The organism is Streptomyces sp. YJ-C3 (assembly GCF_053891275.1).
Genome location: NZ_CM132685.1, coordinates 8,167,996 through 8,222,745 on the forward strand (window position 1 = coordinate 8,167,996; position 54,750 = coordinate 8,222,745).

General features: G+C 68.2%; 53 protein-coding genes and 4 tRNA genes (1 of these 57 only partly in view). 23 read left to right on the plus strand and 34 right to left on the minus strand.

Features of this window, described 5'->3' with window-relative positions:
* The 11 genes from ACVHNB_RS36925 to ACVHNB_RS36975 all read right to left on the minus strand — a co-directional run.
* Window positions 1-1,668, minus strand: the start of a protein-coding gene (locus tag ACVHNB_RS36925) for a DNA-directed RNA polymerase subunit beta' (protein WP_428954225.1). Its footprint begins 2,232 nt before the window's first position; 1,668 of the gene's 3,900 nt are visible here — the first part of the coding sequence; its start codon is at window positions 1,666-1,668; its stop codon lies off the left edge, out of view.
* 97 nt (window positions 1,669-1,765) lie between these two features.
* The gene (rpoB, locus tag ACVHNB_RS36930; protein WP_428954224.1) at window positions 1,766-5,251 is read right to left on the minus strand and encodes a DNA-directed RNA polymerase subunit beta; all 3,486 of its coding nucleotides are present in this window, start codon (window positions 5,249-5,251) and stop codon (window positions 1,766-1,768) included.
* A gap of 586 nt (window positions 5,252-5,837) precedes the next feature.
* Window positions 5,838-6,227: a 50S ribosomal protein L7/L12 gene (gene rplL / locus ACVHNB_RS36935; protein ID WP_428954223.1), complete on the minus strand. Its 390-nt coding sequence runs from the start codon at window positions 6,225-6,227 to the stop codon at window positions 5,838-5,840.
* 113 nt (window positions 6,228-6,340) lie between these two features.
* Window positions 6,341-6,871, minus strand: a complete 531-nt coding sequence (rplJ, locus tag ACVHNB_RS36940; RefSeq protein WP_428954222.1) for a 50S ribosomal protein L10 — start codon at window positions 6,869-6,871, stop codon at window positions 6,341-6,343.
* A gap of 265 nt (window positions 6,872-7,136) precedes the next feature.
* Entirely contained in the window at window positions 7,137-8,090 is a 954-nt protein-coding gene (locus tag ACVHNB_RS36945; RefSeq protein ID WP_428954221.1) for a hypothetical protein, read from the minus strand.
* 71 nt (window positions 8,091-8,161) lie between these two features.
* The gene (locus ACVHNB_RS36950; RefSeq protein WP_456226834.1) at window positions 8,162-8,845 is read right to left on the minus strand and encodes a hypothetical protein; all 684 of its coding nucleotides are present in this window, start codon (window positions 8,843-8,845) and stop codon (window positions 8,162-8,164) included.
* A 129-nt stretch (window positions 8,846-8,974) separates the two neighbouring features.
* Entirely contained in the window at window positions 8,975-9,706 is a 732-nt protein-coding gene (rplA, locus tag ACVHNB_RS36955) for a 50S ribosomal protein L1 (protein ID WP_428954219.1), read from the minus strand.
* A 77-nt stretch (window positions 9,707-9,783) separates the two neighbouring features.
* Window positions 9,784-10,218, minus strand: coding sequence for a 50S ribosomal protein L11 (gene rplK / locus ACVHNB_RS36960; protein WP_016645192.1), 435 nt, complete (start codon window positions 10,216-10,218; stop codon window positions 9,784-9,786).
* A gap of 198 nt (window positions 10,219-10,416) precedes the next feature.
* Window positions 10,417-11,283, minus strand: a complete 867-nt coding sequence (gene nusG / locus ACVHNB_RS36965; RefSeq protein WP_428954218.1) for a transcription termination/antitermination protein NusG — start codon at window positions 11,281-11,283, stop codon at window positions 10,417-10,419.
* 77 nt (window positions 11,284-11,360) lie between these two features.
* Entirely contained in the window at window positions 11,361-11,648 is a 288-nt protein-coding gene (gene secE / locus ACVHNB_RS36970; protein ID WP_428954217.1) for a preprotein translocase subunit SecE, read from the minus strand.
* Window positions 11,649-11,756: 108 nt separating this feature from the next.
* Window positions 11,757-11,829, minus strand: a tRNA-Trp gene (locus tag ACVHNB_RS36975).
* Window positions 11,830-11,860: 31 nt separating this feature from the next.
* Between ACVHNB_RS36975 and ACVHNB_RS36980 the strand changes: the two genes are divergently transcribed.
* Entirely contained in the window at window positions 11,861-13,279 is a 1,419-nt protein-coding gene (locus ACVHNB_RS36980) for a pyridoxal phosphate-dependent aminotransferase (protein ID WP_428954216.1), read from the plus strand.
* A gap of 124 nt (window positions 13,280-13,403) precedes the next feature.
* Entirely contained in the window at window positions 13,404-14,426 is a 1,023-nt protein-coding gene (locus ACVHNB_RS36985; RefSeq protein ID WP_428954215.1) for an adenosine deaminase, read from the plus strand.
* A gap of 4 nt (window positions 14,427-14,430) precedes the next feature.
* On the opposite strand, the gene ACVHNB_RS36990 is transcribed toward ACVHNB_RS36985, so the two are convergent.
* Entirely contained in the window at window positions 14,431-15,036 is a 606-nt protein-coding gene (locus tag ACVHNB_RS36990; protein ID WP_428954214.1) for a TetR/AcrR family transcriptional regulator, read from the minus strand.
* A gap of 108 nt (window positions 15,037-15,144) precedes the next feature.
* On the opposite strand from ACVHNB_RS36990, the gene ACVHNB_RS36995 reads away from it, so the two are divergent.
* Window positions 15,145-15,777: an NAD(P)-dependent oxidoreductase gene (locus ACVHNB_RS36995; RefSeq protein ID WP_428954213.1), complete on the plus strand. Its 633-nt coding sequence runs from the start codon at window positions 15,145-15,147 to the stop codon at window positions 15,775-15,777.
* Here ACVHNB_RS36995 and ACVHNB_RS37000 read toward each other — a convergent pair.
* The 10 genes from ACVHNB_RS37000 to ACVHNB_RS37045 all read right to left on the minus strand — a co-directional run bounded on the left by ACVHNB_RS37000 (window position 15,774) and on the right by ACVHNB_RS37045 (window position 22,391).
* Window positions 15,774-17,171, minus strand: coding sequence for a tetratricopeptide repeat protein (locus ACVHNB_RS37000; RefSeq protein WP_456226835.1), 1,398 nt, complete (start codon window positions 17,169-17,171; stop codon window positions 15,774-15,776). The genes ACVHNB_RS36995 and ACVHNB_RS37000 overlap by 4 nt on opposite strands.
* 91 nt (window positions 17,172-17,262) lie before the next feature.
* On the minus strand, window positions 17,263-18,318 hold the full coding sequence (locus ACVHNB_RS37005) for a UDP-N-acetylmuramate dehydrogenase (protein ID WP_456226836.1): 1,056 nt from the start codon (window positions 18,316-18,318) through the stop codon (window positions 17,263-17,265).
* 59 nt (window positions 18,319-18,377) lie between these two features.
* Complete coding sequence (locus ACVHNB_RS37010) at window positions 18,378-18,758, minus strand: DUF3291 domain-containing protein (protein ID WP_428954210.1); 381 nt, start codon at window positions 18,756-18,758, stop codon at window positions 18,378-18,380.
* Window positions 18,759-18,787: 29 nt separating this feature from the next.
* Entirely contained in the window at window positions 18,788-20,227 is a 1,440-nt protein-coding gene (locus ACVHNB_RS37015; protein ID WP_456226837.1) for a DHA2 family efflux MFS transporter permease subunit, read from the minus strand.
* Between the two features lie 87 nt (window positions 20,228-20,314).
* Complete coding sequence (locus ACVHNB_RS37020) at window positions 20,315-20,869, minus strand: TetR/AcrR family transcriptional regulator (RefSeq protein ID WP_428954208.1); 555 nt, start codon at window positions 20,867-20,869, stop codon at window positions 20,315-20,317.
* A gap of 115 nt (window positions 20,870-20,984) precedes the next feature.
* Entirely contained in the window at window positions 20,985-21,413 is a 429-nt protein-coding gene (locus ACVHNB_RS37025) for a MaoC family dehydratase (protein WP_456226838.1), read from the minus strand.
* Between the two features lie 2 nt (window positions 21,414-21,415).
* Window positions 21,416-21,868, minus strand: a complete 453-nt coding sequence (locus tag ACVHNB_RS37030) for an FAS1-like dehydratase domain-containing protein (RefSeq protein ID WP_428954206.1) — start codon at window positions 21,866-21,868, stop codon at window positions 21,416-21,418.
* Between the two features lie 76 nt (window positions 21,869-21,944).
* On the minus strand, window positions 21,945-22,109 hold the full coding sequence (rpmG, locus tag ACVHNB_RS37035) for a 50S ribosomal protein L33 (protein WP_004571794.1): 165 nt from the start codon (window positions 22,107-22,109) through the stop codon (window positions 21,945-21,947).
* 90 nt (window positions 22,110-22,199) lie between these two features.
* Window positions 22,200-22,272, minus strand: a tRNA-Met gene (locus ACVHNB_RS37040).
* Window positions 22,273-22,318: 46 nt separating this feature from the next.
* Window positions 22,319-22,391, minus strand: a tRNA-Thr gene (locus ACVHNB_RS37045).
* 194 nt (window positions 22,392-22,585) lie between these two features.
* Here ACVHNB_RS37045 and ACVHNB_RS37050 point away from each other — a divergent pair.
* Entirely contained in the window at window positions 22,586-23,848 is a 1,263-nt protein-coding gene (locus ACVHNB_RS37050) for an amidohydrolase family protein (RefSeq protein WP_428954205.1), read from the plus strand.
* 154 nt (window positions 23,849-24,002) lie between these two features.
* On the opposite strand, the gene ACVHNB_RS37055 is transcribed toward ACVHNB_RS37050, so the two are convergent.
* Window positions 24,003-25,142: a hypothetical protein gene (locus ACVHNB_RS37055; protein WP_456226839.1), complete on the minus strand. Its 1,140-nt coding sequence runs from the start codon at window positions 25,140-25,142 to the stop codon at window positions 24,003-24,005.
* 65 nt (window positions 25,143-25,207) lie between these two features.
* Here ACVHNB_RS37055 and ACVHNB_RS37060 point away from each other — a divergent pair, with 65 nt between their 5' ends.
* Window positions 25,208-25,864, plus strand: coding sequence for an SDR family oxidoreductase (locus ACVHNB_RS37060; RefSeq protein WP_428954203.1), 657 nt, complete (start codon window positions 25,208-25,210; stop codon window positions 25,862-25,864).
* A gap of 31 nt (window positions 25,865-25,895) precedes the next feature.
* On the opposite strand, the gene ACVHNB_RS37065 is transcribed toward ACVHNB_RS37060, so the two are convergent.
* Window positions 25,896-26,132, minus strand: coding sequence for a hypothetical protein (locus ACVHNB_RS37065; RefSeq protein ID WP_428954202.1), 237 nt, complete (start codon window positions 26,130-26,132; stop codon window positions 25,896-25,898).
* 94 nt (window positions 26,133-26,226) lie between these two features.
* The gene (locus ACVHNB_RS37070; protein WP_456226840.1) at window positions 26,227-27,756 is read right to left on the minus strand and encodes an MFS transporter; all 1,530 of its coding nucleotides are present in this window, start codon (window positions 27,754-27,756) and stop codon (window positions 26,227-26,229) included.
* 167 nt (window positions 27,757-27,923) lie between these two features.
* Here ACVHNB_RS37070 and ACVHNB_RS37075 point away from each other — a divergent pair, with 167 nt between their 5' ends.
* Window positions 27,924-28,661, plus strand: coding sequence for a TetR/AcrR family transcriptional regulator (locus tag ACVHNB_RS37075; protein ID WP_428954200.1), 738 nt, complete (start codon window positions 27,924-27,926; stop codon window positions 28,659-28,661).
* A 7-nt stretch (window positions 28,662-28,668) separates the two neighbouring features.
* On the opposite strand, the gene ACVHNB_RS37080 is transcribed toward ACVHNB_RS37075, so the two are convergent.
* The 3 genes from ACVHNB_RS37080 to ACVHNB_RS37090 are packed head-to-tail and all read right to left on the minus strand — an operon-like array spanning window position 28,669 to window position 32,567.
* Window positions 28,669-29,925, minus strand: coding sequence for an MFS transporter (locus ACVHNB_RS37080; protein ID WP_456226841.1), 1,257 nt, complete (start codon window positions 29,923-29,925; stop codon window positions 28,669-28,671).
* A gap of 3 nt (window positions 29,926-29,928) precedes the next feature.
* Window positions 29,929-30,522, minus strand: a complete 594-nt coding sequence (locus ACVHNB_RS37085) for a DUF5825 family protein (RefSeq protein WP_428954198.1) — start codon at window positions 30,520-30,522, stop codon at window positions 29,929-29,931.
* Entirely contained in the window at window positions 30,519-32,567 is a 2,049-nt protein-coding gene (locus ACVHNB_RS37090) for a RiPP maturation radical SAM C-methyltransferase (protein ID WP_428954197.1), read from the minus strand. The genes ACVHNB_RS37085 and ACVHNB_RS37090 overlap by 4 nt, the downstream gene beginning before the upstream one ends.
* A gap of 258 nt (window positions 32,568-32,825) precedes the next feature.
* Between ACVHNB_RS37090 and ACVHNB_RS37095 the strand changes: the two genes are divergently transcribed.
* Entirely contained in the window at window positions 32,826-33,581 is a 756-nt protein-coding gene (locus ACVHNB_RS37095; RefSeq protein WP_456226842.1) for a nucleotidyltransferase domain-containing protein, read from the plus strand.
* Window positions 33,582-33,802: 221 nt separating this feature from the next.
* Here the strand turns inward: ACVHNB_RS37095 and ACVHNB_RS37100 are convergent, their stop codons facing one another.
* On the minus strand, window positions 33,803-37,267 hold the full coding sequence (locus tag ACVHNB_RS37100) for a type ISP restriction/modification enzyme (RefSeq protein WP_456226843.1): 3,465 nt from the start codon (window positions 37,265-37,267) through the stop codon (window positions 33,803-33,805).
* Window positions 37,268-37,594: 327 nt separating this feature from the next.
* Complete coding sequence (locus tag ACVHNB_RS37105) at window positions 37,595-38,830, minus strand: STAS-like domain-containing protein (protein ID WP_456226844.1); 1,236 nt, start codon at window positions 38,828-38,830, stop codon at window positions 37,595-37,597.
* Window positions 38,831-39,189: 359 nt separating this feature from the next.
* On the opposite strand from ACVHNB_RS37105, the gene ACVHNB_RS37110 reads away from it, so the two are divergent.
* Together ACVHNB_RS37110 and ACVHNB_RS37115 are read left to right on the plus strand one after the other, a co-directional pair.
* A complete protein-coding gene (locus tag ACVHNB_RS37110; RefSeq protein ID WP_456226845.1) occupies window positions 39,190-40,425 on the plus strand; it encodes a helix-turn-helix domain-containing protein in 1,236 nt (411 codons plus the stop codon).
* Entirely contained in the window at window positions 40,407-40,985 is a 579-nt protein-coding gene (locus ACVHNB_RS37115) for a flavoprotein (protein ID WP_456226846.1), read from the plus strand. Before ACVHNB_RS37110 ends, ACVHNB_RS37115 begins: the two co-directional genes overlap by 19 nt.
* A gap of 216 nt (window positions 40,986-41,201) precedes the next feature.
* On the opposite strand, the gene ACVHNB_RS37120 is transcribed toward ACVHNB_RS37115, so the two are convergent.
* Entirely contained in the window at window positions 41,202-41,585 is a 384-nt protein-coding gene (locus ACVHNB_RS37120; protein WP_456226847.1) for a GntR family transcriptional regulator, read from the minus strand.
* A gap of 511 nt (window positions 41,586-42,096) precedes the next feature.
* Between ACVHNB_RS37120 and ACVHNB_RS37125 the strand changes: the two genes are divergently transcribed.
* The 12 genes from ACVHNB_RS37125 (at window position 42,097) to ACVHNB_RS37180 (ending at window position 51,842) form a co-directional block, all read left to right on the plus strand.
* On the plus strand, window positions 42,097-42,390 hold the full coding sequence (locus ACVHNB_RS37125; RefSeq protein WP_456226848.1) for a hypothetical protein: 294 nt from the start codon (window positions 42,097-42,099) through the stop codon (window positions 42,388-42,390).
* Window positions 42,387-43,034 carry a GGDEF domain-containing protein gene (locus ACVHNB_RS37130; RefSeq protein ID WP_456226849.1) on the plus strand — a complete coding sequence of 216 codons (648 nt, stop codon included), beginning with the start codon at window positions 42,387-42,389 and terminating at the stop codon, window positions 43,032-43,034. The genes ACVHNB_RS37125 and ACVHNB_RS37130 overlap by 4 nt, the downstream gene beginning before the upstream one ends.
* Window positions 43,031-44,062: a DUF2637 domain-containing protein gene (locus ACVHNB_RS37135; RefSeq protein WP_456226850.1), complete on the plus strand. Its 1,032-nt coding sequence runs from the start codon at window positions 43,031-43,033 to the stop codon at window positions 44,060-44,062. Before ACVHNB_RS37130 ends, ACVHNB_RS37135 begins: the two co-directional genes overlap by 4 nt.
* Window positions 44,063-44,158: 96 nt before the next feature.
* Window positions 44,159-46,351, plus strand: a complete 2,193-nt coding sequence (locus tag ACVHNB_RS37140; RefSeq protein ID WP_456226851.1) for a cell division protein FtsK — start codon at window positions 44,159-44,161, stop codon at window positions 46,349-46,351.
* A gap of 141 nt (window positions 46,352-46,492) precedes the next feature.
* Window positions 46,493-46,744, plus strand: a complete 252-nt coding sequence (locus ACVHNB_RS37145) for a hypothetical protein (RefSeq protein ID WP_456226852.1) — start codon at window positions 46,493-46,495, stop codon at window positions 46,742-46,744.
* A gap of 166 nt (window positions 46,745-46,910) precedes the next feature.
* Window positions 46,911-47,099 (plus strand): hypothetical protein, encoded by a 189-nt coding sequence (locus tag ACVHNB_RS37150; RefSeq protein ID WP_456226853.1) that lies wholly within the window; start codon window positions 46,911-46,913, stop codon window positions 47,097-47,099.
* Between the two features lie 10 nt (window positions 47,100-47,109).
* Window positions 47,110-47,316 carry a hypothetical protein gene (locus ACVHNB_RS37155; RefSeq protein WP_456226854.1) on the plus strand — a complete coding sequence of 69 codons (207 nt, stop codon included), beginning with the start codon at window positions 47,110-47,112 and terminating at the stop codon, window positions 47,314-47,316.
* Window positions 47,306-47,593 (plus strand): hypothetical protein, encoded by a 288-nt coding sequence (locus ACVHNB_RS37160; RefSeq protein WP_456226855.1) that lies wholly within the window; start codon window positions 47,306-47,308, stop codon window positions 47,591-47,593. The genes ACVHNB_RS37155 and ACVHNB_RS37160 overlap by 11 nt, the downstream gene beginning before the upstream one ends.
* Window positions 47,590-47,865, plus strand: a complete 276-nt coding sequence (locus tag ACVHNB_RS37165; protein ID WP_456226856.1) for a hypothetical protein — start codon at window positions 47,590-47,592, stop codon at window positions 47,863-47,865. Before ACVHNB_RS37160 ends, ACVHNB_RS37165 begins: the two co-directional genes overlap by 4 nt.
* Before the next feature lie 86 nt (window positions 47,866-47,951).
* Complete coding sequence (locus ACVHNB_RS37170) at window positions 47,952-49,937, plus strand: DUF3987 domain-containing protein (RefSeq protein ID WP_456226857.1); 1,986 nt, start codon at window positions 47,952-47,954, stop codon at window positions 49,935-49,937.
* A gap of 340 nt (window positions 49,938-50,277) precedes the next feature.
* Window positions 50,278-50,481 carry a helix-turn-helix transcriptional regulator gene (locus tag ACVHNB_RS37175; protein WP_420035083.1) on the plus strand — a complete coding sequence of 68 codons (204 nt, stop codon included), beginning with the start codon at window positions 50,278-50,280 and terminating at the stop codon, window positions 50,479-50,481.
* Window positions 50,481-51,842, plus strand: coding sequence for a tyrosine-type recombinase/integrase (locus ACVHNB_RS37180; RefSeq protein ID WP_456226858.1), 1,362 nt, complete (start codon window positions 50,481-50,483; stop codon window positions 51,840-51,842). The genes ACVHNB_RS37175 and ACVHNB_RS37180 overlap by 1 nt, the downstream gene beginning before the upstream one ends.
* Window positions 51,843-51,987: 145 nt before the next feature.
* On the opposite strand, the gene ACVHNB_RS37185 is transcribed toward ACVHNB_RS37180, so the two are convergent.
* Both ACVHNB_RS37185 and ACVHNB_RS37190 read right to left on the minus strand, forming a co-directional pair.
* On the minus strand, window positions 51,988-52,362 hold the full coding sequence (locus tag ACVHNB_RS37185; protein ID WP_456228992.1) for a PaaI family thioesterase: 375 nt from the start codon (window positions 52,360-52,362) through the stop codon (window positions 51,988-51,990).
* A 139-nt stretch (window positions 52,363-52,501) separates the two neighbouring features.
* Window positions 52,502-53,119, minus strand: coding sequence for a LysE family translocator (locus ACVHNB_RS37190; RefSeq protein ID WP_456226859.1), 618 nt, complete (start codon window positions 53,117-53,119; stop codon window positions 52,502-52,504).
* Between the two features lie 111 nt (window positions 53,120-53,230).
* Between ACVHNB_RS37190 and ACVHNB_RS37195 the strand changes: the two genes are divergently transcribed.
* Complete coding sequence (locus ACVHNB_RS37195) at window positions 53,231-53,683, plus strand: Lrp/AsnC family transcriptional regulator (protein ID WP_456226860.1); 453 nt, start codon at window positions 53,231-53,233, stop codon at window positions 53,681-53,683.
* Window positions 53,684-53,928: 245 nt separating this feature from the next.
* Here ACVHNB_RS37195 and ACVHNB_RS37200 read toward each other — a convergent pair.
* Window positions 53,929-54,010: transfer RNA gene (locus ACVHNB_RS37200), tRNA-Tyr, on the minus strand.
* A 212-nt stretch (window positions 54,011-54,222) separates the two neighbouring features.
* Here ACVHNB_RS37200 and ACVHNB_RS37205 point away from each other — a divergent pair.
* Window positions 54,223-54,711: a YajQ family cyclic di-GMP-binding protein gene (locus ACVHNB_RS37205; RefSeq protein ID WP_428954195.1), complete on the plus strand. Its 489-nt coding sequence runs from the start codon at window positions 54,223-54,225 to the stop codon at window positions 54,709-54,711.
* The last annotated feature ends 39 nt before the right edge of the window (window positions 54,712-54,750 follow it).

Consider the following 54,750-nt stretch of genomic DNA (forward strand, 5'->3'; position numbering starts at 1 on the left):
GCGGGCCTCGGCCTGCGCCTCCGCGGACAGCGGCAGGTGCACGGCCATCTGGTCACCGTCGAAGTCCGCGTTGAACGCGGTGCAGACGAGCGGGTGGATCTGGATGGCCTTGCCCTCGACCAGCTGCGGCTCGAAGGCCTGGATACCGAGGCGGTGCAGGGTGGGAGCACGGTTCAGCAGAACCGGGTGCTCGGCGATGACCTCTTCGAGGACGTCGTACACGACCGTGCGGCCGCGCTCCACCATGCGCTTGGCACTCTTGATGTTCTGCGCGTGGTTCAGGTCGACCAGGCGCTTCATCACGAACGGCTTGAAGAGCTCCAGCGCCATGGCCTTGGGCAGACCGCACTGGTGCAGCTTCAGCTGCGGGCCGACGACGATGACGGAACGCGCCGAGTAGTCGACTCGCTTACCGAGCAGGTTCTGACGGAAACGACCCTGCTTGCCCTTCAGCATGTCGCTGAGGGACTTGAGCGGGCGGTTACCGGGACCGGTCACCGGGCGACCACGACGACCGTTGTCGAAGAGGGCGTCCACGGCCTCCTGGAGCATGCGCTTCTCGTTGTTCACGATGATCTCGGGCGCACCGAGGTCGAGAAGGCGCTTCAGGCGGTTGTTGCGGTTGATGACACGGCGGTACAGGTCGTTCAGGTCGGAGGTCGCGAAGCGGCCACCGTCCAGCTGCACCATCGGACGCAGGTCCGGCGGGATGACCGGCACGCAGTCGAGCACCATGCCCTTGGGGCTGTTGCTGGTCTGCAGGAACGCGGAGACGACCTTGAGGCGCTTGAGCGCACGGGTCTTCTTCTGGCCCTTGCCGGTACGGATGATCTCGCGGAGGCGCTCGGCCTCCTCCTCGAGGTCGAAGGACTCCAGGCGCTTCTGCAGCGCCGCGGCACCCATCGAACCGTCGAAGTACGTGCCGAAGCGGTCGCGCAGCTCGCGGTAGAGCAGCTCGTCGCCCTCGAGGTCCTGGACCTTGAGGTTCTTGAAGCGGCTCCACACCTCGTCGAGACGGTCGATCTCGCGCTGAGCACGGTCGCGCAGCTGCTTCATCTCACGCTCGGCGCCCTCGCGCACCTTGCGGCGCACGTCGGCCTTGGCACCCTCGGCCTCGAGCTCGGCCAGGTCGGTCTCGAGCTTCTTGGCCCGGCCTTCCAGGTCGGAGTCGCGACGGTTCTCGATCTGCTGACGCTCGACCTGGACGTGCGCCTCGAGGGAGGGCAGGTCGCGGGTACGGCGCTCCTCGTCGACGAACGTGATCATGTACGCCGCGAAGTAGATGACCTTCTCGAGGTCCTTGGGCGCCAGGTCCAGCAGGTAGCCGAGGCGCGACGGGACACCCTTGAAGTACCAGATGTGCGTGACGGGAGCGGCCAGCTCGATGTGGCCCATCCGCTCACGGCGCACCTTGGCGCGAGTCACCTCGACGCCGCAGCGCTCACAGATGATGCCCTTGAAGCGGACACGCTTGTACTTGCCGCAGTAGCACTCCCAGTCCCGGGTCGGACCGAAGATCTTCTCGCAGAAGAGTCCGTCCTTTTCGGGCTTGAGGGTGCGGTAGTTGATGGTCTCGGGCTTCTTGACCTCGCCGTGGCTCCACTGACGGATGTCGTCAGCGGTGGCCAGACCGATCCGGAGCTCATCGAAGAAGTTGACGTCGAGCACTATGCGTCAATCCCTCTCAGGGTTGTAAGTCTGTGGTCTGAAACGGGGGTCGCGGGGTCGGTAGGGGCCCATTCCTGGGCCCCTACCGGAACTCCCGTCAGACCTCTTCGACGCTGCTCGGCTCGCGCCGGGACAGGTCGATGCCGAGCTCCTCCGCAGCGCGGAAGACGTCCTCGTCGGTGTCGCGCATCTCGATGGACATGCCGTCCGAGGACAGCACCTCCACGTTGAGGCACAGGGACTGCATTTCCTTGATGAGCACCTTGAAGGACTCGGGAATGCCGGGCTCGGGGATGTTCTCGCCCTTGACGATGGCCTCGTAGACCTTCACGCGGCCGGTGACGTCGTCGGACTTGATGGTCAGCAGCTCCTGGAGGGCGTAAGCGGCGCCGTACGCCTCCAGCGCCCACACCTCCATCTCACCGAAGCGCTGGCCACCGAACTGGGCCTTACCACCCAGCGGCTGCTGGGTGATCATCGAGTACGGACCGGTCGACCGGGCGTGCAGCTTGTCGTCGACCAGGTGGTGGAGCTTGAGGATGTACATGTACCCGATGGAGATCGGGTCCGGGAACGGCTCGCCGGAGCGGCCGTCGAACAGCCTCGCCTTACCGGTCGGCTGCACCATGCGCTCGCCGTCGCGGTTCGGGATGGTGTGCTGCAGCAGACCCGCGAGCTCGTCCTCACGCGCACCGTCGAAGACCGGGGTGGCGACGTTCGTGCCCGGGGCGACCTGGTCGGCACCGATGGCCTGCAGGCGCTGCGCCCAGTCGTCCGCGAGGCCGGAGACGTCCCAGCCGCGGCTGGCGAGCCAGCCGAGGTGGATCTCCAGGACCTGTCCCGGGTTCATTCGGGACGGCACACCCAGCGGGTTCAGGATGATGTCGACCGGAGTTCCGTCCTCGAGGAACGGCATGTCCTCGATCGGAAGGATCTTCGAGATAACACCCTTGTTGCCGTGGCGGCCGGCGAGCTTGTCACCGTCCGTGATCTTGCGCTTCTGCGCCACGTAGACACGAACCAGCTGGTTCACGCCCGGCGGCAGCTCGTCGCCCTCTTCACGGTCGAAGACGCGGACGCCGATGACCTTGCCGATCTCACCGTGCGGCACCTTCAGGGAGGTGTCGCGCACCTCGCGCGCCTTCTCACCGAAGATCGCGCGGAGCAGGCGCTCCTCCGGGGTCAGCTCGGTCTCACCCTTGGGCGTGACCTTGCCGACGAGGATGTCGCCGGCGACGACCTCGGCACCGATCCGGATGATGCCGCGCTCGTCGAGGTCGGCGAGGACCTCCTCGGAGACGTTCGGGATGTCCCGGGTGATCTCCTCCGGGCCGAGCTTGGTGTCACGGGCGTCGACCTCGTGCTCCTCGATGTGGATCGAGGAGAGGACGTCGTCCTGCACGAGGCGCTGCGACAGGATGATCGCGTCCTCGTAGTTGTGACCCTCCCACGGCATGAACGCCACGAGCAGGTTCTTGCCGAGGGCCATCTCGCCCTCTTCGGTCGCGGGACCGTCGGCCAGGACCTGGCCCTCGATCACGCGGGCGCCCTCGTCCACGACAACCTTCTGGTTGACCGAGGTGCCCTGGTTCGACCGGGAGAACTTGTGCAGGCGGTACGTGGTGTACGTGCCGTCGTCGTTGGCGGTGGTGATGTAGTCCGCGGAGACCTCCTGGACCACACCGTCCTTCTCGGCCTTGAGCACGTCGCCGGCGTCGGTGGCGCAGCGGTACTCCATGCCGGTGCCGACGAGCGGCGCCTCGGACTTAATCAGCGGCACGGCCTGACGCATCATGTTCGCGCCCATGAGCGCGCGGTTGGCGTCGTCGTGCTCGAGGAACGGGATCATGGCGGTCGCGACCGACACCATCTGGCGCGGCGAGACGTCCATGTAGTCGACGTCGTCACCGGGGACGTAGTCGACCTCACCGCCACGACGGCGGACCAGGACGCGGGACTCCTCGAACCGGAACTCGTCGCTCAGCGGGGCGTTGGCCTGCGCGATGACGAAGCGGTCCTCCTCGTCGGCGGTCAGGTAGTCGACCTCGTCGCCGACGACACCGTCGGTGACCTTGCGGTACGGCGTCTCGATGAAGCCGAACGCGTTGATCCGGCCGTACGAGGCGAGCGAACCGATCAGACCGATGTTCGGGCCTTCGGGCGTCTCGATCGGGCACATGCGGCCGTAGTGCGACGGGTGAACGTCACGGACCTCGAAGCCGGCCCGCTCACGGGAGAGACCACCCGGGCCGAGGGCGTTCAGACGACGCTTGTGCGTCAGCCCCGACAGCGGGTTGTTCTGGTCCATGAACTGGGACAGCTGCGACGTACCGAAGAACTCCTTGATCGACGCCACGACCGGGCGAATGTTGATCAGGGTCTGCGGCGTGATCGCCTCGACGTCCTGGGTCGTCATGCGCTCGCGCACGACGCGCTCCATACGGGCGAGACCCGTACGGACCTGGTTCTGGATCAGCTCGCCGACGTTACGGATACGACGGTTGCCGAAGTGGTCGATGTCGTCGGTCTCGACGATGATCGAACGACCGGACTCGCCGACCGTCTCGGTCTCACCGGCGTGCAGCTTCACCAGGTACTTGATGGTGGCGATGACGTCGTCGGTGGTGAGCACGCCGGCGTCCAGCGGCTCGTCCGCGCCGAGCTTCTTGTTCACCTTGTAGCGGCCGACCTTCGCGAGGTCGTAGCGCTTCGGGTTGAAGTAGAGGTTCTCGAGCAGCGTCTGAGCGGCCTCACGGGTCGGGGGCTCGCCCGGACGCAGCTTGCGGTAGATGTCGAGCAGCGCGTCGTCCTGGCCCTGGGTGTGGTCCTTCTCCAGGGTGGCGCGCATGGACTCGTACTCGCCGAACTCCTCCAGGATCTGCTCGGTCGTCCAACCGAGAGCCTTGAGCAGGACGGTGACGGACTGCTTGCGCTTGCGGTCGATGCGCACACCGACCATGTCGCGCTTGTCGATCTCCATCTCCAGCCAGGCACCCCGGGACGGGATCACCTTGGCGGAGAAGATGTCCTTGTCGGACGTCTTGTCGATGGAGGAGTCGAAGTAGACACCCGGCGAACGGACCAGCTGGGACACCACGACACGCTCGGTGCCGTTGATGACGAAGGTGCCCTTGTTGGTCATGAGCGGGAAGTCGCCCATGAAGACCGTCTGGGACTTGATCTCGCCGGTCTCGTTGTTGGTGAACTCGGCGGTGACGAAGAGCGGGGCGGCGAAGGTGAAGTCGCGCTCCTTGCACTCGTCGATCGAGTTCTTCGGAGGCTCGAAGCGGTGGTCGCGGAACGTCAGAGACATCGACCCGGAGAAGTCCTCGATCGGGGAGATCTCCTCGAAGATCTCTTCCAGACCGGACTTGGTGGGGACGTTCTGTCCGCTTTCGAGAGCCGCCTCGACACGAGCCTTCCACGCGTCGTTGCCGAGCAGCCAGTCGAAGCTCTCGGTTTGCAGCGCAAGAAGGTTCGGAACCTCGAGGGGCTCCTTGATCTTTGCAAAGGAGATGCGCAGCGGGGCAGTGCTGGCGCCATTGTTCGTATTCGCGGTCGAGGCGTTGCGCGAGGCGGCCAAGAGGGGGTCCTTCCGAGGGCTCGGACTCACTACGCGCGTACCGGTCCCAAGCCGGGCAGAGAGACAGAATCCCGCCCGGCTCGGCCATAAGGCCAGGTCAGGGCTGGTTCAGTCCACTGTGCTCAAGCGAGGGCATGCCCCTGGTGACGGGCAGGGAGCAGCTAACAGGCAGCGCAAAGGGACAGTGTAGCCAGAAGGCCCACTGATGTCCAGTGCGGGTTTTTTGAGACCCTCGTTGTTCTCAACCGTTCACCGTCTGCGGCGTACCTTGTGCGCTGAGCGCACATCCTTACTGCCCTCTTCGTCGTCGATCCATGCCTCGGATCCGGATCGTTGTGACGACGCGTCCTGAGAATTGCGCGCTGCGTGCGGTTCGTCAAGGCCCCCTCTTGGCCGAACAGGAGTGGCCCCAGGCACAACGAAGATCACCATACTCTGCGGGACCAGCAGTGCAAGGCACCGTCGGCGCGCGAGCCAGCGAACGCCGAAGGGCGACCACCCAGTTGGGTGATCGCCCTTCGGTACGTCAGCGTTACAGCCCCCGGGGGAGCAGTTTCACCGAAGAAGAGTCAGCAGACTCGCGAGGTCACTTGACCTCGACGGAGGCGCCGGCGCCCTCGAGGGCCTCCTTGGCCTTCTCCGCGGCGTCCTTGGCGACCTTCTCGAGGACCGGCTTCGGGGTGCCGTCGACGAGGTCCTTGGCCTCCTTCAGACCCAGGGAGGTCAGCTCACGCACGACCTTGATGACCTGGATCTTCTTCTCGCCGGCGCCGGTGAGGATGACGTCGAACTCGTCCTGCTCCTCGGCGGCCTCAGCGGCACCGGCGCCACCAGCGGCACCCGGGGCGGCAACGGCGACGGCCGCGGCGGCGGTGACGTCGAACTTCTCCTCGAAGGCCTTCACGAACTCGGAGAGCTCGATGAGGGTCATCTCCTCGAACTGGGCGAGCAGGTCTTCCTGGCTGAGCTTCGCCATGATGGGCGATCCTTCCACTAATTCGGCTGGTGCCGGATGTACATGTGAGGCGGGCGTACGTTCGGCCCGCTACGACCTCCGCCTATGCGGCGAGGGTCAATGCTCGAGCCGAATTACTCGGCACCGCCCTGCTCGGCCTGCTTGGCACGAAGCGCCTCCGCGGTGCGGACGAACTTCGAGGGCAGCGCCTGGAAGAGCTGAGCAGCCTGGGACTGCTTGCCCTTGAAGGCACCGGCCAGCTTGCTGAGCAGAACCTCGCGGGACTCGAGGTCCGCAAGCTTCTTGATCTCGTCGGCGGACAGCGCCTTGCCGTCAAGGACACCGCCCTTGATGACGAGGTTGGGGTTGTCCTTGGCGAAGTCACGAAGACCCTTCGCCGACTCCACCGGGTCACCGGTGACGAAGGCAACCGCCGTCGGACCCGTGAAGAGGTCGTCCAGCGTGTTGATCCCGGCCTCGTTGGCCGCGATCTTGGTCAGCGTGTTCTTCACCACGGCGTACTCGGAGTTCTCACCGAGGGAGCGGCGCAGCTGCTTGAGCTGGGCCACGGTGAGACCCCGGTACTCGGTCAGCACGGCGGCGTTCGAGCTGCGGAACTTGTCCGTGAGCTCGGCTACCGCGGCAGCCTTGTCGGGCGTCGGCATAGAGCGTCGGCCTCCTTCCGGGTGATGAGGACCGCTCAGAAGGAGACTGGGAAAACGAAACGCCCCGGCGCAGGCGCACGGGGCGTGAGCTCGACCAGAATCCTGAACGGAGTCCGGGAGCACTTCCACAGTCACCTGCGCGGGTCGTCCGCAGTTACAGCGGATCCTTCGGCCACCGAACCCTCTTGCGAGCGCACGGCAACGACCAGCGGTCTTTGGCTTCTGTGGAAGGTTACGTGAAAGGTCCGGCGTCGAGCAAATCCGCTCAGACGCTGCCGTCCAGACCGGTGTCGGACGAGCCGGTGCCCGAGCCGGAGCCCGCCGCGGCGCCGATCTTCTTCAGCATGTCCATGAGGTCGAAGGTCTGACCGGCGGGCGGCACGTCGACCTTCACCGCGGCCCCGTAGTCGGAGTACCGCATCGACATGTCGACGGCGCCCTGGGAGCTGTCCATGGTGACGTCCATACGGACCGGCAGGTCGTCCTCGTTGACCCACAGCTCGGTGTCGTAGTCCTTGATGCCGGCCTTCTTGACGTTCTTCAGGAGCTCGCCGCGCTCGGACTTGCTGAGGAGCTTCAGCGAGTCGTTCTTCGCCATCATCTCGTCGACGGTCAGCTTGCCCTTGTAGTGCTGGGTCTTCGCGCCGTCGATCTCGGCGGAGCCGACGTGCTTGAGGTTCGGCGAGTCGAGCAGGAGGGCGATCTGCTGGGCCGGGTCCTGGTTCATGCTGTCGAGGCTGCCGGTCATCTGGCGCGTGAGCTTCTCGTCGCCGGACTGCTTCGCGACGGCGCCCAGGTCCATCTTCATCCAGCGCTTGCCGTCCATGTCCTTGGCCGCCGCGGCGCCCATGTCCATGTACATCACGTTGTCCTGCCAGACCATGCGGACGCTCTCGGGGGCGTCCGGGCCGCCGGCCGTGAGCGCGGAGCCGGTCATCGTCATATCCATGACGGTCGGGTCCCAGCCCATGGTGCCGGACATCTTCATGGTGCCGCCGGCGCCGAGTGCGGCCGGGGTCTTCATCGTCATCTCGACCTTGGCGGACTTGGCCTCCGCGGTCTTCTTGAACGCGGCCGTCAGCACCTGCGTCATCTGCGAGTGGGACTGCACCTGCTCGCTGCCGGCCTTGTCCGATCCACTCCCGCAGGCCACGGCCCCGGTACACAGCAGCGCGGTCGCGGCGGCTGCACCGACCGTGCGTCGTACGACAACAGTCATCTCGATCCCACCCCTTGGAACACGTGTACTAGGCGCACCATATCGGACGCCTCGGACAACGGGCCCGATTATCAACCGTCCCCCGTCACGTCCTCGAAGTCGACAGTGTCGTGCGTGGGCGGGCGCTCGGCGGCGGCCGAGGTGCCGTAGTCGCGGTAGTGGACGGTGCTGGTGAAGTCGCCCGCGCGCTGGGTGCGCCGCACCAGAAGGTGGCGGGCGTCGATCCAGACGTCGATGTGCTGCCCGTCGGAGGTGCCCCGGTAGTGGCTGGCCCGGGTGCCGCGCACGGTCTCCTCCCCCACCCTGCGGACGTCCTCCGCCGCGACGAGCGCCTTGAGGGAGTCGACCGGGGTGAGGTCGGTGCCGGCGTCGTACGGGTGCCGGATCCAGTGCCGGCCGCCCTGCCGCGCGGCGAACGCGTCGGTCATCCGCGTGTAGTAGGCGTCCGGCAGAAAGCGGGTCTGGGACGGGTCACCGCCCAACTTGCGGGTGGCGGAGGCCAGTTCACCGCCGGTGACGCGCACCGTGAGCGTGCCCTCGACGCCGTCGGACCAGCTGAGCGTGCCCGCGCTGCGGGAGGCGAGCCGGTCGCCGGTGCCCATCGTCGCGTCCACCCGCGCCGAGCCAGCGGCGGCGACCTTGTGCTGGGCGGTGCGCAGCGCGTCGACGGCGCCCTGGTCCCTGGTCCGCCCGTCGCAGGCCACGAGCAGCGCGCACGCCGCCGTGACGCCCAGGACGTGTCGTACGTACGTCATCCGCTCCCCCCGGTAGGTCACGGCGACGCTAGCGCAGGGCCGAGCCCGTACGAGGCGGAAAAGAGGAACGGGCCCCGCACCTCGGAAGGTGCGGGGCCCGTCGCCGACTTCAGCGAGCTAGGTAGCAGCTCAGACCGCGGCCGGGTCCTCCTCGACGAGGAGGTTGCGGGTGCGGTTCGGGTCGACCGGAACGCCGGGGCCGATCGTGGTGCTGATCGCGGCCTTCTTGATGTAGCGACCCTTGGCGGCGGACGGCTTCAGGCGGAGGATCTCCTCCAGTGCCGCGCCGTAGTTCTCCACCAGCTGGGTGTCGTCGAAGGACGCCTTGCCGATGATGAAGTGCAGGTTCGAGTGCTTGTCGACGCGGAACTCGATCTTGCCGCCCTTGATCTCGTTCACGGCCTTGGCCACGTCCGGGGTCACGGTGCCGGTCTTCGGGTTCGGCATGAGGCCACGGGGACCGAGCACGCGGCCGAGGCGGCCGACCTTGCCCATGAGGTCCGGGGTGGCGACGACGGCGTCGAACTCGTTCAGGCGGTTGCCCTTGGAGATCTCGTCGATGAGCTCGTCGGAGCCGACGATGTCGGCGCCAGCGGCTTCCGCGGCCGCAGCACGGTCACCGGTCGCGAAGACCAGGACCCGGGCGGTCTTGCCGGTGCCGTGCGGGAGGTTCACGGTGCCACGGACCATCTGGTCGGCCTTGCGCGGGTCAACGCCCAGGCGGAAGGCGACCTCGACGGTGCCGTCGAACTTCGACGCGGAGGTCTCCTTGGCGAGACGGACGGCCTCGAGCGGGGCGTAGAGCTTGTCCCGGTCGATCTTGGCGTCCGCAGCGCGGAGAGTCTTGCTGCGCTTGCTCACTACTGCTCCTGTGTGTTCTGAGGAGTCGTGGTCCGGGCCGAGCAGGCCCTTCCACGGTCTTTCCTACGGGGGTGAGGTCAGCCCTCGACCGTGATGCCCATGGAACGGGCGGTGCCGGCGATGATCTTGGACGCGGCGTCCAGGTCATTGGCGTTGAGGTCGGGCATCTTCGTGGTGGCGATCTCGCGGACCTGCGCCTCGGTGATCTTGGCGACCTTGGTCTTGTGCGGCTCGCCGGAGCCCTTCTCGACACCAGCGGCCTTGAGGATCATCTTCGCGGCCGGCGGGGTCTTGGTGATGAAGGTGAAGGAGCGGTCCTCGTAGACCGTGATCTCCACCGGGATGACCCAACCGCGCTGCGACTCGGTCGCGGCGTTGTAGGCCTTGCAGAACTCCATGATGTTGACGCCGTGCTGGCCCAGCGCGGGGCCGACCGGCGGAGCCGGGTTGGCGGCGCCGGCCTGGATCTGGAGCTTGATGAGCCCCGTGACCTTCTTCTTCTTGGGAGGCATGTGCTCTCTCTCCGGGTCTTAGTGAGAGTGTTCAGCCACCACCCGTGCACGATGATCGTCCAGATCATCCGGATGGAGGCATACCGCACAACGATAACGGGTATCCATGCGCGGCTAAAAACCGAGCAGGTCAGACAGGCTTTTGAGAGCCCATCTGACCTGTTCGGAAGCTATGTGCCCAGAAGCTGCTAGGAGGTACTAGTTCTTCTGGATCTGGTCGAAGCTCAGCTCGACCGGGGTCTCGCGGCCGAAGATCTCGACGAGGCCCTTGACCTTCTTCGAGTCGGCGTTGATCTCGTTGATCGTGGCCTGCAGCGTCGCGAACGGGCCGTCGGTGACGGTGACCGAGTCGCCGACCTCGAAGTCCAGGACCTGGACCTCGACCTTGCGGGCCGGAGCCGGCTTGCCCTCGGCCTCGGCGGCCTCACGGGCGGCCTTCTCCTCGGCCTCCGGGGCGAGCATCTTGACGATCTCGTCCAGGGTCAGCGGGTACGGGTCGTAGGCGTTGCCCACGAAGCCGGTGACGCCGGGGGTGTTGCGGACGACGCCCCAGGACTCGTTCGTCAGATCCATGCGGACGAGAACGTAGCCGGGCAGCTTGTTCTGCCGGACGTTCTTGCGCTCGCCGTTCTTGATCTGGACGATCTCTTCCTCGGGGACCTCGGCCTGGTAGATGAACTCCTCGACGTTCAGCGAGACGGCACGCTGCTCGAGGTTGGCCTTCACGCGCTTCTCGTAGCCCGCGTACGTGTGGATGACGTACCACTCGCCGGGCAGGCCGCGCAGCTCGTCGCGGAGAGCAGTGATCGGGTCGACCTGCTCCTCGACGGCCTCTTCCGCCTCGACCTCGGCCTCGGCCTCGACGGCCTCGTCCTCGGCGTCGTCCACGTCGTTGCCGCCATCGGCCTCGACCTCGAGGGCCGCCTCTTCGGCGGGCTCACCGGCGGCGATGTCGGCAGCCTCGGCCTGGTCCGGGTCCTCGGCGTCCGCCGCCTCGACGATGTCGAGCTGGTCCTCCACGGACTCCGCCGACTCGATGGCGTCGTTCAGGTTCGGGTCAGACACGGTGGCTGCTTCTTCCTGGATACAAGGGGGTGGAACACGCGAAAGGGACGCCGGATACGGCGCCCTCCGCTTTCGGCTCAGCCGAAGATGTACTTGATGAGGTGGTTGAAGCCATAGTCAATCACGGTGACCAGACCGATCATGATGACAACGAACACGATCACCACTGTGGTGTACGTGGTGAGCTGGTTGCGAGTCGGCCAGACGACCTTGCGGAGCTCCGCGACGATCTGGCGGTAGAAGAGAGCGAGGCGGCCGAAGGGACCCTTCTTGCCGCGCTTGCCGCCCTTGCGGGCCTTCTTCTTGGACTCCGGCGCCTCATCCTGGGCATCAGGCATGTCGATGGAGCCCACGGCGTCCGTCACTCGTCCTCACCTGAATTCCGGGTCGTGGCCGTGCCGCGCCCGGTTGAGCCGCACGGCGGTGCATTGCAGTACGTACATGCGCACACATCCTGGCGAAGGTGTGTGTAGCAGGGCCGGAGGGACTTGAACCCCCAACCGCTGGTTTTGGAGACCAGTGCTCTACCAATTGAGCTACGACCCTTTGTTTCCCCCAACGTACCGCATCCGCCCAGATGCACGGAGTGCGCTTGGAAGGAGCGGCCGGTGAAGGCCAACGAGCAGTGAGTGTACGTGCTTCGCGGCCCTCCGTCGAACAGATCGGGATCTCCAGTGGATCAACAACGGATCGGACGGTCTTGGAAACCCGTGTGCCGGGCGGGTTTCGGGTCTGGAACGATGGGGTTATGAGCGCTGCAACTCCTTCCCCGTCCTCTGGCTCCTCCCCCACGGAGCGCCGGGTCTCGGCCCGCATCGGCTCCATCTCCGAGTCCGCGACCCTCGCCGTCGACGCCAAGGCCAAGGCCCTGAAGGCCGCCGGGCGTCCGGTGATCGGCTTCGGCGCCGGTGAGCCCGACTTCCCGACGCCCGACTATGTGGTCGAGGCGGCCATCGAGGCCTGCAAGAACCCGAAGTTCCACCGCTACACGCCGGCCGGCGGTCTTCCCGAGCTGAAGGCCGCGATCGCCGCGAAGACGCTGCGCGACTCCGGCTACGAGGTCGACGCCTCGCAGATCCTGGTGACGAACGGCGGCAAGCAGGCCATCTACGAGGCGTTCGCCGCGATCCTCGACCCGGGCGACGAGGTCATCGTCCCGGCGCCGTACTGGACCACGTACCCGGAGTCGATCCGTCTCGCGGGCGGCGTGCCGGTGGAGGTCGTGGCCGACGAGACCACGGGATACCGCGTCTCCGTCGAGCAGTTGGAGGCCGCGCGCACCGAGCGCACGAAGGTCGTCCTGTTCGTGTCGCCGTCGAACCCGACGGGCGCCGTGTACAGCGAGGCCGACGCCGAGGCCATCGGCCGCTGGGCCGTGGAGCACGGTCTGTGGGTCATGACGGACGAAATCTACGAGCACCTCGTCTACGGGGACGCGAAGTTCACGTCGCTGCCGGCGATCCTTCCCGAGCTGCGCGACAAGTGCATCGTGGTCAACGGTGTCGCGAAGACGTACGCGATGACCGGCTGGCGCGTGGGGTGGATCATCGGCCCGAAGGACATCGTGAAGGCCGCGACGAACCTGCAGTCGCACGCCACCTCGAACGTCTCCAACGTGGCGCAGGCGGCCGCGCTCGCCGCCGTGTCCGGCGATCTGACCGCCGTGGAGAAGATGCGCGAGGCCTTCGACCGGCGTCGTAAGACGATCGTGCGGATGCTCAACGAGATCGACGGCGTCGTCTGCCCGGAGCCGGAGGGCGCCTTCTACGCGTACCCGTCCGTGAAGGGGCTGCTCGGCAAGGAGATCCGCGGCAAGCGTCCGCAGGACTCCGTCGAGCTGGCCGCGCTCATCCTCGAAGAGGCCGAGGTCGCGGTCGTTCCCGGTGAGGCGTTCGGTACGCCGGGTTATCTGCGGCTTTCGTACGCGCTGGGTGACGAGGACCTGGTCGAGGGTGTCTCGCGCATCCAGAAGCTGCTGGCCGAGGCGCAGGACTGACGTTCTACGCGTCCTTGTGGGCGGGCCGTCTCCTTACGGAGGCGGCCCGTTTCTTCGTTCGGGCGAGACCCCGAAGGTGGAAAGCCGCTACCGGTACTACAGGTGTGTGCGGCAGGATCTTTGGATGGAGCGTGGAGGACGTGATGTACGTCAGTTGCCGAAAGCCCATCTGCACCTGCATTTCACCGGGTCGATGCGGCCCACGACGCTGCTCGAACTGGCCGACAAGTACGGCGTGCGGCTGCCCGATGCGCTGACCAGCGCCGAGCCGCCGAAACTGCGGGCCACGGACGAGCGCGGCTGGTTCCGTTTCCAGCGGCTCTACGATGCGGCGCGTTCCTGCCTGCGGGAGCCCGAGGACATCCAGCGGCTGGTGCGGGAGGCCGCGGAGGAGGACCTCGCGGACGGGTCCGGCTGGCTGGAGATCCAGGTCGACCCGACGTCGTACGCACCCCGCCTCGGCGGTCTGATCGCGGCCATGGAGGTCATCCTCGACGCCGTCGACAGCGCCTCGCGGGACACGGGGCTCGGGATGCGCGTGCTGGTCGCCGCCAACCGCATGAAGCATCCGCTGGACGCCCGGACGCTCGCGCGGCTCGCGGTGCGGTACGCGGACCGGGGCATCGTCGGGTTCGGGCTCTCCAACGACGAGCGGCGCGGGATGGCGCGGGACTTCGACCGGGCCTTCCACATCGCGCGGGAGGGCGGGCTGCTGTCCGCGCCGCACGGCGGCGAGCTCACCGGCCCGGCCTCGGTACGGGACTGCCTCGACGACCTGGACGCCACCCGGATCGGGCACGGGGTGCGGGCCGCCGAGGATCCCCGGCTCCTGAAGCGGCTCGCGGACCGGGGCGTGACGTGCGAGGTGTGCCCGGCCTCGAACGTGGCGCTCGGTGTCTACGAGAAGCCCGAGGACGTGCCGCTGCGCACGCTCTTCGAGGCCGGGGTGCCGATGGCGCTGGGCGCCGACGACCCGCTCCTGTTCGGCTCGCGCCTGGCCGCCCAGTACGACATCGCGCGCCGCCATCACGACTTCTCGGACGCCGAACTGGCCGAACTGGCCCGTCAGTCCGTACGCGGCTCGGCCGCCCCGGAAGGCGTCAAGGAGAAGCTTCTGAACGGGGTGCAGGAGTGGCTGGCCGCCTGATCCGTCAGGCGATGCCGGCGAGGAGGGTGCGCGCGACGCGGGCCGCGAAATCGTCCAGCGACTGCGGCGGCCGGCCTTCGGGGGACATGTCGTAGGCGAAGGCGCGCTGCGCGCAGGCACCCAGGAGGAGAGAGGCGGCCGCGTACGTGTCGGCGGACCGGCTGATGCGGCCCGCCTTCTGTTCGGCCCGCAAGTAGGTGTCCAGTCCCTGGATCGGCCGGTGCGGTCCGGTGCCCATCTCGCGCATGACCTCTTCGTGGCGGCGCTTGAGCTGGGGCTCCGCATACAGGGATGCGGCCATCGGGAACGTCTGCTCGTAGAAGAGGGCTGCTTCACGGGCGATGTCGGTGAGGTTCTCCTCGACCGTGCGGTCGGGGTTTCCCGCGCCTTCTGTGAGCAGGCGGCCGAGGAGTGAACCCAGCTTCGGGAGGCGCTCGTTGAGCACCGTCACGAAGAGTTCCTCTTTGTTGGCGAAGTACTTGTAGAGCGCCGCTTCGGAGCAATCCGCCGCTTTGGCGATCTGCTTGGTGGTGGTGCGGGCGAGACCGATGTTCAGCATGAGGTCGTGGGCGGCATCGACGATGCGGACCCGGGCCGGTTTCTGGTCCATGCAGGCTCCAACCAAGCTTGACGCAGGGGTGAGTACTCACTCACCCTAAGGGCAAGCAGGGGTGGGTGAGTACTCACCCACCATGAGATGCGCATCTGGAGGTACGCCATGAAGCTCACGGTTTTCGGCGCGACCGGCGGCATCGGACAGGAGATCGTCAAGCAGTCTCTGGCGGCCGGGCACGAGGTCACGGCGGTGGTGCGGGACCCGGCGCGGTTCGCGGTCACCGGCGAGCGCCTGGAGGTGTTCCGCGGCGATCTCACGGACCCCGGGTCGCTGCGTGCGGCGGTCACGGGCCGCGACGCGGTGCTCTCCGGCCTCGGCCCGCGCAAGCGCTCCGACGCGGGGATCGCGACGGAGCTGACGCGGTCGGTCCTGAAGGCGATGGAGGCGGAGGGAGTGCGCCGGCTCGTCGTGGTCAGCGCGGGTCCGGTCGGCCCGGAGCCCGCGGACTCGCCGCTGCCCGACCGCGTGATGCTGAAGATGATCGGCTCGATCCTCAAGGGCGTCTACGCCGATCTGGCCGCCATGGAGGACGAGTTGGCGCGCAGCGCGACGGACTGGACCTCGGTGCGCCCGCCGCGCCTGCAGGACAAGCCGCTGTCGGGCTCGTACCGGCGGGTCGTGGGCGGCTTCCCGCGCTCGGGCCGCTTCATAGGCCGCGCGGACGTGGCGCACGCGATGCTGGCGGCGGTGGACGACCCGGCGACGGTGAAGCAGGGGATCGGGGTGGCCTACTAGACGGCCCCGGGCGTGGCGGGGCGCAGGGTCGCCCGGCGCAGTTCCCGTGCGGCCTTCGCGAACGCCTCGTGGCCGACGGGGCCACCGCCCGTCATCACGACGCCGACGCTGCCCTTGTCGATCCAGGCGCAGGCCGTCACCGTGGTGGCGAACTGCTGGTAGGCCATGCACTCCAGCCGCCCTCCGAACGCCCCGGGGTCGGCCGCCCAACGGGACTCCACGGTGCTGCCCGCTTCCTCCACCGCCTCCTGCATGCCCGCATACAGGTCGTCGGGCTCCTCGGCGTGGAGGTCGCCGGTGGCCCCGTAGATCGCGACGGCGAAGCCGGAATCCTCGTCCCTGTAGATGCCCGAAAACGCCTCGGCGCCCCTGGGCAGCGAAAGGGACGACAAGTAGGAGTCGAGGTAGTCGCCGATGGGGTTCTCGGTCGCCAGCGGCATCCCACGGAAGGACTGCGGTACGGCGGCCGCGTAGTGCGGGTAGTCGGTGGCCCGCGTGTACTGCCACCCGAGGGACGCGGTGAACGACCCCGCCACGACGACGAGCGCGAGGAGCAGTGCCGCCCGCTCGCGCGGTGTCGGCAGCGGAACGTCGGGCGCGCCGGGGGCGGGCAGCGCGTACCCGGCGGGGACGCGTTGTTCCGCGCGCCGGCGCGCACCCCGCAGGACGGACTGTTCCCGCAGGACGGGGATCAGCGCCAGGAACGCCCACAGGCAGTGGTACCCGGGCAGGGCCAGGGCGGGTACGGCGAGCAGCCAGGCCCCGACCAGGGTGCACAGCACGAGAGCGGTCCGGTAGGGCGCGCGCAGCGTCACGCAGACGAGGCCCTCCGACGACAGCGCGTCGAGCGTCTCCGCGCGCACCACGAGGCGCCGGTCGTGCGGCCACGCCTCGGCCGCCTCCCGGGCCCGGGAGGCCGCGTCGCGGAGGTCCGTGCCGCCGGTCAGGGCCACTCTGGCGTCGTGCCGCTGGACGTGCGCCATGGACGGTTGCCGGGATCCCGGACCGCGCCCGCTCTCGATCCCCAGTGCCTGCGGCGACCCCGGGGCCAGCTCGCGCAGCCGGTCCGCCGCCTGCCGCCCTCGCGCCCGGCGCCCCGGCTGCTCCATGACGTCCCCGGCGAGGCCGAACTCGGCGTACGCGGCGAGCAGGTCGAGGTCGTCGGGGAAGGCGTCGAGCCCGGCCCGGTAGGCGCGCTCCGCCGCGGCGTCGTGGCCGTCGTCGTCCTCGGCCACGTGGGCGCGGCCGAGGACCGCGTAGAGGCCCGCGTGCGGCCCGTGCGCGTCGAGCCCCGCCTGCGCCTCGTCGCGCGCCTGCCGCAACTCCCCCGCGCTCAGCAGCGATTGCGCGCGTTCGTACGCGGGCAGCACGGACTGCCCGTCGTTCTCCTGCATCTGTGGTCCCCACCCCTGATGTACGTGTCGATCGGCTCGACGCCGTCACTATCAGGGGCGAGGACCCCCAAGGTCAATGAAGAATTGCAGCTCAGAGGCTTACGCCGACGGTCACCGGCTCATTGACCAGCGTCACCCCGAAGGCCTCCTGGACGCCCGCCACGACCTCGCGGGCCAGGGCGAGGAGATCCTCGGTGGTGGCCTCGCCGCGGTTGGTGAGGGCGAGGGTGTGCTTGGTGGAGATGCGGGCCGGGCCGGTGCCGTACCCCTTGGTGAAGCCCGCCTTGTCGATGAGCCAGGCCGCCGAGGTCTTCGTCAGCCCGTCACCCGCCGGGAACGCGGGCGCCTTCACGTCGGGCCCCAGGCGCTCGGCCACGCGCGCGTGGAAGGCGGAGGTCTCCGCATCCGTAAGGATCGGGTTGGTGAAGAACGAACCGGCCGACCAGGTGTCGTGGTCCTCCGGGTCGAGCACCATGCCCTTTCCTGCGCGCAGCTTCAGGACGGTCTCGCGCGCGGTGGCGGCGGGGACGCGGTCGCCCGCCTCGACACCGAGGGTGCGGGCGGTCTCGGGGTACTTGATCGGCGCGCTCAGGCCGTTCGCGTCCTCCAGCTCGAAGCGCACCCGCAGCACTACATAGCGGTCGGGTTCGGCCTTGAAACGGCTGTGGCGGTACGAGAAGGCGCACTCGGCGTTCGGGATGGTGACCGTCTCGCCCGACCGCCGGTCGTAGGCGACCACTTCGTTGATCGTGGCGGAGACCTCCTGGCCGTACGCCCCCACGTTCTGGATCGGCGTCGCGCCCGCGGAGCCGGGGATCCCGGCGAGGCACTCGATGCCCGCGAGGCCCGCCTCGACGGTGCGGGCCACGGCGTCGGTCCACACCTCGCCGGCCGCCAACTCCAGCTTCGTGCCGTCGAGTTCGAAACCCTTGGTGGCGATGCGCAGGGCGGTGCCCGCGAAGCCCTGGTCGCCGATGACGAGGTTGCTGCCGCCGCCGACGACGAGCAGCGGGGTGCCGGTGGCGTCGGCCTCGCGCACGGCGTCGATCACCTCGGCGTCGGTCGTCGCGGTGAGCAGCCGGGCGGCGGGGCCGCCGAGCCGGAAGGTGGTCAGGGGGGCGAGGGGGGCGTCGTGGAGTTCCTGCACGCGCACCAGGGTACGAGAACGGCCCCGCCGCTCGGGCGGGGCCGCTGTCGTGCCGGGCGTCACTGGAAACGCCGCAGGGTGTCCTTCCAGTCGGGTGGCAGCTCGTCGGTGGACGCCTTCCATGTGAGGAACTTCGCGTCCCGCATCTGTCCGCGCAGCCCGGCCGCGACCGGCCCGTGCGGCGCGGAGGCCGCGAAGTCCTTGAGGGCCTCGGGCGACTCCCAGGCGGACAGGGTCCAGAAGGTGCGCCGGAGAGGCGCCGCCTTCAAGGTGGCCCCGTAGGCGCCGGGAGCCCGGCCCACCTGGCGCCAGACCGTGGGCGTACGGAGGAAGAACCTCAGGGCGCCCCACAGGGTGCGGGTCTCGAAGCGGGAGGCGAAGACGACGACCTCCGCGCGCGTGGGCGGCGTGTTCGGGGCGGTCCAGGGCAGGGTCGGCATGGCGTGCTCCCTTCCGGTGCGGACAGGCGTCAGGCGTTTTCCAGAACGGGGGCCGGCTCGGCGGCTTCCTGCACTACATCTGTCGTGGGCTGTCGGCGCGGGATGAGCAGAGTGGCGAGACCGGCCAGGGCCACGACCGCGGAACCCACCCACAGTGCGGGCTCGATGCCGTTCACGAACTGCTGCGCGGAGCCGTAGCCGCCCTGCGCCGAGAAGATCGACGACATGACCGCGATGCCGAGCGCTCCGCCGACCTCGCGCAGGGCGTTGTTGGAGCCGGACGCGATGCCCTGCTCCTGCGGCCGGACGCTGGACATGACCAGGGCGGAGGCCGGGGCGAAGAACAAGGCCATCCCGATGCCGCTGATGATCAGGGCCGGCAGCTGGGCCGCGTACGAGACGTCGGCGGCGACCACGGCCCCGAACCAGCCGAGCCCGACGGCCTGCAGGAACAGGCCCGCGGCGGCGACCGGGCGGCCGCCGATCCGGTCGGACAGGTACCCGGCGATCGGCGCCACCAGCATCGGCATGCCGGTCCAGGGCAGCATCCTCAGGCCCGCCTCGGTCGGCGAGTAGCCGAGCACTCCCTGCATGAACTGGCTGAGCAGGAAGATCGAGCCGAACATCCCGAAGAACATCAGCAGACTCGCGGCGTTGATCCCCGAGAAGGCGCGGGACCGGAAGAGCCGCATGGGAAGCATGGGGTTCTTGCTGCGGATGCCGTGGTGGACGAACCCGCCGAGCAGCGCGACCCCCGCGAACATGCTGAGCAGGACGACGGGGTTGGACCACCCCTCCATGGGCGCACGCACCAGGGCGTACACGATGCCGAAGAGACCACCGCTGGCGAGCAGGGTGCCCGCGACGTCGAGGGGCGCGCCGGAGCCGTACGACTCGTTCAGGCGGAGCCGGGCGAGGGGCAGCAGGGCCAGGCCCAGCGGGACGTTCAGCCAGAAGATCCAGTGCCAGGAGATGTGCTCGGTGAGGCTGCCGCCGATGAGCGGCCCGGAGGCGACGGCGAGGCCGTTGACCGCGCCCCAGATGCCGTACGCCATCCCGCGCTTGGCGGCCGGTACGGCCACGGTCAGCAGGGTCAGCGTCAGCGGCATCATGATCGCGGCACCGACGCCCTGGACCGCGCGGGCCGCGATCAGCGATTCGATACCGGGGGCCATGGCCGCGGCGGCGGAGGCCCCGGTGAACACGGTGAGTCCGACGAGGAAGAGCCGGCGGCGGCCGAACCGGTCACCGAGCGCCGCGCCGAACATCAGCAGTACGGCGAAGGTGAGCGTGTAGGCGCTGACCGTCCACTCCAGGTCGTCGAGGGCGCCGCCCAGGTCCTCGCGGATGGACGGCAGGGCCGTGGTGACGACCAGGTTGTCGAGGGCCGCCATGAATCCGGCGACGCTGGTGATGACGAGGGCCCAGACGGCACCCCCGCGCTGTGGTGTTGCGGTCCGCTGTGACATTGCTTCCCCTTGAGATCCCTGGGTTAGTTATTGATTACTAACTTTTGCGGGTACAAAAGTGCGCACCCCCGTGGCACTGATGCTGCACTACTTGGGCTGCACCGACTCGTAGAAGCCGGCCCAGACCCGGTGATCGGGCCGAAAACCCATCGAGACCAGGACGTTGACCAGCATTCCGTAGGCGAGGAACTGCGTGGTCTCGTCCACCTCCGCACCCAGCGCCAGCTGGGCGGTGTCGTACATCTCCATCCAGCCGGCCCGAAGCGTCTCGCCGAACTCCCGGTCGCCGGCCGCTTCCGCGGAGGCCACCGCGACGTACATCTGCATCTGCATGAGCAGGATGTCCGGGTCGTCGGCGATGAGCGCCTGATAGGCAGCGCCCATCGCATGGAGGGCCGCTTCGCCCTCGAGACCCTCCGACGCCTGCCGGAACAGCTCGGTGGTCTGCTCGCAGCAACGCCGGGCGGCCGCAAGGAAGATGGCCTCCTTGCCCGGGAAGAGGCGGAAGAGATACGGCTGCGAGACACCCACCCGCTTGGCGATCGCCTCGGTGGACGTACCCTTGTAACCGCCGCGGGCGAACTCGATCATCGCCGCCCGCACGACGCTCTCGCGTCGCTCCTCCGCGCTCATCCTGACCATGCGACTAAGTTAGTGGCCAATCACTACCCAAGTCAAGTCCTGAACGTGGCCAAGGACACACGTAAGGGACGCCCTCCCGGAGGACGCCCCTTACGCACAGCTACATAGGCGGCGATCAGACGAGCTGCACGACCGCCCGCGACATCCCGAGCACCTTCTGGCCCGCGCTCGTGGCGGTCAGGTCGACCCGCACGCGGTTGTCGTCGAGCTTGGCCGCGACCTTGGCGCTGACCTCGACCTCGGCGCCCTTGTCGTCGTTCGGCACGACGACCGGCTTGGTGAAGCGCACGCCGTACTCGACGACGGCGGCCGGGTCGCCGGTCCAGTCGGTCACGACGCGGATCGCCTCGGCCATGGTGAACATGCCGTGCGCGATCACGTCCGGCAGACCGACCTCGACCGCGAACTTCTCGTTCCAGTGGATCGGGTTGAAGTCCCCGGAGGCGCCCGCGTACTGGACGAGCGTGGCGCGCGTCACGGGGAAGGTCTGCGCCGGCAGTTCGGTGCCGACCTCGACCTCCGCGTACTTGATGGTCGTCGCCATGATCAGGCCTCCTCTGCGGCGCGTGAGACGAGCTTGGTCCAGGCGGTCACGACGTGCTCGCCGGCCTCGTCGTGGACCTCACCGCGGACGTCGATGATGTCGTTGCCCGCGAGCGACTTGATGGCCTCGATCGTCGAGGTGACGGCCAGCCTGTCGCCCGCGCGCACCGGGCGCGTGTAGGCGAACTTCTGGTCGCCGTGCACGACGCGGCTGTAGTCGAGCCCCAGCTCCGGGTCGTGGACGACGTCACCGGCGGCCTTGAAGGTGATCGCGAACACAAAGGTGGGCGGGGCGATCACATCGGAGTGGCCGAGCTCCTGAGCGGCCTCACGGTCGACGTAGGCAGGGTTGGCGTCCCCCACCGCCTCGGCGAACTCGCGGATCTTCTCCCGGCCGACCTCGTACGGGGCGGTGGGCGGGTAGGTCCGCCCCACGAAGGACTGGTCGAGCGCCATGGACTCGGCACCTCCTGGGTGTGTCAACGACACGAGGCCGCCCCCTGACGGGGACGGCCTCGTGTACGAGCCTGATTTATCGCGTTTCGCGGTGCGCGGTGTGCGCGTTGCAACGCGGGCAGTGCTTCTTCATCTCAAGACGGTCCGGGTCGTTACGCCGGTTCTTCTTGGTGATGTAGTTCCGCTCCTTGCACTCCACGCAGGCCAGCGTGATCTTCGGGCGGACGTCGGTGGCAGCCACGTGAGTGCTCCTTGACGAACGGATGGGACGGGTTTAACGCATAAAAGAGTAGCCGATCGAAGGACCGACCCCACAATCGGCTACTGTCAGTAGCGGTGACCGGACTTGAACCGGTGACACAGCGATTATGAGCCGCTTGCTCTACCGACTGAGCTACACCGCTGTGATGCGATGACCCCTCACCCGAAGGTGAGGGAACTTCACACCAGAGCCCCAATGCGGAATCGAACCGCAGACCTTCTCCTTACCATGGAGACGCTCTACCGACTGAGCTATTGGGGCGAGCGATGAAGACATTACACGGTCGCGCGCCGATCGCCCAAATCCGTTTCGGGTGATCAGCGCAGGCGCCTCACGGACCCCATCTGTACGACTAATTCGGCTTCCCCGAAGCTCCGTCACCGCCGCCCTAGGCTCGGTCCCACCTGCGTGATCTTGTCCGCAGCACGAGCCCTCGACGAGCCCTCTGGAGCGCGATGCCCGACAGTCCGCCGCAGCAGCCCCCCTCCCCCGGCTCCCCGGACGACGCACCCGACGGCTCCGGCCTGTTGCTGTGCGGTGCCAGGCTCACCGACGGCAGGACCGTGGACGTGCGGCTGGGCAACGGGCGTATCGAGGCGGTCGGCACGGCCGGCAGCCTCACGGCCCACACCTCACGCGCGGACCTCTCGGGATACCTCCTGCTGCCCGCCCCGGCGGAGCCGCACGCGCACGGCGACACCGCCCTGTCCGCGGACAGTGAGGGGCCTCTCTCGTACGACGCCGAGGAGGTCCAGCGCCGGGCCACGGAGTCCGCCCTGCTGCAACTCGGGCACGGAGCCACCGCGTTGCGCTCCCATGTGCGGATCGGCGACATGGAGGGGCTCGGTTCCATGGAGGCCGCCCTGAAGGCGCGGCGGTCGCTGATGGGGCTCGCGGATCTGCGGACGGTGGCGATGCCCCGGCTGCTCACCGGGCTCGCCGGGGCGAACGGGCTCGCGATGCTCAGGGACGCCGTGAAAATGGGCGCCTCTGTAGTGGGCGGCTGCCCCGACCTGGACCCCGACCCAACGGGCTATGTGGAAGCGGTACTTGAGGTCGCCGCCGAACACGGCTGCCCGGTGGACCTGCACACGGACGGGGCCGACCCGGCGCGGCTGGGACGGCTCGCGGCGGCGGCCGGCGGGCTGCGCTCCACGGTCGTCGTGGGACCGCTGGGCGGGCTCGCGCGGGTGCCGGGCGAAGCGGCGCGGCGTGCCGTCGACCGGCTCGCGGCGGCCGGGGTGACGGTGGTGTGCCTGCCGCAGGGCGGCTGTGCGGGGGTGGACGGCCGCGAGGTGGCGCCGGTGCGGTTGCTGCGGGCGGCCGGGGTGCGGGTGGCCGCGGGCAGCGGGGCCCTGCGGGACGTGTCGAACCCGGTGGGCCGCGGCGATCCGCTGGAGGCCGCGTACTTGCTGGCCTCGCGGCACGGAATGCGGGCCGAGGACGCCTACGCGGCGGTGAGTTCGGTGGCCAGGACGGCGCTGGCGCTGCCTGAGGTGCGCCTGGAGGCGGGCTTCCCCGCGGAGCTGCTCGCGGTACGGGGCGAGACGCTGGCGGGGGCGCTGTCGCTCGCGTACAGCCGGATCGTCGTGCACCGGGGGCGGGTGGTGGCCCGGACCAGCGCGGTGCGGGAGTACTGCGACTCGGCGGCGGCGGTCGCGCTGGATCTGCCGCGCCAGGGACGGGCCGCGAAGCACGGGGGCGGTGGCCCGGCCTGAGCGTGCGCACGCGCGCGCAGAGGCGAATCAGCCGCTACGCGCCCGGAGACGTCGTATCAGCCGCTACGCGCGCGTGGCCGGGCAAGATCCCGGCGGAGCCGGTCGTACCCGCAGACGTTCGTCAGGGGCCTTCGAAGGGCACCGAGAGGGCCGCTCAGAAGTCCTCGTCCATCGGGTCGAAGGAGTCCGAGCCCGTCTCGCCGATCCCGAACAGGCCGCCCAACATGAGGCTGTCCGCCGGGACTTCCCTGGCGCCGGCCGGGGCCTTCACGTCGCTCGCCTCGCCGAACTTCACGTACATCGGGACCTTCACGCCCTGTGCGTCGTCCGCGAGGGTTGCGACGTCCATGGAGACGCGGGTCAGGGCGCCGTCCTTGATGGCGAAGTCGACGGCCACCTTCTTGTTGGGGGCGTCCTTCAGGTCCTTCTCGGTGGGCAGTTCGGCGCCTTCGGGCAGTTCGTCGGCGAGCGGGCGCAGCTTGTCGAACATGTCCGTCAGGAGCGCGCGGAAGGGCGCCTTGGCGGTGACGTGGTCGGTGCCGTCCTTGCTGCCCTTGTCCGTGAAGGTCACGTTGTGCTCGAGAGCGCTTCGTACGGCCTTCATGATCTTCTTCTGGGTGCCGGCGTCCAGAGAGTCGGCCGTGGAGCCCTTGGGCGTCTCCTTCTTGCCGGCCTTTCCGCTCTCCTCGAAGCCCTTGACGAGGTCGTCGGTCCTGAACTTGACCCACTTGCCGTCGATGACGTCCTTGGCCATCTCGCCCTCCTCCCCCGGAGGCAGCTCAGGCAGCTCGTCGGCGGTGGGCGCCGGGAAGCCCGCGAGTCCGGAGAAGGCCTTCATGTCCATGCGGTAGTACGTGTAGTCGCCGATCAGGCGGTACTCGGCGAGGGTGCCGTCGGGGCCGGTCACCTTCAGGCCCGCGCCGACGATGTCCTTGGCGCCGGAGTCGGCCAGCGGCTTCTTGGACCGTACGGAGAAGCTGATGCGGGACCTCGTGAGCGCCTTGGCCATCTCGGGCGGCAGGGTCTCGCCGTCCGTATCGCCCGCAAGCTTCGTCAGGGCCGCCGGTGCCGCGTCGAGGCCCAACTCCAGTGACAGGGACTTCCGTTCGCCGAGCCGGTCCGCGGCACGGTCGATCTTCTGGGCGGCGGTGAGGTTCTCCACGGTGCCGCAGGCGGCCGTGGTGGCGAGCAGCAGGGCCGTGCAGCCCGCCGCGGTGAGGGTGGTGGTACGTATGACGCTGATGACTGGCTCCCCATGAGGTCCGCGGGCCGGAAAGATGCCGCGGTACCCCATGTGACCCACGAGCCGCGGACATGGTTGCGCGGTGAACCGTCGTTGCCCGGCGTACGGTCGGAAGCATGCGCATTGTCATTGCTGGGGGTCATGGTCAGATCGCACTGCGGCTGGAGCGGCTGTTGTCCGCGCGCGGTGACGAGGTGGCGGGGATCATCCGCAAGGCCGAGCAGGGCGACGACCTGCGTGCGGCCGGTGCGGAGCCGGTCCTGTGCGACTTGGAATCGGCGTCCGTGGAGGAGGTCGCCGCGCATCTCCAGGGCGCGGGCGCGGCCGTCTTCGCGGCGGGCGCCGGCCCGGGCAGCAGCACCGACCGCAAGGACACCGTGGACCGGGACGCCGCCGTGCTGTTCGCGGAGGCGGCGGAGCGGGCCGGGGTGCGCCGGTACGTCGTGGTGTCGTCGATGGGCGCGGACGCCGCGCACCAGGGCGACGACGTCTTCGACGTGTACCTGCGCGCCAAGGGCGCGGCCGACGACGACGTACGCCGCCGGACCGGCCTGGACTGGACGATCCTGCGGCCCGGGGCCCTGACGAACGACGCGGGCACCGGACTCGTCCGTCTGGAGGCCTCGACGGGGCGTGGCGCGGTGCCGCGCGACGACGTGGCCGCGGTCCTCGCCGAGCTGGTGGACACGCCCGCCACGGCCGGGCTGACGCTCGAGCTGGTCTCCGGTTCGGCGCCGGTGTCGGTGGCCGTGAAGTCGGTCGCGGGGAACTGATCCCCGTACGGGCGCGTACCCGTCAGCGGGCTCAGAACAGGGGCAGCTGGCCCGGCACGTGCGGGACCGCGTACCCGTCGAGCGCGTCCTGCACCGCGCCGAGCTGGGCCTGACGGCGGGAGCCGGGGCAGGAGACCAGCTCTCCCGCGGCGCGGGCGCCCGGCGGGTCGTGGCGGGCGAAGCGGCCACCGACGACGGCGATGTCGCGGCGGCACTCGGGGCAGTTCCGGCGGCGGGAGGCTGAGGACACGGTCGACGTGGATGACATGGGTTCAGTCTGCGTCGAGATCGCCACGGGTACACGGTGAAACCCCCTCAGGAGCGTCCCTGAGGGGGTTTCGCCATGTGCCCGGCCCTCCGGGTCAGGCGGCGGTGACCATGGACTGCGCGTCGTCGGCCGGGGCCGTGGCCGGGGTCTCCTTGCCGCCCCTGATCAGGCAGAGGGCGACGATCGCGGCGCCGACCACCCCGGCCGCGCCGGCCAGGAAGCTGGCGGACATCGCGGTGGTGAACGCCTCGCGGGCCGCTGCGGCCAGGCCCTTGTCGGCGTTCGCGGCGGCCATGCCCAGGGCGTCGGAGACGGAGCGGCGGGCCGGGGCGGGGGCCGCGTCGGACATCGCGCCGGTGTAGCTGTGGGACAGGACCGCGCCGAGGACCGCGACTCCGAGAGCGGCGCCGGCCTGCTGGATGGTGTCGTTGAGGGCGGAGCCGACACCGGCGTGCTCACCCGGCACGGCGCCCATCAGGGCGGCGATCGTGGCCGGCATCGCGAGTCCGCCACCGGCGCCCATCAGGGTCATGGCCGCGGCGAGCGTCCAGAAGCCGGCGTCCGGCGAGATGGTGGACAGGACCGCGAATCCACCGGCCGTGACGAGGAGGCCGCCGACGGCGAGCGTCCGGTTGCCGATCTTCTTGGCGAGGCCGGCGCCGACCCCGTTGAACAGGAGCGCGGCGAGGGCGAGCGGGGTGAACGCGAGACCCGTCTCGGACGGCGTGTAGCCCATGACGAACTGCAGGTACTGGGTGAGGACCAGCATCAGGCCGCCGTTGGCGAAGGTCAGCAGGACGAGCGAGAAGCTGGCGCCGGTGAAGACGCGGTTGCGGAACAGGGCGAGCGGGACCATCGGGGACTCGGCGCGCAGCTCCCAGAAGGCGAAGCCGATGACGGCGGCGACGGTGACGGCCAGCGAGACGACGGTGCCGGGGCGGCTCAGGCCGCCCTTGGGGAACTCGTTGATGGTCCACACGAGGGCGGTCATGCCGATCACCGACAGGACCATGCCGATCGGGTCGGCCTTGCGCCACGGGCCCTTGGACTCGGGCATCAGGACGAGCGCGGCGACGATGGCGAGCGCGGCGATCGGGATGTTGATCAGGAAGACGGCGCCCCACCAGAAGTGCGCGATCAGCGCGCCGCCGAGGACCGGACCGCCGACGAGACCGATCATGGCGACGGCGCTCCAGGCGGCGATGGCCCTGGGCCGCTCGTCCTCGTCGAAGACCGTGATGAGGATGGAGAGCGTGCTCGGCATGATCAGCGCGCCGCCGACGCCCATGAGGACGCGGGCCCCGATCAGCTGTCCGGGATTGTCGGCGATGGTCGCCACCAGTGATGCCGCTCCGAAGAGCGCGAGCCCGATGACCATCACCTTCCGGCGGCCGAAGCGGTCGGAGAGGCTGCCCGAGGTGAGCAGCAGGCCGGCGAAGACCAGCATGTAGGACTCGATGATCCACTGCAGGTCCTGGGCGCTCGCCCCGAGGTCCTCCGCGATGGGCGGGACGGCGACGGTGAGCACCATGTTGTCGATGACCAGCACCAGGGTGCTGAGGCAGAGCACGATCAGGATCAGCCACCGGCGCGGGTTACGTGCCTTCTCTGTCGCCGTTTCCATCTGAAACCCCTCCGAAAAGATTCCCCGAGGAAAGCGCCGTACGGCGTTCCCAACACCGAACACTGTACGGAGACCGCACACTGTTCGCAAGAGGCGCACGTTGTGCGCCCCACGGGATACCCTCAAGGCGACGAGCGAGGACGACGAGCGACAGAGGAGCCGCACTTATGGCGCCCAAGGGGCAGGAACTGCCGTCCGTGTGGACGCGTACCGATCGCAAGCGACGCGAGCAGCCCGCGCTGAGCAGGGACCAGATCGTGGTGGAGGCCGTGCGCCTGCTCGACGAGGAGGGTCTGGAGGCGCTGAGCATGCGCAAGCTCGGCACGCGGCTGAACGCGGGCGCGACCTCCCTCTACACGCACGTCTCGAACAAGGACGAGCTGATCGAGCTGGTCGTCGACGCGATCTACGAAGAGGTCACGGTGCCCGCCCTGGAGCCGGGCGGCGACTGGCGCGCGGCGGTGATCGAGTGCGCGCGGAGCCTGCGCGCGATGATCCTGCGTCACCCCTGGACGGCGTCGGTCTTCGGGCAGGTGGGCCTCGCCTACCTGGGCCCGAACATGATGCGGCTCTTCGAGGAGATGCTCATCCTCTTCGAGAAGGCGGGTTTCACGCTCGAGGACGGTGACAACGCGTCGAGCGCGATCTTCTCGTACGCCGTCGGCATGGCCACCAGTGAAGCGGCGTGGCTGTCGATGGTCGCGCGCAGCGGCAAGTCCGAGCAGGAGTGGGTGGATCACCTGCTGCCCGCCGCGGAGCGCGCGGTGCAGGACTACCCGCGCCTCAAGGAGCGGTACGAGGCGCAGCGGCGGGTGCCGGTGGACGACTCCCGCAAGGACAAGTTCGCCGACGGGCTCGACTGCCTGCTCGACGGGCTCGAGGTGCGGCGCACGCGCGGGGCGTGACCACCGCTCAGATCGGGCTCGGCACGTCCTTCGCCGGTTCCTCCGTGGCGCTGCGCACGGGCGCCCAGAGCGTCGCCGCCGAGACGAGCGCGACCGCAGCGGAGCCCAGCAGCACGGGCACGTTGCCGAACCAGGCGGCCAGTGCGCCGCCAGCGAGCGCCCCGACCGGAACCGTCGCCAGGAGCACGGCCTGGACCAGCCCCGCGACACGGCCCCGCATGTCCGCCGGGGTGACCTGTTGCTGCGTCGTCGTCATGGAGATCATCCAGACGGTGCCGGAGAGCCCGTACGTCACCTGATAAGCGAGCAGCAGCACGATGCCGGCGCCCAGCGAGGCGGACGGGATCAGGAACACCGCGGCGCCCGCCACCAGTCCGCACACCTGAGTGGCCCGCCACAGACCCGCGCGGCGCGCGAACCGGCCGGCGAGGAGCGCGCCCGCGATCGTGGCCGCACTGTAGACGGCATAGGTGGCACCCAATTGCCAAGCACTGAGGGCCAGTTCCCGAGCCGCGTAGAAGACGTAGAGGGCGGTGGCGGCGCCGCTGCCGAGGTTGAGGCCCGCGCCGGACAGCACCATGCGGCGCAGCCGTGGCTGGGCGCGGACGACGCCGAGACCTGAGCGCAGCGCTTCCAGCGGGGGACGCGCGACCTGCTTCACCCGTGCGTTCAGGGCGGCGGGCAGCGCGAGAACGAGCAGCGCCTCCAGGGCGTAGGCCGCGCTGCCCGCGAGCAGGGCCGGCGCCGGCCCCACGAGCCCGACGAGGATGCCGCCGAGGGCGGGGCCGCCGATCTGTCCGCTCGTACGTGCGGCTGTCAGCGCGGAGTTGGCGCCGAGCAGCCGGCCGGGCTCGACGACGCGCGGCAGCGCCGCCTGGAGCGCTACCGAGAGCGTGAAGGTCAGGGCGCCGGAGACGACGGCGACGACGTACAGGTACCCACGGGCCAGGTGCCCTGCCGCGTCCGCGAGCGGGATCGAGCCGACGACCAGGGCCTGCGCCGCGGTGACCGCGACGAGCAGGTTCCGCAGCCGCACCCGGTCGACCAGAACCCCGGCCAGCGGGCTCAGCACGGCGCCCGGGAGATAGGTCAGCGCGAGGAGCGCCGCCGCGCCGAACGGGCCCGCGCCCAGGCCCGTCACGGCCAGCAGCGCCAGCGCCAGGGTCGTGATCTGCCGTCCCAGGGAACTGGCGATCTGCTCGCCGCACAGCAGGGCGAACGGACGGTGCCGCCACAGCGGGGCACCGGCCGCGGCCGCGGTCACCCGTCAGATCCCCGTGCAGGGCACGGGCCAGCGGCGCAGTCGGGGCGGCAGCGCCACTGCCCATCCGTCGACGACGAGCGCGAGCCGCTCGTCCGCGAGAAGTCCGGCCGCCTCCTGGTGGACGGGGGCGAGCGCGTCGAGCGGCGTGGCCTCGTGCAGCGCGTCGAAGGCGGCCAGCAGATCGGGGTGGTCGAGCGTGAACCGGGCCGAGGCCGGGCGCTCTCTGCGGTCCATGACGGTGATGAAGTCGGGGCCGCGGCGGTGGTAGAGCATTCCGTAGGCGTGACCGGCCCGCCACTCCGTCAACTCAGCTGATTCTTCGGGGTGTTCGGCGGGCGGGGGCAGATGGCGCAGGATGCGGACGTCATACGTATAAGGTCCGGCCCCGCCGGCGGGGCGTACGGCGTCATACGTAACACGCAACCCGTGGCTCAGGCAGGTGCGCAGGAACTGGACCGCCTGCGTGGTGGCGCGGCCGTCACCGCACAGCGGCAGCGGTTCGGTCACGTGGACGTCGGCGCCGGTTCCGACGCCCGTGAGGCGGTGGGCCACGGTCGTGGGCAGAGCGGGGGCCGAGGTGCCGGTCAGGGCGGTCATCCGGCCACCGCCTGCGGTGCGGGCTGCTTGGCGGGAGCGGCGTCTTTGTCTGTGCTGGGGTCTGTGTCGGCGTCGGCGCCAGCGCCAGCGCCTGGACAGGCACCGGTATCCGCACTCGTGTCCGCAGCGGTGTCGCCATCGGTACCCGCGTCGCCGGCACCGGCATCCGCACCGGCGTCGCGGTCGATGCGGATCGGTACGGCCCGGGTCGGCAGGGACACATACGTGCGGCCGTCGCGGAAGAGCAGGCCGAGCGCGAGTGCCTCGGCGAGCCACTCCCCCACCTCCTCGGCGGACACCTCGTGCCGGTCGGCGGTGAGCTTCCGGTGGAGGGCGGGCTCGGTACGGCCGTCCTCCAGGTGGCGCAGGGCCGCGGCCTGCCAGCCGTTGAACCAGTAGGTGCGCGGGGGCCAGCCGTGGCGCCGGTCGTGCACCAGAAGGGCGTCCCCGTCCTCGCCCGTCACCTCCATGACGAGGGTCGACACGTCGTGCCCGGCCCGCCACTGCGCGACGGCCCGCAACAGACGCTGCTCGACGTCCCCGCCGATGCCCGCGTCCTCGGTGTCGAACAGGTAGACCAGATCGGCCAGTTCCTCTTCGGGCAGCTCGTAGACGTGCTGGTACATCTCTGCGGGGCGGCGCTTGCCGAAGCCGAGGGCCGGGTTCGTGAAGTGCGGGCTGAACCGCTCCAGTTGGATGCGGTGGGCGCCGCCGGGCGGCTGGAGGTGGACGAGCGCCGGCATCTGCTCGAGCACGCGCGCGTAGTCCTCGGCCGTCTCGCCCGGGAACCCGTACAGGTAGTTCCAGGTGCAGGTGATCGCGTGGTTGTCGAACTCGCGCAGCGTACGGATGTTGCGGGCGCCGGTGACGCCCTTGTCCATGAGGTCGAGGACGCGGTCGCTGAGGCTCTCGATGCCGGGCTGGAGGAGGACGGCCCCGGCGTCGCTCAGCAGGGCGATCTGCTCCCGGCTGAGGTTGGACTTCACTTCGTAGTGCATCCGCAGGTCCCAGCCGCTCTCGGCGGCGCGCGGCAGGAAGTCCTTGAAGTACGCCATGTCGATGATGTTGTCGACGGTGACGACGTCGAGGATGCGGTGGCGGCGCACGAGCCGGTCGATCTCGCTCCACAGCCGCTCGCCGGGCTTGGCCCGGAAGGCCATGGCGGTGCCGTTGAGGCCGCAGAACGTGCAGTGGTGCTTCTCGCCCCACCAGCAGCCGCGGGCCCCTTCGACGACCAGCTTCGGATAGACGTACTCGATGACCGGGGACGCCTCGATCTCCGCCTGCCACTGGTCGTAGTCGGGCGACGGTATGTCGGCGGGGGCCACGGTGCGGCGGGTTTCCGTGTTGGCGCGGGACACCTGGCTCCCGGCCTCGCCGTCCCACCAGCACAGGCCCGGTACGTCGTCGGGTGGTGTGCCCGCGTCGAGGTGGGCGAGGAGGGCCGGGAATGCGTACTCCCCTTCGCCGCGCACCACGTGGTCGACGTAGGGGTGATTGCGGTGCAGGGCGTGCCCCATGGGGCCGTCGCAGTTGCTGCCGCCGAAGACGACGGTCAACCGCGGGCGGCGGCGCTTGAGTTCCCGGGCGAGGGCGAGCGAGGGCACGTTCTGCATGAAGGTGCTGGTGAAACCGACGACGTCGGGGTCGTGGGCCAGCACCTCGTCGGCGCACCGGTCGATGTACTCGGCGGCGTGCACCCGCATGTCGGAGACCGTGGCGAGGGTGTCCCCGCACAGGTCACGGGCGCGCGCGTACGCGTCGAGCTGTGCGACGCCCCAGTCGTCGTCCTCGTACAGCACGCCGGAGAAGACCCAGTCGCCGAGCCCGTGGAAGATCGAGTCGCTGCCGATCGCCTCGTAGTCGCCGGGGCGCAGCCGGCCTCCGGAGCGTTCGAGCAGGAATTCCGCCCACCGCAGCGAGCCGTGGAACTCGCGCACCTCGTCGTCCGGGCGGACCTGCCGCAACAACTGATGCAGCAGGCCCACCTGGAGGGAGGGCAGATCGATCGGGTGCCAGGGCATGGTCACCAGCTGAACGCGCATTCCGCCCTCTTCTTGGTAGTTCAGCGGGTCGGCCGCTTCTCCATGACGGCCGGCCTGCGGTTGGTGCGCTCTTCCTCACGGATCACGGTCTTCTTGATCTCCATGCCGCCCCCTCGGACCCCCGGGCTCGAACACCCGTATGCAATAAGGCGGTTCACCCTAGAGCTGCACCATGCGTCACACAAGAGCACCCGTTGCACTCGGATTCCGGGCGAACAGGTGGACGGGACCGCGGGCCGACCGGTAGACCCGTACGACATGAGCGAGCAGGAGCCCCTCACGACCAGGCCCGACGCCACCACTCGGGAGACGTTGTCCGCGCAGGCCGTGCGGCTGCTCGCGGAGCACTGCCCGGACGCCCTGGGCGCCGTGCTCGGCGGCTCGGCCGGCCGGGGGCAGGCACGGCCGACCAGCGACCTCGACCTGGCGGTCCTGCTGCCCGGCTCGGCCTTCAGCCGCCGCGAGGTGATCCGCCACGAGGGGCGCCCGGCGGAGCTGTTCCTGCACACCCTCGACGACCTTCCCGGCGCCTTCGAGCGGGACCGCTCCCTGCGGCGGGGCACGCTCCTGTTCGTCTACGCCCAGGGCGTCCCGCTGCTCGACCCGCAGGGGCACGTGGCCCGGGCCCGGGCCAACGCCCGCGCGCTCCTCGCGGCGGGCCCGCTCCCGCTGACCCCGGCCGAGCGGGAGCGCAGCCGCTACGTGCTGACCTGCTGGCTGGACGACCTGCTCGACACCCCGCGGGCCGAGCGGTACGAGCAGCTGGCGACCGCCGATCACCTCCTGCGTGAGGCAGCTCACCTGCTCACCGCGCACCACGGCGCCTGGACGGGCATCGGCCGCTGGCTCCCCCGCCGCCTGCTCACCGCCGACCCCGAACTCGGCGAGGCCCTCCTCCGCGGCCACCGCACGGTCGCGGAGCACGCCGACCCGGCACCCCTGGCGACCGCGGCGGAGAAGGTGCTGGAGCTGGCCGGGGGGCCGCTGCGGGAGGGGTACGTGCAGCTGCACTGAGCGGCCCCGGACACGAAGAAGCCCCCTCCGGAATCCGGAGGGGGCTTTCCCAGTGTGGCGGCGCCAGGATTCGAACCTGGGAAGGCTGAGCCGGCAGATTTACAGTCGCCCGGGGATCAGTCGAACGCACCTCGTCGGAGCTGGGCAGTTGTTGTCGGACTCGCCACTTGCCGTCGTTGACGTCCACGTGTCGTCCAAGGACGTCCGCTCTCGCCACCGCGTCAAGACCGACCACGGCGCCGGCGAGCCTGCGGCCCAGGCCTTACAGGCGGATGCGGGCTAGAGGGGGCAGCGTCCGGAGAACCCTTCGGGGGCGATATAGGGCCGACAGGGCCCGGCGGCTGGCCGTCGACAGACTCCATGCCGGGCAAGAAAGCGCTGTATGCATCGGCATGAGCCTGCTTGGAGCGCTCGGGTACCGGGAGTATGCGACGGCGCTCGAGTTCAGTGTGGTCGATGAGGGGAGCCGCGACGATGCGGTCGAGCAACACCGCCTGTTGCGGTTCCAGGCAGGTGAGGTGGCTGAGCACGGCGAGAATTTCAACAAGCTCCCGGCTCCACTCAGGTTCCCAGTGCTCGGGACGGTCGCGATCGAGTTCACTGGTCACCTTGCCAGTGGCCCGGTGGCTGCGGTAGCCGAGCCAGCTGTCGAGCACGTTGCGCCCGCCGGTGCTGTAATCGCGCATGCGTGGCGTGACGCCGGTGAAAACACCGCCCTCGATGAGGAGATGTTCGTTATTCGGGTCATAGGTGATCACGGAGGGGAGCCCCTCCGGTGCAACTTCCCGGGCGTACGTGATCTCAGGATGCAGACGCCGCCATGGATTGGACGCGCCTGCTGGGCGGCCGTCACTCGGGTTGATGCAACGTGTGCCGAAGGTGGATGCCCACAGAATTTGGCGACCCAGGCTAGTGCCCTCGTGCCAGAGGCTGGCATCGGCAGTTAGAGGGACGCGGACGCCGAGTGAGTTGAGGTCGTCTGCATAGCGTTCGGTGAACGAGGGGTGGGCAGTGACGGCGGCGATGTAAGCCAACAGATCCTCAGGGGGTACCTCTTTGGAGCCGTAGGAGTTGGCCAGGTGACGTAACAGCCCCGGAGCGACGTTGGGAGTGCGGTCGGCGTGCCAGAGCGGCAGGACACGGCCGCCGTTCCCCTTGAAGTAGTCGTTGTCAGGAATAAGCGCAGTGAAGAGAAGCGCCGGGCCGGTCTTCAGGCGCTGCGTGTGCTGTTCGACAGCGAAGATCTGATCGTCTACGTCGGCTTGCCACAGCTCTGGCCGAGAACGATCGATGAGGCGCCCGTCTGGTATAAGCCACTGACGATCTAAGGCTCTTCGAGCCATACGTACTGGGGCCGGACAGGGATTCTGCTCGTCACGGAGCAGTATCGGCGGGTGAGGGTGACCTGGGATCTGGAGGGCCTCCTTGTCCAGGGCGCGATCGCCGGTCTCCTTGAAGAGTGCCTGTTTCGTGGCGGGATCACGTTCTTGGATGAGGCGGTTCCAGCGCTGTTGCAGGAGATTTTTCGAGGGGCTGATAACCCAGTTCCGGTTGGGCTTGATACCGGGTTTATGCCAGGGCATGAGATCGGTGAGAGCGGGGAAGGCGTCCCAACCACTCTTTGAGGCAGGTGTGAAGGGGGCGGGTTCTACGGGTCTTGACGTGCGCCAGCCGGGGCCGTTGATGTGCAGGTTGCGTAGCTGCTCTTCTTTACTCTGACGGTTTCCCTGGACGGCGGCATAGTGGATGGGAGCAAGGTCGTCTTGCCGCTCGCCTTGTCGGCGAACGAAGATTGCGATGGCCAACTCCTGCTGGACCCCGGGGAAGAAGCGGCTGTTGACAGGCGGTCTTTTGGTCTCCGGCGTGAGGTCGATGACCCAACCCTCGGTACAGGTACGACGCAGGTACGAGCGCATACCCCGGAAGCCTGCGCCGCGGATGAATCCGCCAGTACTGACGAAGCAGACGATGCCGTGACGGTGGTCATCGTGCTGCTCGAAGACCTTGTGCGTGGCCCAGCGCCAGAAGAAAGTGCATAGGCTCTTCAGCTTGTTCTCGTACACGCCTGCCGCTCCGCGTAATCGGAAGTCGTCCAGGGGTGGAGCACCGCGGCCCGGCGAACCCTTCTCAATCCACCCACCTTGCCCCTCTGCCTGTTCGCGGTGGGGAGGGTTGCCGATGACGACAGTGATGCGTTCGTTGCGTTGGATGGTGCTGGCGGCTTCAGCGTCGTCACGTAGTGGTCCCCACAAGGCGCCGTACCGGTCGAAGAGTTCGCTGGGTCGCCATGGATCGGCAAGGGTGTCGGCCAGATGCAGTCGCATGTCACGTAGACGGACCCGAGTATTACGTTGACGCAGCATCTGCCCAACCCGCATCTGAGCAACCGCAAAGGCTCCCATCTGCTTCTCGAACCCGATCAGTCGGCCGGCAAGCTCTTGGACCGATTCGGCCCGGAAGCCTTCATTTCCGCCCTCAGTCCGCTTCCGAGCAACCAGGTCGATGATGCCCGTGAGGAAGGTGCCGGTGCCCATCGCCGGGTCGATTACGGACACAGTGGGATCCGCAAAACCGTCTGGGCAATCCAGTGTGGTCTCCAGCACCTCGTCGACAAGGCGAATCATCTCTGTCATGAGAGGGGCTGGTGTGTAGTAGGTACCGGAGTCCTTGCGCAGTTCAGCGTCGTACTCCTGCAGGAAGTGCTCGTAAAGATGGATGTGAAAGCCAGGGTCGACAGCTTGAGCACTCTTCCAGTCGATGGCGTCGATGACACGGACCAGCATGTCGAGACTGTCTCGGAAATCTCCCTCGACTTGGTCGGTCAGGATTTGGAGGGCACGACCCATCACAGAGTGTTCCGCCCCCAGACGCCGGCCTATCTCGTGAAGGCTCAGACCGATCAATGACCCGGTGTTGCCATCGGAGCTGTCAGAACTGGCGAGCAGAAGGGCGAAGGTTACCGACTGGGCATAGCGGTCGGCGAAAGCCGCACGCTTGTCGCGATCGTCGGTGGTGGGAAAGAGATCGACCTCAAGTGTGGAGGCCAGGTCGGTGAAGGGGCGTTGGTGACGTGGGAGGCCAGCTTCGGCATCGAGACGGTCATGAACAGCATCTCGCAGAAGAATGCATAGAGGCGCCACCCGTACGACCACTTCGCGCATCGAAGTGAGCGGTTGCGGCTGCCAACTGAAGAAGGCTGTCAACATCGCTTCGAAGGCGTCCTCGCTGGCAGCCGGTAGCCGCAACCGCGCGCCAGCGGTACGTAAGTCGCCTTCAAGATGGATGGTGTCGCCGCGTTGCGTGCCCGAGCGATACATGATCCACGTCTGACCGTTGGTGTAGATCAAGTTTGGGAGCTTCGCCATGCCCTCCCACTGGCGACGGTCACGCTGATTCAGCCCACCTGGATGAATCACACTCTTGTCCGGGCTCTTAAGCTCGACGTAGCCAACGATGTTGCGCGGCAACTTTCCGATACGCACTGCCAAGTCGGGACGTATGCGGTGCGCAGCGATCGCGACCTCGGCGTGCAGGACGGCCTGCACCCCAAGTACGTTCGCCGCATCGACGAGAAGCGTCTCCACGGCGCGACGGATCGCAGCTTCCTTTTGTCCGTGCATCAACGCCTGCTTGCACGTCGCACCAAACTCGCTGATGATCCGCCGAAACCCGTCCCTGCGCTGCATCCCGCCCCCCAGAGGCCAGCACACTCCTGGTATCCCTTGGCCCACGGTAAGCGCAGACTCACCAGCCGTCGAGAGGGCCTCAACGCTGAGTGAGTAGCCCACCGCCTGCAGCCGCAGTGTCGTTCCACTCATCCCGCCGGAAGGATCTCTGGGCAGGTGGGGCCCCTGAGAGCACTCGCCCATGAGTCCGCCTCTGATGAAGGGGTGCGGTGTCATCACGCGTGGACCTCAGCGAGGCTAGCTTTGGGATCACTTTGACCTGCTCGGCGCGGCCACTCCTTGGTCAGAGAATTTGTGACGACTGAGGGGGATTTAACCAACAGCATGTCAGCTCAGATTAGGAATCTTATCGTCCCTATAGAACTGAGCTGAGATGCGAAGAGCGATCGCACGGTCGAGAAGCATTTGCACACTCTGATTCATATTGATCATGCGAAATCTTTGCGCGAACCCCACTGGGCCAAACCTCTCCGCCAACTTCCCGATTGTCTCATCGGCAAAACTAGAGCTCACCATCGCAACGCCATCAAAGTCCAAAATTAGATACGGAGCACCGTCATTGATATAGCTCATCAGATAGTTCCGGAGCCGCTCCGCCGCAGCTCTAGTGCCAGTACCTTGAGCGTGGTCAATAAGGTGGACAGTGTGCTCGCCGTAGTTATTCTCGATTGCCTCTAGGCGCAAATCCTGAGTGGGCACGCCGAGCACCCTACCCAGGTCGACCGGAGTCCCAACGTTCAACTCAAAATCCACGACCGTACAGTGACTCTCAGAATCAATCACCAACCCTCTTGTACCCCCACCCTCATTTCCGCTTGGCGAGAATCTCAAATACCCCCGCCCGGATCTGAGCTCCAGCTTCCCTTCGTTAGATTCGACTACACCCTTCAGCCCGTAAAGACCGTTGCCGCGCTTGTCTCCGGTGCTGCTCACACCTTGCCGTACCGCAAGCGTAAGAGCATCGAAGGCCGTAGGCGGGCGGTACTTTCCACCTTGATAGAAGGACCGATGTACACCAATACCGGAATCGGCTACACAGAATAGTAGCCTGTTACTACTCTTAAGGATTTGCGCCATAAAGAAGCCGACTTCCTTGCTTGAGTGCTGGAACACATTATCCAACACCTCAAACAGGCACCAATTCAGAGCAGCGAAGACGCCAGTGCTAAATTCGATTCGCTCGGCAAGCTCCTCCATTACTGAATTTGTCAGATCGAATACGGAGTGTTCAGTGTAGGCCCAAACAGTATTCAGTCGTGAACCCGGCTCATTCAAATTTTCTTTGCTTGCGATGAACGGATTTCTAATCCGCACACGTTCAACAAAAGACCCCGCTGGAATATTCGTGAATCTTACGTCCATGCCCTCCGATCTGTAATACTCGATGATCGCCGCGATAGGGGCTGCTCCCGCAGGATAGATCGTTCCGGTATCACTGGCGTCGATACGAAACGTCTTGGCGCCGGAGTCATGAGCTCTCTTGATGGAAGTCAAGAATTCGCTTACATCGTGCCGACCAGCGAGCTTGTGCAGCGCGTAACTTACGGATGATTCCTCCACCATGTTTCTCCTAAGGTCTAGGCAGCGTCATAATCTTAGAGGCTCGTCCCAAAGTAGCTACCTAAAATCACTGGGTTCCTCGGCCTCCACCGGTTTGCACGTAGCAACCCGCCTGGCCCGGCCGTCCGAGGCACAGACGGGCGCCTTCGGGCAGAAGCGGAGTGAGGAAACCCTGCCGCTTGGCGCAACCGTCCCGGCTGGCCTCTCGAGGCACGGAACCCGGACGGACTGTCCGGGTTGCTTCGCCGTCAGGCAGGCACCCTTAACGCGCTGGTGTCGCACCACGAGGAGCGTCTACCCGCCCCGAGAGCGGCTCTGTACCGTGAAACGGGCCCCTTCAATGCATCTGGAGGCAGCACGCAATGCGCGGTCTGGGAGATCACCTCAGCATCGGCGAACGGATCGCCTTCTACCGGAAGCGGCGTGGCTACACCCAAGAGGTTCTGGCCGGCCTGGTCGGTCGCAGCACTGACTGGCTGGCCAAGATTGAGACCGGGCGCCGGAAGCCCCCTCGTATCGACATGCTCACCGAGCTCGCTCGCATCCTCCGTGTCTCCCTCGGCGACCTGCTGGGCCAAGCGATCCTCGTTGAGGACGACAAGCAGCAGGACGACGTACCGGCCGTGCGCGACGCGCTCATGAGCCCGCGGCGGCTCTCTCGGTTGCTCTTTGGGTCCGAGGCAGAGACTCAACTCCCCACGCCGGCACCTGTAGCCACCCGTGTCGAGCACGCCTGGAACGACTACCAGGGAGGTCGACTCGGCAGCGTCATCGCCGCGTTGCCCGGCCTCCTGCAGAGCGCCCAGGAGCTCGAAGACCGAGCATCCCGTCGTGAGGAAGACCGCCACGACTGCTGGGCCGTCTCCGCCCGCACTCATCACCTCGCGGCAACGACGCTCGCGAAGATCGGCGAGTCAGACATGTCCTGGCTGGCAGCCGAGCGCGCGATGCGGGCCGCTGATGAGTCGGACGATCCGCTCGTGCTCGCGTCCGCAGCCCGGTCCGGCACGCACGCCCTGTTGGCCAACGGCCGCTACGACGATGCGCTGGAGCTGGGGAACACCACTGCCCGCTGGCTGTCCTCCCGCGTGGACGACAGCGACCCCGAAGCGCTCAGCCTGCTCGGCATGATTCACCTTCGCGCGGCAGTTGCCGCCGCACGCCACCAGGACCGCGGAACGGCAGCCGGGCTTCTGTCCCGCGCGGAGCAGCTGGCGGAGGACCTCGGGTCTGACGAGAACTACTGGCAGACCGGCTTCGGCCCCACGAACGTGCTGCTTCACCGGCTCTCGATCGAGCTGGACCTGGACAACGTGACGTACGTGGTGGAGCACGGCCGCATCAACGTCGACCACATGCCGCAGGAGCGAAGCGTCTCCCACCGGATCGACTACGCCCGTGCCCTCTCGCTGGCCGGACAGGGAGACGACGCTTTCGGCGAGCTCCGTACGGCTGAGCGCACCTCGCCCCAGCTCGTGCGCAACAATCCGAGGGTTCGCGAGACGCTGCGTGACCTGATCAAACAGGCTCCCGTCACAGGCGGCTCGCGCTCATCCGAAGTGTTCGTGATGGCTCAACGATGCAGGGCGGTGCAGTGAGTTCAGGGGATCGTGGCGTACTTGGAGTCGTCGGCTCCGGAGCTGGAGGCGTAGAGGAGCTCCGGACGGGGCTGGTCGAGCCAGCGATCCAGATGGGGTGGAGAGTTGCCGTGACTCTCACGCCGACGGCCGGCCGCTGGCTCCGCGAGAGCGGTGAGGCTCAGCGACTGGAGGAGCTCACTGGATTTCCCGTGCGTGACGCACCGCGCTCCCCTGGGGAAGCGCGGCCGCACCCTCCCGTCGACTGCTACGTCGCCGCGCCGGCGTCCGCCAACTTCGTCGCGAAGCTCGCTCTCGGCCTTATGGACAACCAGGCCCTGACTCAGCTCGGCGAAGCGCTCGGTACCGAGGACATCCCCGTCGTCGCGTTTCCTCGGGTGAATGCCGCGCACGCCCGTCACCCCGCGTGGAAGGGGCACATCGACGCCCTGCGCTCTGCCGGCGTCTCGCTCGTCTACGGCCCTGACGTGTGGCCGCTCTACGAACCGCGCGAAGGTCCGTTGGGGCGGGCTCTGCCGTGGCCAGCGATCCTGAATGCCATTGATGAGGCGGCTACATGACGGGCAGTCAACGCCGCTGACCAGCACCAGAAGAGGACCCGGACACTGTGTCCGGGTCCTCTGATCGTTACGGCGACATGCTCTGTGTCATGTCAGGGATCAACGCTTCGAACGCCGGGGCGGGCGGCATGACGCCCGCAGAACTCGCCTTAATCCGGGTGAGTTTGAGGGAGGCCCGCGCCACCGCCGATCACCTCATGCGGCGTGCGGACACTCTCATCGCGCGGTCGGAGAGTCCGAACCCACGATGTGCTCAAGGCGGTCAAGGCGCTCCCCCAGCAAGCGGAGCGCGTCATGAATGGCATTGAGCTCATCGGCGAGCGCGGCATAGGCCGGGCTGCTGCCTGGTTCGGTGCCGAGGGGCACCGAGGGGTCGCGGACGAATGTGCCCCTGCCCTGTTGGGTGAGCACCAGGCCCTCGTCCCGGAGTTGGCCGTACGCGCTCTGAACGGTCATGAGCTGAACGCCCAGCTCCTTCGCCAGCTGGCGAGCCGCCGGCAGCCGCGCCCCGGCTTCGCGCTCGCCGTCGCCGATCTCCCTGCGGAACCTGGCTGCGATGTCCTTGGCCGTCGGCTTCGGTGCGGTAGAGCTCGAATCCATGTCTCCGAGATTAGCCGGACCTAGGTCAATCCCGACTTCTTCCGGCGATCCGCTTGACCTTCAGATTGACTTAGGTCAATCTGAAGTCGCTTCCGCCTCCTCCACTCGGAGAGCGGAACACAGAGAACGAACCTGCTTGACCTGCACAAATGCGCCGACGGGTCCCGTGAAGACGGGATCCCGCGAGGGTTACCGAGCCCGTCGGGAGCGTCTGTTCCATGACAACTGAATGGGGATCACGCCGCCTCTCCTCGGCCAAGTAGGCGGCCACGTGGGACTTCGTCTCACGTGAGGTACAGCGCAACCCCTGCGGCGCTCAGGCGCCGCGGCCCCGGTAGCAGCCGTGAGGCGACGGATCGAATCCGTCCCGGGGTGCTGGGCGACTGCCTCTCACCACATCAACGCCGCAGCCGCCCTCCCGCACGTCTCCGCACCGGGGCGATCGCCTCTCACCAAGTCACCGCGATCTGCCCCGGCGTCCGTCCGTCCCTCCGTCATCAGGAGTTCTGTCATGCGTACGTACATCGGCGGTCATCAGGCCGTCAGCAGCAACGACTTCGTCGAGCTCGCCCTGGGAACGCCGGTCGAACTGTGGCTCGGCGTGGACGGCGAGAGCGAGATGGAACGCGCGGCTCGCCTGGACGCGGCCCGCGACATCCTCGCCGACAACCCCGGTATGGCCGACGACGCGATCAGGGTGGCCGCCACGGCCATCGAGGAGTACGCCCCGGAACTCTTCAACGTCGTGCCCCTTCCGCAGCCGGTTCCGCGCTCCCGCCGAGCCGAGAAGGGGGCGGCAGCATGATCGAGCTGCTGACAGCCGCAGCGGCCGGAGTACCTCTCGCGGCCGGCTGGTCGTGGCACGCGCTGCGCCTTCGCCGCCGCATCACGGACGCTCGGCGCGACCCGCTGACAGGGCTCGCCACCCGCGCCGAGTTCGTGGAGCGAGCCGCAACGAGCCTTCTGCGCGGTCCGCGAGCGGTCGTGGTGCTGGACCTGGACGGGTTCAAGCAGATCAACGACACCCTCGGCCACGCGGCCGGGGACGAAGTGATCCGTACCGTCGGTGCGCGCCTGACGGCGTGGGCCGACCAGCACGGCGGGATCGTGGCCCGCCTCGGTGGCGACGAGTTCGCCGCCGTACTGCCCGTGTTCAGCTACGCGGATCTCGACTGGACCATGGACGGCTTGGGCGACCATTTCACCGACCCCGCCGCCGTCGACGGCTGTGAGGTACCGGTGGGCTACTCCGCCGGCGTCGTGTGGTCCCACCCGCGTCAGGGCTCTGCTTCCGGTCTGGCCGGGTGGCTGCGCCGCGCGGACGAGGCCATGTACCTGGCCAAGCGGTCCGGTGGCGGCTGGCACCTGGCCGTCGGCCCGGATGCGGCCCTGCCCACCGTCAACGGGCGCCGCGAGGGTCGGTCCGGTTCGTCGGGGGTGGCCGCATGAAGGTCGCCGCCATGACGTCCAAGCAACTCGCGGGTGCTGAGCGCACGTTGAGTCTGGGCACCTGGACCATCACGTTCGGCGCGATCCTGTTCAGCGTTCTCACCGTGACACCGCTCGTGCAGCGAACCACGCCGGACGGGTGGGACTGGACGGCGCCGATCCTGCCGCTCGTGGTCGACTCCGCCGTTGTCATCGTGATCCGCCTGGATGCCACGGTGGCGCGCCTCGGAGGCGACGCCGGTCGGTGGCCGGCCGTCCTGCGGTGGCTCACCGGGTTGATGACCGTGGCGCTCAACATCGGGGACTCCGCCCTCAAGGGCGATGTGGTCGGCGTGGGTGTTCACGTCGTCGCCCCGGCCCTGTTGATCGCGACCGGTGAAGCGGGGCTCGCGTATCGCCGCGCGATCTCCCGTCGCCTGGACGAGGTCGCTCGTGAACAGGCCGCGCTGGTCGAGCGTGAACGCGCCCAGCGGGAAGCCCGTGAACAGGCTGCCCGCGAGGAGCGTGAACGCGAGCGCGAAACCCGTGAACGCCGTGAGCGAGAAGCCCGCGAGCACGCCGAGCGAGTGGAAGGTCAGCGGGCCGAGCGGGAAGCTGCCGAACGGCGTGAGCAGCGCGAACACGAGGCCCGGCTGCAACGCGAGGAGTCCGAGCGGCAGGAGCGGGCGCGGCGCGAACAGCGCCAGCACGAGCAGGAGCGCGAGGCACGCGAGCAGGCCGAGCGAGAGCGCCGTGAACAGCAGGAGCGAGCAGCGCTTGAACAGCGTGAACGCCAGGCTCGTGAACGCGCTGAGGCTGCCGCCCGTGAACGCGCCGCCCGCCCCAAGCCGAACCCCGCACCACGGACGGTGAACACCCCCGCCGTCGACAAGATGAACGAGCAGGACGCACTCGCCACCGTCCGCTCCGGACACGCCGCGGGCCACTCCGTACGCACCATCGCCGACCGCACCGGCTGGTCGATCGGCTGGGTCAGCGCCCGCCTCAACGAGCTGCGCGACGACGGTCAGGCGTCGAACGCCGCCTGACCCCTGAACCACCAAACCCATCTCGCGGGGTCCGCCTGCACACCTCCTACAGCGACAGACGGACCCCGCTTCACCTCCCCGAGGGAAGGACCCCCAGTGAAGCACCCCGACGACGATGATCTGTTCGCACGACTCGAAGCCGAGATGACCACCAAGAGCGCCGCCGACGAGACCGACGGCGGGAACGTGGTCGACCTCGAAAAGGCCCGCACCGCCCGCGAAGCCACTCCCCACAATGCGACCGACCCCGAGTCGACCGAGCCGGGCTCTCCGGTGATGGTCGACCAGCCCACCCGTGCGACGGGCCCCGGCTACCTGGGGCGCCTGGTGAACGCCAAGCGGCGCGAGGTCGTCCCCGTATGGCTGCGCTCCCTGGCCGAGCTGAAGACCGCGACGACCTGGGTGGCCCGGCACTACACGCACGCGGCCGGGTATCACGCACTCCGCTCCCCCATCTACGCCCTGCGCCTGGCCTTCCAGGCCCCCACCGGAGCAGCCAAGTTCGTCGGCTCCACGATGCGGTGGGTCACCGACCGCGAGGGTGAGCCCGTCCGCCTGGCCGCTGTCCGGCGCGAGGACGCGGCCGAGTATCTGAAGCTGTCCAGGCAGCGCGACGGACGCGTGCGGCTGCGGACCCTGGTCACGGTCCTCGGCCTGTTCGTCGGTCTCGGCACCGCGCTCGCGATGTACGTACTGGCGCCGGACTGGCTGCTGACCGTCTCGGTATCGGCCCTGGTCATGGCGCTCGGCTTCAACGGCCGGCGCGCCGACGCGCCGCTGATTCACCGAGCGGTCGAGATGCCCAAGGCGACCAAGCTGACCAGCGACATAGTGCTCCGGGCCCTCGGCGCGCTGGGCATCCCCGCCATCAACTCCGCGCAGACGAAGGGCGGCGACGGGTTCACCTTCACCGCTCCCATCACCCGCGACGGCCCCGGCTGGCGCGCGGAAGGCGACCTGCCGTACGGCGTCACGGTCACCGATGTCATCGAGCGGCGCGAGAAGCTCGCTTCCGGTCTGCGCCGCCCGCTGGGCTGCGTCTGGCCCGAGGCGGTCGCTGACGAGCACACCGGCCGCCTGGTGCTCTGGGTCGGCGACCAGGACATGTCCAAGGCCAAGCAGCCCGCCTGGCCGCTCGCCAAGTCCGGCACGGTCGACCTGTTCAAGCCTGCGGCCTACGGCACTGACCAGCGAGGACGCTGGACCGAACTGACGCTCATGTACATCGCGGGGATCATCGGCGCGATCCCTCGCATGGGCAAGACGTTCCTCCTGCGGTTGCTGCTGCTCATCGCCGCCCTCGACCCGCGCGCGGAGCTGCACACCTACGACATGAAGGGCACCGGCGACCTCGATCCGGTGGGTAAGGCCGTCTCCTACCGCCATGGAGCGGGCGACGACGACGAGGTCATCACCTACCTGCTCAACGACGCTCGCGCACTGCGCGAGGAGCTTCGCCGCCGCACCAAGGTGATCCGCGAGCTCCCCCGGGACCTGTGCCCGGAGTCCAAGGTGACCAGCGAACTCGCCTCCAAGCGGTCACTCGGACTGCACCCGATCATCGTCGGCGTGGACGAGTGCCAGGTCCTCTTCGAGCACCCCGAGCACGGCAAGGAGTTCGAGGAGATCTTCACCGACCTGGTCAAGCGCGGCCCGGCAACCGGAATCGTGGTCCTGCTGGCCACGCAGCGCCCGGACGCCAAGTCACTGCCCACCGGCATCTCGGCGAACGCGTCGCTGCGGCTGTGCCTGAAGGTCATGGGCCAGCTGGAGAACGACATGGTGCTCGGCACCTCCGCCTACAAGCGCGGGGTGCGGGCGACCATGTTCGCCTGGGCCGACAAGGGCATTCACTACCTGGTCGGAGAGGGCTCGGACGCCCGCATCGTGCGGTCCATCTATGTCGACGGCCGCGACGCCGAGCGGATCGCTGCCCGGGCCCGCGCCGCCCGCGAGAAGGCCGGCCTGCTCTCCGGCTACGCGCTCGGCGAGGAGCCGGAGACGACCGAGGCCGCGTACGACCTGCTCGCCGACGTCCTCGCCGTGGTCCCGGCCAAGGAGGCCAAGGTGTGGTCCGAGACGGTCGTGGCCCGGCTCGCCGAACTGCGACCGGAGGTCTACGACGGCTGGAGCCCGGAGACGTTCTCCTCCGCCCTCAAGCCGCGCGGCATCTCCACCATCCAGGTCGGCCGACGCGTGGACGGCAAGGTCGTCAACCGGCGCGGTATCGACCGCTCCCACATCACCGCTGCAATTGCGGAGCGTGACGGAAAGCGGGACGCGTCCTGACCGTCCGGGGCCGCTAGCGCTAGCACCACGGCCCGCTAGCGTTAGCGGCCCCAGTAGCGGCCTCCACAGCATCTGATCAGGCCGCTAGTGGATAGCGGCCCACCTGCGAAAACCCCTGGAAACCGCCTGGGAGGGCCCGTCATGAGCTCCACCCTGCTCGCTATCGCCCTCGGCATCGTCATCACGTTGTGTTACGCCGCGACATGTGCCGCCGTCCCGTTCAAGAACTGCCCGCGCTGCGACGGCATGGGCCACACCATCAGGACCGACCGCAAGGGCCGCATGAAGCGCGGCAAGGACTGCCGCCACTGCGACGCCACCGGCAAGCGCATCCGCTTCGGCCGGCACCTCTACAACCTCTGGCTCGGCATCCACCGCGACGGCACCCGCTGACCGACCAAGAAACGCGAAACGGCCGACGGTGCCCGTCATGAGACGTACCCCGCTCCGAGCAGGAGCTAGGTGGGCGCAACCGTCGGCCAGTCACCCGAGCTTGCCAGCACCCGAGGACACGCACAGCCAACCGCCCCAACCCTCCACCCGTCAAAGGAGTTTCCCCATGGCCGTGACCGTCTCGCTGGTCGCCCTGTTCGGCCTGGTCCTGTTCTTCCTTCTGCGCGGACACACCCTCGGCTACGGGAGTGCGTTCATCGCCGTCGGCTTCGGGTTCTTCCTCGCCTCCACCGGCGCCGCCGGTCCCATCAACCAACTCGCCGGCGCCGTCGTCACCGCCATTCAGCAGCTGTGAGGAGCCTGCCGTGTCCCACCCGACCCTGATGGCCGCGGGCGAACTGCGCACCGCTTTGGAAGCCCATGCCCGCGGTGACACGCCCACGGCCGTCGCCGCGCTCATGAGCATCGACTCCGCGTCCTGGACCGTGATCCGTGACCGGCTCCGGGAGCTGGGCGGCAACCTGCCCGAGCTCCTCGACATCGTCGGAAGGGAGCGTGGTCATGACTGGTGACCTCATCGCGGCCGCCATCCTCGTGGCACCGGGCGCCGTCTTCGCCGCCGTCACCCTCACCGGTCACGCACGCGCTCGCCGAGCTGACGACGCGCTCGCCTACGTCCTCATGACCTACCCCGCGCCGGGTGGCCCCGGTGGTCCTGGGCCCGGCGAGCCGCAGCCCGTACCTGAGTCCACCGGTACACCGTCCGCCGTCGTCATCGACTTCACGAATCACCGGCGTACAGAGACTCGCCTCGCCCCGGTCAAGACCCCAGGAAGGGAGGCCTCGTGACCATCGCCGAAATCGCAGCCACCCTCTACACCCGCACCGACGGCCGTAACTACCGCCCCGAGCGCCTCAGCATCGAGACCGTTCGCCAGCTCCTGCGCCGGGCTCGCATCCACCGCAGCGGCGTTGACGCGGTGCACGTCTACGAGTGCACCGACCGCGCCGGCACCCCGCTGCACATCGCCTACGTCCGCTTCGCCGAGAACCGGTGGTCCAACGTCCGCGACGTCATCGACATCTACGAGATCCCGACCGCGGCCCTGACCGACCTCTAGATACGCCCGGGCGGGCGCCTCTCACCACAAGACCGCGCCCGCCCGGTTTCTCCCGTCCCTCCAACAGAACAAGGAGAAGCCTCAGCATGACACCTGAGCCCTCGCCCGGACAGCACGCCCGCGTGCTGCCGATGCGCGACCGCACCGCCCCTGACGACTTCGCCCGCGTCCCGCCCAACGACATTGACGCCGAACAGGCCGTCGTCGGCTCGCTCATGCTCGCCCCCGGCGCCATCGCCGAAGTGGCCGAGCTCATGGAGCCCGCCGACCACTACCGGCCCGCGCACGAGACCATCCACCGCGCGATCCTCGACCTTCACGGCCAGGGCCAGGCGGTCGATCCGATCACCCTTGGGCACCACCTCGAACAGACCGGCGACCTGCCTCGCGTCGGTGGCCGGGCCTACCTCCACACCCTCGTGCAGTCGGTTCCGACGACGGCGAACGCGGCCCACTATGCCGAGATCGTGCGCGACCACGCTCAGCGCCGCCGGAGCATCGAGGCAGGCACTCGGCTCGTACAGGCCGGGATGACCCCTGACGCCACTCCGGAGGACCTGCGCAAGGCTCTGGCACTCAGCGCCGAGTCGCTTCCCGGCACTTGGGGCGAGCCGATTCCGCTCACCACGCAGCCTCAGCTTCCGCCCTTCCCCAGCCACGCTTTCCCCGGCTGGCTGCGCGAGTTCGTGGACGCCGTCGCCGAGGAGACACAGACCCCGACGGACCTCGCCGGCACCCTCGCCTTGGCCGTCCTCGCGACGGCGGCCGGCGGACGCGTCATCGTTCAACTCCGCGGCCGGTGGCGGGAGCCGACCAACCTGTTCACCGTCGTCGCCCTTCCGCCGGGCAACCGCAAGTCGGCTGTCTTCGCGGCCCTCACGTTCCCGCTACGAGCTGCTGAGAAGCTGCTCGTCTCCTCGGCCGCCGGACGCATCGCCGAGGCCGAGGTGACCGCCAAGATGGCCCGCGAGGCTGCCGACAAGGCAGCCGCCCAGGCGGCGAAAGCCGAGGGCATGGAACGCGACGGGCTCACCGCCGAGGCGATCGCGCTCGCCCAGGCAGCCGACAGCCTCGAAGTCCCCGCCTCGCCACGCCTCCTGGCCGACGACTCCACCCCGGAGACCGTCACGACCCTGATGAGCGAGCAGGGCGGGCGGCTGTCGGTGATGTCCGCCGAGGGCGGCATCTTCGACATCATCGCAGGCCGCTACTCCGGCACACCCAACATGGAAGTCTTCCTCAAAGGCCATGCCGGAGACTGGCTCCGTGTGGACCGGCGCTCCCGCGCCGAGAACATCGAATCCCCCGCCCTGACCATGGGCTTGGCGGTACAGCCCTCCGTCCTCAAAGACATCGGGCAGAACCGCGTCATGGACGGCCGCGGGCTCCTCGCCCGCTTCCTGTACGCCCTGCCCGAGTCGCTCGTGGGCTACCGCAAGCCCAACCCCGACCAGGTGCCCGCGCACGTGGCCGAGGCGTACGAGCGCACTGTCACGGACCTGGTCCTCTCCCTCGCGGAGTGGACCGACCCCGCCGTCCTGCGGCTCACCCCCGAAGCGGAAGTGGTCCTGGGCGCCTACAACGAGCGCGTGGAGCCGCAGCTCCGTGCCAAGGGCGGGCGCCTGGGCCACGTCACCGAGTGGGCCAGCAAGCTCGTAGGCGCCACCGCACGCATCGCCGGACTGCTGCACCTGGGCGAGTACTTGGAGAACGGCTACACCAAGCCGATCGCCGCCGGCACCATGAGCGCCGCGGTCGAGCTCGGCGACTACTTCGCCGCTCACGCTCTGACCGTCTTCGACCTCATGGGTGCGGACGCGACGCTCGCCCGCGCCCGCAGTCTGCTGACCGTGTTGCAGGACAACGGCTGGGAGAGCGTGACCCGACGAGACCTGTTCGCCAAGGTCTCTCGCTCCGAGTTCCCGACGGTCGCCGATCTGGAGCCCACGGTCGCGCTGCTGGAGGAGCACGGTTACGTACGCAGCGAGACGCCGCCCCGTACGGGCAAGCGGGGCCGCCCACCAGCCCCTCGCTACCTGATCCACCCCGTCCTGCGGGAGGCCAAGGCATGAGCCCACGCAGCCTCCCGCAGACAGGACCCCGCTCGCAGAAACCGCAGATTCCGCAGAAACTCCCTGCCGTCCAACGTCACCTGCGGCGACGCCCCGTGCGTCCCGTCGCCGCAGAAACCCGTGAAACCGCCGCAGAAATCACCCGCTCCGCTGGTGCCAACCGGGCGCCCGGCCCTGCCGCGTATTTCTGCGGTGATTCCCGCGCTTTTTGCGGCGGTCGTCCCAGCACCCCCAACACCGCAGGTCAGCCCTCGCGCCCCGGCATTTCTGCGGATTCTGCGATTTCTGCGGCCCACCCCTTCCCTCCGTCCGGTCCCGAGTCTGCAGAGGAGCCCCGCCCATGACGACGTCTCGTAAGCGCAAGGCCGCCGACGAACTGTTGCCGCTGAGCGTGGTCCTGGGCGAGATCGGCATCAGCCGCGCCGCCTGGTACCGCTGGCGCAACCGCGGGCTCGGCCCCCGCGCCCACCGCCTCCCGAACGGCCACGTGCGCGTCTGGCGGAGCGACTTGGACGACTTCCTGAACCACATGGAGGCTGCGTAGTGGAGTGGAGCTACACCGTACGAATCTGGGCCATCCGCAAACGCGACTACCGGAAGCCGTACCAACTTCGCTGGAAGGTGGGCGCGAAGCCTCACTCCGAATCGTTCCTGACGCTGGGGCTGGCGGAGAGCCGCCGAGCCCAGCTCATCACCGCGGCCCGCGAGGGCGAGCCGTTCGAGGTGGCCAGCGGCCTGCCGAAGTCGCTTGTCGCCAAGGAGCGTGACATCACCTGGTACGAGCACGCTCGCCGGTACATCGAGATGAAGTGGACCCACGCCCCGGGGTCCACTCGCCGGACCCTCGCCGAAGCCATGGCGACCGTGACGCCGGCACTCGTGAAGGACACCAAGGGGATGCCCGATGTCCGTGACGTACGCACCGCGCTCTACAGCTGGGCGTTCAACGTGAAGCGTTGGGACGAGGAGCCGCCGCCCGAGGTAGCCAAGACGCTCGCGTGGTTCGAGCGGAAGTCCCTGCCCACCTCGGCGCTCGCGGACCGCATGAAGGTCCGGGCCGCGCTCGACGCCCTCACGAAAAAGCTGGACGGCACAACTGCGGCGGCCTCCTCGATCCGACGAAAGCGCGCGATCTTCCACAACGCTCTCGTCTACGCGGTCGACGCCGGACTCCTGACGGACAACCCGCTCCCCCAGATCCGGTGGAAGGCACCGGAGCAGGTTGAGGAAGAAATCGACCCGGAGTGCGTCCCGGACCCACAACAGGGCGCCGACCTCCTGGCCGCTGTACGCGTCCAGAGCGCGCGAGGGCGGCACCTGGTGGCGTTCTTCGGGTGCATCTACTACGCGGCCGGACGGCCGGCGGAAGTCATCGGGCTGCGACGGCAGGACTGCGACCTACCGCGCCGCGGCTGGGGCGCCCTGCGACTACGGGAGACCCGCCCGCGATCGGGGTCGGCCTGGACGGACAGCGGAGAGGCTCACGACAGGCGAGGGCTGAAGCATCGCCCCCGGAAGGCCGTGAGAACCGTCCCCATCCCGCCCGAGCTGGTCGCTCTGCTGCGCTGGCACATCACGGTGTACGGAGTCGCACCAGACGGCCGCCTGTTCCGTACGAGCCGCGGCGGGCTCATCCAGGACACCGGATACGGGGAAGTCTGGGCAGAGGCCCGAAGGCGGGCTCTCACGCCCGCTCAGCGGGATTCCACGCTCGCGAAGCGCCCGTATGACCTCCGGCACGCGGCGGTCTCCACATGGCTCAGCTCCGGCGTGGAACCTCAGCTCGTGGCCAAGCGAGCCGGCCACAGTGTCGCCGTGCTGTTCCGGGTGTACGCCAAGTTCCTCACCGACGGGGACGAGGCTGCGAACGCCAAGATCTCCGCACGGTTGAACAGGCTCGGGTGACGTGAGTGAGCGTTCTGCTTGGCGCGAGTCGTCAAGCAGAACGCTCAGGACCGCATGCGGGGGTAAGGCACGCGCAGCGACTTCGCGTCGACCGGGGTGTGATCGGCAGCCGCGTGCACAGGGTCGGCACGCAGCGCCGACGCGCTCACGAAGCGGACCTGTTCACGCGGATGAGGGTTTGTTGCCCGTTCGCGACGAGCCTGCGGCCCTCTCCCTGGACGCCGTAGACCTCAAGTTGGCACACGGTCAGGGTCCGGCCGGGCTTCAGGACGGTGCCGATCGCTTCGATGTGGTCACCGAGGGCGGGCGCGAGAAGATTGATTTTGTACTCGACGGTGAGGACTTCCGTGTCCTCAGGAAACAGCGTGTAGGCAGCGTAGCCTCCGGCGCTGTCCGCGATGGCGCTGGTGGCGCCCGCGTGGAAGTAGCCGTGCTGTTGGGTGACTTCGGGGCGGCTGGGCAGCACGATGTGGACGCGACCAGGGGCAATCTGTGTGATCTGCGCGCCGAGGTGGGCCATCAGGCCCTGGCGTTCGAAGCTCTTCCGGATCCGTGCCTGTATCTCGGGAGCGGCCTGGTCGTCGTCACGCTTCGTCCGGTCTTCCACGTGCTCTCCTTGGACGGATGTTTCGGTGCACTTACGGGGATCGGTTCCTTCGTCAGCCGACCAGGCGTTCCACCAGCAGCAGGCCGCCGATGCCGATCATCATCGCACCGGAGACCCGGGTGACCCTGCGGGCCGCCGCAGGCCTGGTCTTCAGGACGGTCCGGGCCAGAATGCCGACGCCGAGGTACACCACAGCGCAGGCGACCAGGTGGAACGTGCTGAGCAAGCCGGTCTGCGCGGCCACTGGCCAGCCTGTATCGGGATCGAGGAACTGCGGGAAGAGCGAGAAATACAGCAGCAGGGCCTTTGGGTTCAGCCCGCTGATACCAGCCCCCTTGAGCATGACCCGCAAAGGGGAGGAGTCGACCGCATCCTCCGCGGCCGCCACGGTGGTCGGTTGCCTCAGCACGTTCCATCCCAGCCACAGCAAATAGCCGGCCCCGGCAACGGTCAGTGCCGTGAGCGCGGTTGGTGAGCTCGCCACGATCACTGCCAGGCCTGCCACCGCCACGAGCGCGTAGGCCGCGTGCCCGGCTATCAGCCCGGTGACTGCCGGGACAACCGACCGCTCCCGCAGGCCCGCCGCAATCGCGTAGGCCCAGTCCGCGCCCGGGGTGAACACCAGCAGCAGATCCACCGCCAGGAAGGCAGCCAACGTTGTCGCATCCATGAGTGGTTCCTTCTCACGTTCTCCGTTACAGGAGAAACGCTAGGGCGAATCAGCCCAAAGGTGTTCCTGCATTTACCCCAAGATCGCGCCTTCTGAGGGAGAATCTTCTTCATGGACGCGATGGACCGGAAGATTCTTACCGAGCTGCAGCTGGACGGCCGGCTCACCATCACTGAACTCGCGGCCCGGGTGAAGCTGAGCGTCTCGCCCTGCCACCGGCGCCTGCGCGACCTCGAACGTGAGGGCGCGATCCGCGGTTACCGGGCGATCGTCGACCCGTCGGCCGTCGGCCTCGATTTCGAAGCCCTGGTCTTCGCCACGCTGCGCTGGGAGGACGCAGACACCGTCACCACGTTCGAGGAAGCGGTGGCCGCCGTCCCGCACGTACTTCAGGCCCAGAGGCTGTTCGGTGACCCCGACTACCTGCTCAGGGTCGCGACCAGCGACCTGGACGCCTTCCGGCAGCTCTACGACGAGCAGCTGGCACGCCTGCCCGGCGTACTGCGGCTGAACTCCACCCTCGTCATGAAGAACGTCGTCGACAACCGGCCCTTGCCCGAATGATCGCCCTCACGGCAATGCGCGAGACTCGGCGTGGCGCCCGTGAAGTGACATAAGCCACGCGAGCCCCATATGGAGTGCTCGGCAATGGCGAATGCTCCCGAGATCCCGTCCACGCGCCGTCCACACACCCTGAGAGACGGTGTTCGAGAGCGAGAGACAGCGAGACAGTCTCCCTTTGCCCAGAGAGCAAAAGAAGAAGCCCCTGACCTGCTGAAACAGCAGGTCAGGGGCTTCTTGCCTTCCTGTGGCGGCGCCAGGATTCGAACCTGGGAAGGCTGAGCCGGCAGATTTACAGTCTGCTCCCTTTGGCCGCTCGGGCACACCGCCTGGGATTTGTCGCCTCGGGCCCCGCTCTGGGCGGTGCTCGGTGGCAACGACGTAAACAATACCCGATGCACAGGGGTGCTTCGCCACCCGATTGATCGACGGTGGCGGGCGGAGCGGTGGCTAGGCTTTGCATGCGGCGCAACGCCTCGGTGCGCGCCCGACCAGAACCCGATCGGAACCCGATCAGTCCCCGATACAAGGAGCCACAGGACATGGCCGACTCCAGTTTCGACATCGTCTCGAAGGTCGAGCGGCAGGAGGTCGACAACGCCCTCAACCAGGCCGCCAAGGAGATCTCGCAGCGCTACGACTTCAAGAACGTCGGCGCCTCCATCTCCTGGTCCGGCGAGAAGATCCTGATGGAGGCCAACTCCGAGGAGCGGGTCAAGGCCATCCTCGACGTCTTCCAGTCCAAGCTGATCAAGCGCGGCATCTCGCTGAAGTCGCTGGACGCCGGTGAGCCGCAGCTGTCCGGCAAGGAGTACAAGATCTTCGCCTCCATCGAGGAGGGCATCTCCCAGGAGAACGCCAAGAAGGTGGCGAAGATCATCCGCGACGAGGGTCCCAAGGGCATCAAGGCCCAGGTGCAGGGCGAGGAGCTGCGGGTCAGCTCCAAGAGCCGTGACGACCTGCAGGGCGTGATCGCGCTCCTGAAGGGCAAGGACTTCGACTTCGCGCTGCAGTTCGTGAACTACCGGTAGACCTACTGGTCGTTGCTTGGGACGGCAGTTGCTTGAGCT

Bases quoted from the DNA above. Each gene is read 5' to 3' on its own strand.
- rplL (WP_428954223.1), bottom strand. From the start codon at position 6,227: ATGGCGAAGCTCAGCCAGGAAGACCTGCTCGCCCAGTTCGAGGAGATG.
- rplJ (WP_428954222.1), bottom strand. From the start codon at position 6,871: ATGCCGACGCCCGACAAGGCTGCCGCGGTAGCCGAGCTCACGGACAAG.
- ACVHNB_RS36945 (WP_428954221.1), bottom strand. From the start codon at position 8,090: ATGACTGTTGTCGTACGACGCACGGTCGGTGCAGCCGCCGCGACCGCG.
- ACVHNB_RS36950 (WP_456226834.1), bottom strand. From the start codon at position 8,845: ATGACGTACGTACGACACGTCCTGGGCGTCACGGCGGCGTGCGCGCTG.
- rplK (WP_016645192.1), bottom strand. From the start codon at position 10,218: ATGCCTCCCAAGAAGAAGAAGGTCACGGGGCTCATCAAGCTCCAGATC.
- ACVHNB_RS36980 (WP_428954216.1), top strand. From the start codon at position 11,861: ATGCACGGAGTGCGCTTGGAAGGAGCGGCCGGTGAAGGCCAACGAGCA.
- ACVHNB_RS36985 (WP_428954215.1), top strand. From the start codon at position 13,404: ATGGAGCGTGGAGGACGTGATGTACGTCAGTTGCCGAAAGCCCATCTG.
- ACVHNB_RS36990 (WP_428954214.1), bottom strand. From the start codon at position 15,036: ATGGACCAGAAACCGGCCCGGGTCCGCATCGTCGATGCCGCCCACGAC.
- ACVHNB_RS36995 (WP_428954213.1), top strand. From the start codon at position 15,145: ATGAAGCTCACGGTTTTCGGCGCGACCGGCGGCATCGGACAGGAGATC.
- ACVHNB_RS37000 (WP_456226835.1), bottom strand. From the start codon at position 17,171: ATGCAGGAGAACGACGGGCAGTCCGTGCTGCCCGCGTACGAACGCGCG.
- ACVHNB_RS37010 (WP_428954210.1), bottom strand. From the start codon at position 18,758: ATGCCGACCCTGCCCTGGACCGCCCCGAACACGCCGCCCACGCGCGCG.
- ACVHNB_RS37015 (WP_456226837.1), bottom strand. From the start codon at position 20,227: ATGTCACAGCGGACCGCAACACCACAGCGCGGGGGTGCCGTCTGGGCC.
- ACVHNB_RS37020 (WP_428954208.1), bottom strand. From the start codon at position 20,869: ATGGTCAGGATGAGCGCGGAGGAGCGACGCGAGAGCGTCGTGCGGGCG.
- ACVHNB_RS37025 (WP_456226838.1), bottom strand. From the start codon at position 21,413: ATGGCGACGACCATCAAGTACGCGGAGGTCGAGGTCGGCACCGAACTG.
- ACVHNB_RS37030 (WP_428954206.1), bottom strand. From the start codon at position 21,868: ATGGCGCTCGACCAGTCCTTCGTGGGGCGGACCTACCCGCCCACCGCC.
- ACVHNB_RS37050 (WP_428954205.1), top strand. From the start codon at position 22,586: ATGCCCGACAGTCCGCCGCAGCAGCCCCCCTCCCCCGGCTCCCCGGAC.
- ACVHNB_RS37055 (WP_456226839.1), bottom strand. From the start codon at position 25,142: ATGGGGTACCGCGGCATCTTTCCGGCCCGCGGACCTCATGGGGAGCCA.
- ACVHNB_RS37060 (WP_428954203.1), top strand. From the start codon at position 25,208: ATGCGCATTGTCATTGCTGGGGGTCATGGTCAGATCGCACTGCGGCTG.
- ACVHNB_RS37065 (WP_428954202.1), bottom strand. From the start codon at position 26,132: ATGTCATCCACGTCGACCGTGTCCTCAGCCTCCCGCCGCCGGAACTGC.
- ACVHNB_RS37070 (WP_456226840.1), bottom strand. From the start codon at position 27,756: ATGGAAACGGCGACAGAGAAGGCACGTAACCCGCGCCGGTGGCTGATC.
- ACVHNB_RS37075 (WP_428954200.1), top strand. From the start codon at position 27,924: ATGGCGCCCAAGGGGCAGGAACTGCCGTCCGTGTGGACGCGTACCGAT.
- ACVHNB_RS37085 (WP_428954198.1), bottom strand. From the start codon at position 30,522: ATGACCGCCCTGACCGGCACCTCGGCCCCCGCTCTGCCCACGACCGTG.
- ACVHNB_RS37090 (WP_428954197.1), bottom strand. From the start codon at position 32,567: ATGCGCGTTCAGCTGGTGACCATGCCCTGGCACCCGATCGATCTGCCC.
- ACVHNB_RS37095 (WP_456226842.1), top strand. From the start codon at position 32,826: ATGAGCGAGCAGGAGCCCCTCACGACCAGGCCCGACGCCACCACTCGG.
- ACVHNB_RS37100 (WP_456226843.1), bottom strand. From the start codon at position 37,267: ATGCAGCGCAGGGACGGGTTTCGGCGGATCATCAGCGAGTTTGGTGCG.
- ACVHNB_RS37105 (WP_456226844.1), bottom strand. From the start codon at position 38,830: ATGGTGGAGGAATCATCCGTAAGTTACGCGCTGCACAAGCTCGCTGGT.
- ACVHNB_RS37110 (WP_456226845.1), top strand. From the start codon at position 39,190: ATGCGCGGTCTGGGAGATCACCTCAGCATCGGCGAACGGATCGCCTTC.
- ACVHNB_RS37115 (WP_456226846.1), top strand. From the start codon at position 40,407: ATGCAGGGCGGTGCAGTGAGTTCAGGGGATCGTGGCGTACTTGGAGTC.
- ACVHNB_RS37120 (WP_456226847.1), bottom strand. From the start codon at position 41,585: ATGGATTCGAGCTCTACCGCACCGAAGCCGACGGCCAAGGACATCGCA.
- ACVHNB_RS37125 (WP_456226848.1), top strand. From the start codon at position 42,097: ATGCGTACGTACATCGGCGGTCATCAGGCCGTCAGCAGCAACGACTTC.
- ACVHNB_RS37130 (WP_456226849.1), top strand. From the start codon at position 42,387: ATGATCGAGCTGCTGACAGCCGCAGCGGCCGGAGTACCTCTCGCGGCC.
- ACVHNB_RS37135 (WP_456226850.1), top strand. From the start codon at position 43,031: ATGAAGGTCGCCGCCATGACGTCCAAGCAACTCGCGGGTGCTGAGCGC.
- ACVHNB_RS37145 (WP_456226852.1), top strand. From the start codon at position 46,493: ATGAGCTCCACCCTGCTCGCTATCGCCCTCGGCATCGTCATCACGTTG.
- ACVHNB_RS37150 (WP_456226853.1), top strand. From the start codon at position 46,911: ATGGCCGTGACCGTCTCGCTGGTCGCCCTGTTCGGCCTGGTCCTGTTC.
- ACVHNB_RS37160 (WP_456226855.1), top strand. From the start codon at position 47,306: ATGACTGGTGACCTCATCGCGGCCGCCATCCTCGTGGCACCGGGCGCC.
- ACVHNB_RS37170 (WP_456226857.1), top strand. From the start codon at position 47,952: ATGACACCTGAGCCCTCGCCCGGACAGCACGCCCGCGTGCTGCCGATG.
- ACVHNB_RS37175 (WP_420035083.1), top strand. From the start codon at position 50,278: ATGACGACGTCTCGTAAGCGCAAGGCCGCCGACGAACTGTTGCCGCTG.
- ACVHNB_RS37185 (WP_456228992.1), bottom strand. From the start codon at position 52,362: ATGGCCCACCTCGGCGCGCAGATCACACAGATTGCCCCTGGTCGCGTC.
- ACVHNB_RS37190 (WP_456226859.1), bottom strand. From the start codon at position 53,119: ATGGATGCGACAACGTTGGCTGCCTTCCTGGCGGTGGATCTGCTGCTG.
- ACVHNB_RS37195 (WP_456226860.1), top strand. From the start codon at position 53,231: ATGGACGCGATGGACCGGAAGATTCTTACCGAGCTGCAGCTGGACGGC.
- ACVHNB_RS37205 (WP_428954195.1), top strand. From the start codon at position 54,223: ATGGCCGACTCCAGTTTCGACATCGTCTCGAAGGTCGAGCGGCAGGAG.